We start from the raw sequence: 54196 nt of genomic DNA on the forward strand, positions 1-54196 counted from the left end.
TCCCCATGTGAGAGTAGGTCATCGTCAAGATTAAATTCCGAAACCCCAATTGCGAAAGCAGTTGGGGTTTTGTTTTGTCCGCAAGAAAATGGGTTGTTTGAATTCTATGCAGCGGCCCGGTGCATGGCTATTATTCGGGCCTCATTCTGAGGCGAGACCTGCATGCTGACGTTGTTGAACCTTCTGAAGGATGGTCGATTCCATTCCGGTCAGGCCCTGGGCGTTGCTCTGGGAATTAGTCGAAGTGCGGTGTGGAAGCAGCTTCAGCATCTGGAGACGGAGCTTGGGTTATCCATACATAAAGTTCGAGGGCGGGGCTATCAATTGGCTTCGCCGCTGGCGTTGCTTGACTCGCTCGCAGTAGAGGAAGGTCTTGCCGGCTGGTCTGTCAGTGTCTTCGATTCCATCGACTCAACTAATGCTGAATCGTTGCGAGCGGTAGATCGAGGGCGGGTTGCGCCTTTTCTAATACTGGCTGAGCGTCAGAGTTCCGGGCGCGGGCGCAGGGGGCGTAAATGGGTAAGCCCGTTTGCTGAAAACCTTTATTACAGCCTCGTGTTGCGTATCGATGGAGGGATGCGTCAGCTCGAGGGGTTAAGTCTCGTTGTCGGTCTCGCGGTCATGCAGACCCTGCGCGCGTTTGGGGTGCCAGGTGCGGGACTGAAATGGCCCAATGATGTTTTGGTCGGGCGAAAAAAAATTGCAGGCATCCTGCTGGAGCTCGTCGGAGATCCAGCGGACGTTTGTCATGTAGTGTTGGGCGTGGGCATTAATGTGAACATGCAGGCTACAGACGAAGTCGATCAGCAATGGACTTCACTGCGTCTAGAGTCGGGTAAATCTTGTGATCGCAATATTCTGGCGGTTGAGCTGAGTAAGCAGTTGCAACTCTATCTGCGACGTCACCAGTCAGACGGCTTCTCTGCGCTTCAGGCGGAGTGGGAGGCGAGCCATTTGTGGCAGGGGCAGCAGGTTTCTCTCACTGCCGGTGTCAATCAGGTAGAGGGTGTGGTGCTGGGAATCGATAATCAAGGCGCGCTGCGGCTAAAGGTAGATGGTGTGGAAAAGGTCTTTAGTGGTGGTGAGCTCAGCTTGAGGTTGCGTCATGATTCTTGAGCTCGATTGTGGAAACAGTTTTATCAAATGGCGGGTGCTGAGTGCAGAGTTGGGCGCCTTGGTCGCAGAAGGTGTGGTCGACTCTGATGGCGCCTTGGTCGATAGTCTTCGGTCGCTTGAGAAGATATCTCTCGGTAAATGTCGCCTTGTCAGCGTAAGAACTGAAGATGAGACCAATTTGCTTATTGGCTTGCTCAGGCGCGAGTTCGGCATTTCCGTTGTCTGTGCGTCGCCCGCTCGTGAGATGTCTGGCGTAACGAACGGTTACGACGACTATGAGCGCCTTGGTCTCGATCGCTGGCTGGCGATGCTTGGTGGTTTTCACCTGGCTAAAGGTGCTTGTCTGGTTCTTGATTTCGGGACGGCGGTGACCGCGGACTTTGTCTCCGCGGACGGTGAACATCTGGGAGGCTTCATTTGTCCTGGCATGCCGCTGATGCGTAATCAGTTGCGTACGCATACTCGGAAAATTCGCTATGGGGATCTGGCGGCGGAGCGGGCATTGGCGAGTCAGGCTCCTGGGCGCAACACGGCTGAGGCTGTAGAGCGTGGCTGTTCGTTGATGCTCAGAGGGTTCGTATTGACGCAGCTGGAGATGGCGCATTCCTATTGGGGTGATGACTACAGTGTCTTCATTACGGGTGGTGATGCCGAACTGGTCTCGGATGTTGCGCCTGACGCTCGGGTTGTTTCCGATCTGGTGTTCGTGGGTTTGGCTATGGCGTGTCCTTTGTCCTGAGGTTTGTATGCGTTGGTTGTTCCTTCTGCTTCTGGTACTCAATGTTTTTTATTACGTCTGGCATCAGCAGGAGGCCCCGCTACGCGCAAAGGATGTCACGCCGCTCAGTCTTTATCGTGGCTCGCAACAGGATATTCGCTTGCTGAGTGAGGCTGGTGGTGATGCTTCCCGTGAAAAAAGGACTGGAGGAAAGCCTGATGGGCAGTGCCTTTATGTGGGTGGTTTGGCGCGCCCCGAGTCCGCTCAGGCGTTGGAGCAGCGTTTGGCGGAGCTTGGTGCAAAAGTTCTTCCTTCGTCAAAAGAGTCTTCCGGCGGCTCATATTGGTTCCAGGTTACGCCCGAAACCCAGCGTTTGTTGGGTGATGCTCAGCTGCAAAACCTTTCCAAGGAATTCAATGAGTTAAAACATAAAATAATGCTGTGCGAGGGGGTTGCACCTACTGAATAGTTTGCATAGAATGGCGCCCGCTCCACAGCGAAGACCTGAAAAGGTAGCAGCAGCGGGGTGGTGTCAATGCAGCTAACCTCAGGTTTTTAAATGAGAAAATGCTTGACAGGGGTTTGGCATAGTATAGAATGCCGGCCTGATTAGGAGGGGTTCCCGAGCGGCCAAAGGGATCAGACTGTAAATCTGACGTCTACGACTTCGAAGGTTCGAATCCTTCTCCCTCCACCAGATTTTAGCGTGAGCTGCAGGCTCCGCGGGTATAGTTTAGTGGTAGAACCTCAGCCTTCCAAGCTGATGATGCGGGTTCGATTCCCGCTACCCGCTCCAAGTTTGCAGGTTGTGCAAAGTGTTACGCTCTTGTAGCTCAGTTGGTAGAGCACACCCTTGGTAAGGGTGAGGTCAGCGGTTCAAATCCGCTCAAGAGCTCCATATAACAAGGCAGATATGAAAATATCTGCCTTTGTTTTAATGGCTTGTGTTGTTTGCTCAATTTCTTCTGTTAGGGGTGATATCGATGGCTAAGGAAAAATTTGATCGTTCCCTGCCGCACGTCAACGTTGGCACCATCGGTCACGTAGACCACGGTAAAACCACGCTGACCGCTGCTCTGACTCGCGTCTGCTCCGAAGTTTTCGGTTCGGCCGTAGTTGAATTCGACAAGATCGACAGCGCTCCAGAAGAAAAGGCTCGCGGTATTACCATCAACACCGCGCACGTTGAGTACAACTCGAACATTCGTCACTACGCTCACGTTGACTGCCCAGGTCACGCTGACTACGTGAAGAACATGATCACTGGTGCTGCGCAGATGGACGGCGCGATCCTGGTTTGCTCGGCCGCTGATGGTCCGATGCCGCAAACTCGTGAGCACATCTTGCTGTCCCGTCAGGTAGGTGTTCCGTACATCGTGGTTTTCCTGAACAAGGCTGACCTGGTAGATGACGCTGAGCTGCTGGAACTGGTTGAGATGGAAGTTCGCGACCTGCTGTCCACCTATGACTTCCCAGGCGACGACACTCCGATCATCATCGGTTCTGCTCGTATGGCGCTGGAAGGCAAAGATGACAACGAAATGGGCACCACCGCTGTTAAGAAGCTGGTGGAGACTCTGGACAGCTACATCCCAGAGCCAGAGCGTGCTATCGACAAGCCGTTCCTGATGCCAATCGAAGACGTGTTCTCGATCTCGGGTCGCGGTACTGTTGTGACCGGTCGTATCGAGCGCGGTATCGTTCGCGTTCAAGACGCCCTGGAAATCGTTGGTCTGCGTGACACCACCACCACCACCTGCACTGGTGTTGAGATGTTCCGCAAGCTGCTGGACGAAGGTCGTGCTGGCGAGAACTGCGGCGTTCTGCTGCGTGGCACCAAGCGTGACGACGTTGAGCGTGGTCAGGTTCTGGTTAAGCCGGGTTCGGTTAAGCCACACACCAAGTTCACCGCAGAAGTTTACGTTCTGAGCAAGGAAGAAGGCGGTCGTCACACTCCGTTCTTCAAGGGCTACCGTCCGCAGTTCTACTTCCGTACTACTGACGTGACTGGTAACTGCGAGCTGCCAGAAGGCGTTGAAATGGTAATGCCAGGTGACAACATTCAGATGACTGTTACCCTGATCAAAACCATCGCGATGGAAGACGGTCTGCGTTTCGCAATCCGTGAAGGCGGTCGTACCGTTGGTGCTGGCGTAGTGGCCAAGATCATCGAGTAAACAGTTGTAATGTCTTTTTCAGGCCGGCATAATGGTCGGCCTGATTTTGTTTTAGGTCAGTAGCTCAATTGGCAGAGCGACGGTCTCCAAAACCGTAGGTTGGGGGTTCGATTCCCTCCTGACCTGCCAGATTAACTTGGTGTGTCTGGCTTTCTTTTCACAGGATCTTCATAGATGACTCCTAAAGCTGAAGCTCAAGGCTCTCGCTTCGATTTGCTCAAGTGGCTTGTAGTAGTCGCTTTGGTAATTGTTGGCGTTGTCGGTAATCAGTATTACGCTGCTTCGCCGATCCTGTACCGTGTACTCGTATTGCTTGTCATTGCTGCTGTAGCTGCCTTTGTAGGCCTGCAGACTGCCAAGGGCAAGTCTTTCTTTGTACTGGTTAAGGAAGCTCGCACCGAGATTCGTAAAGTCGTATGGCCAACTCGCCAAGAAACCACGCAGACCACACTGATTGTTGTGGCTGTTGTCCTGGTTATGGCGTTGCTGTTGTGGGGGCTTGATTCCCTGCTCGGTTGGCTTGTTTCCTTGATTGTCGGCTAAGGGTGTCCCGTGGCTAAGCGTTGGTACGTTGTGCATGCTTACTCGGGTTACGAGAAGCATGTCATGCGTTCGTTGATCGAGCGTGTAAAGCTGGCTGGCATGGAAGATGGCTTCGGCGAAATTCTGGTTCCCACTGAAGAAGTGGTTGAAATGCGTAATGGCCAGAAACGCAAAAGCGAGCGCAAATTCTTCCCAGGTTATGTGCTGGTTCAGATGGATATGAACGAGGGTACTTGGCACTTGGTCAAGGATACTCCTCGGGTGATGGGTTTTATCGGCGGTACTGCTGATAAGCCGGCACCAATCACCGATAAAGAAGCTGAGGCGATTTTGCGTCGCGTTGCCGATGGTAGCGACAAGCCGAAGCCGAAGACGTTGTTCGAGCCAGGCGAAACCGTTCGAGTCAATGACGGGCCGTTCGCTGACTTTAACGGCGTTGTTGAAGAAGTTAACTACGAAAAGAGCCGGATCCAAGTGGCAGTGCTCATTTTCGGACGCTCTACTCCGGTAGAGTTGGAGTTCAGTCAGGTCGAAAAGGTCTAGCTGAGCAAGCATCCCAACCCCGCAGCCCTAGGCTGTGGGGTTTTGTCGTCACTGGGATAAACGCGCAAGTAACCGGGGAGCCTTTCGAGGCGTTCGAACCCGTAATTGGAGTGCCTCATGGCCAAGAAGATTACCGCTTACATCAAGCTGCAAGTGAAGGCCGCTCAGGCTAACCCAAGCCCACCTGTTGGTCCTGCTCTGGGTCAGCACGGCGTGAACATCATGGAATTCTGCAAAGCTTTCAACGCCCGTACCCAGGGTCTGGAAGCTGGTCTGCCGACTCCAGTGATCATCACTGTCTACAGCGACCGTAGCTTCACTTTCGAAACCAAATCCACCCCTGCTTCGGTTCTGCTGAAGAAGGCGGCCGGTCTGACCAGCGGTTCCGCTCGTCCGAACACCGTTAAGGTTGGCACTGTTACCCGTGCTCAGCTGGAAGAAATCGCGAAAACCAAAAACGCGGATCTGACTGCAGCTGATATGGATGCAGCCGTGCGTACTATCGCCGGTTCTGCTCGTAGCATGGGCCTTAACGTGGAGGGTGTGTAATGGCTAAGCTGACCAAGCGTCAAAAGGCTATCGCCGGCAAAATCGAAGCAGGCAAGGCCTACAACATTGTAGACGCCGCTGCACTGCTGGCCGAGCTGTCGACTGTCAAGTTCAGCGAGTCGTTCGACGTAGCTGTAAACCTGGGCGTAGACCCGCGTAAATCCGACCAGGTTGTTCGTAGCGCTACTGTGCTGCCACACGGCACTGGCAAGACTGTTCGCGTTGCTGTGTTCACCCAGGGTCCAGCTGCTGAGGCCGCTCTGGCTGCCGGCGCTGACCGTGTAGGTATGGACGACCTGGCTGCCGAAATGAAAGGCGGCGACCTGAACTATGACGTAGTGATCGCATCCCCGGATGCCATGCGCGTTGTAGGTCAACTGGGTCAGATCCTCGGTCCACGTGGTCTGATGCCTAACCCGAAAGTCGGCACTGTTACCCCAGACGTCGCTACCGCGGTTAAAAATGCCAAGGCTGGTCAGGTTCGTTATCGCACCGACAAAAACGGCATCATCCACACTTCCGTTGGCAAGATCGGCTTCGATGCCGTCAAGCTGAAGGAAAACGTTGAAGCCCTGATCGCTGATCTGAAGCGTATCAAGCCAGCTTCTTCGAAAGGTATCTACGTCAAGCGCGTTACCCTGAGCACCACTATGGGCCCAGGTCTGGTTATCGACCAGAGCTCGCTGGACGCGTAAGACAAAAATTGGCGCAGTTGACTGCGCCAATTGAAAGATTGGGGTCCCTGCCTGGCGGGGGCTATCCAAGACCGTAGGCGACGCAAGTCTTAAACCTCAAGCCTACGCAGATGGTGCTCCCGGTTCCTTACCGAATCAGACACCAAAACGACATTCGGTTTCGATCGAATGAAACGGTAACAAGCAGGAGTTAAACCCGTGGCAATTAATCTCGAAGACAAGAAGGCCATCGTCGCTGAAGTCAACGAGGCTGCCAAAGTCGCTCTGTCCGCTGTCGTGGTTGATGCCCGTGGCGTAACAGTAGGCGCAATGACCGGACTCCGTAAAGAGGCTCGTGAAGCTGGCGTTTACGTACGTGTTGTACGTAACACCCTGCTCAAGCGCGCTGTTGCTGGCACTTCGTATGAAGTGCTGAACGACGCGTTCACTGGCCCGACCCTGATCGCATTCTCCAACGAACACCCGGGCGCTGCTGCTCGTCTGTTCAAGGAATTTGCCAAGGGTCAGGATAAGTTCGAGATCAAGGCAGCATCGTTTGAGGGCAAGTTCCTCGCAGCGAATGAGATCGACGTGCTGGCAAGCCTGCCAACTCGCGACGAAGCTATTGCGAAACTGATGAGCGTGATTCAAGGCGCTACCAGCAAGCTGGCTCGTACTCTGGCGGCAATTCGCGATCAGAAAGAAGCAGCTGCAGCCTGAGGCTGAGCGTTTCCACTCTCGCGTATTTTTGTTTATTTCGACGGCCGTACAGGCTGTCCACCAAATCAGGAATTGAGTCATGTCTCTGACTAACGAACAAATCATCGAAGCAATCGGCCAGAAAACCGTTCTGGAAGTTGTTGAGCTGATCAAAGCAATGGAAGAAACCTTCGGCGTGACCGCTGCTGTTGCTGCTGCTGGTCCAGCTGCTGCTGCCGCTGTTGTCGAAGAGCAAACCGAGTTCAACGTTGTTCTGGTTGAAGCCGGCGAGAAGAAAGTCAACGTGATCAAGGCAGTTCGTGAACTGACCGGTCTGGGCCTGAAAGAAGCCAAAGAGAAAGTCGACGGCGCTCCTCAGGTTGTAGCTGAAGGCGTTTCGAAAGAAGCGGCTGAAGACGCTAAGAAGAAGCTGGAAGAAGCAGGCGCTAAAGTCGAGCTGAAGTAAGCATCGACTTTGCACCTCCAGCCCGAGCGTCAAGCGACAGGCTGATGGCTGGTGGCTCTTGCCACCGGCCTTTTTCCGTTATTGGCAGCCGACTGGGTCGGTGTCGATAGCGAGTTGCAACCACCCGATGCGGTGGCGCAAACCATGGGGTTTGCACGATTTTCTGGCTGCTCCCGTCGGGAGGGGCCAAACAAGCAGGTGACCAAGCTGGGGAACGCTGATGGCTTACTCATATACTGAGAAAAAACGTATCCGCAAGGACTTTAGCAAGTTGCCGGACGTCATGGATGTGCCTTACCTCCTGGCCATCCAGCTGGATTCGTATCGTGAATTCTTGCAAGCGGGAGCGACTAAAGATCAGTTCCGCGACGTGGGCCTGCATGCGGCCTTCAAATCCGTTTTCCCGATCATCAGCTACTCCGGCAATGCTGCGCTGGAGTACGTCGGTTATCGCTTGGGCGAACCGGCATTTGATGTCAAAGAATGCGTATTGCGCGGTGTAACTTTCGCCGTACCTTTGCGGGTAAAAGTGCGCCTGATCATTTTCGACAAAGAATCGTCGAACAAAGCGATCAAGGACATCAAAGAGCAAGAAGTCTACATGGGTGAAATCCCATTGATGACTGAGAACGGTACCTTCGTAATCAACGGTACCGAGCGTGTTATCGTTTCCCAGCTGCACCGTTCCCCGGGCGTGTTCTTCGACCACGACCGTGGCAAGACGCACAGCTCCGGCAAGCTGCTGTACTCCGCGCGCATCATTCCTTACCGCGGTTCGTGGCTGGACTTCGAGTTCGACCCGAAAGACTGCGTATTCGTGCGTATCGACCGTCGTCGCAAGCTGCCGGCCTCGGTACTGCTGCGCGCGCTCGGTTATACCACCGAGGAAGTGCTGGACGCGTTCTACACCACCAACGTATTCCACGTGAAAGGCGAAGGCCTGAGCCTGGAGCTGGTGCCTCAGCGCCTGCGTGGTGAAGTTGCTGTTCTCGACATCCAGGATGACAAAGGCAAGGTGATCGTTGAGCAGGGCCGTCGTATTACTGCCCGCCACATCAACCAGCTGGAAAAAGCCGGGATCAAAGAGCTGGACGTGCCTCTGGATTACGTTCTGGGTCGTACCACCGCCAAGGCCATCGTGCACCCGGCTACCGGTGAGATCCTGGCAGAGTGCAACACCGAGCTGTCGACCGAGATCCTGGCGAAAATCGCCAAGGCCGGCGTCGTACGCATCGAAACTCTGTACACCAACGACATCGACTGCGGTCCGTTCGTCTCCGACACGCTGAAGATCGACTCCACCAGCAACCAATTGGAAGCGCTGGTCGAGATCTATCGCATGATGCGTCCAGGCGAGCCGCCAACCAAGGACGCTGCCGAGACCCTGTTCAACAACCTGTTCTTCAGCCCTGAGCGCTATGACCTGTCTGCGGTCGGCCGGATGAAGTTCAACCGTCGTATCGGTCGTACCGAGATCGAAGGTTCGGGCGTGCTGTGCAAGGAAGACATCGTCGCGGTACTGAAGACTCTGGTCGACATCCGTAACGGTAAAGGCATCGTCGACGACATCGACCACCTGGGTAACCGTCGTGTTCGCTGTGTAGGCGAGATGGCAGAGAACCAGTTCCGCGTTGGCCTGGTACGTGTTGAGCGTGCGGTCAAAGAGCGTCTGTCGATGGCTGAAAGCGAAGGCCTGATGCCGCAAGACCTGATCAACGCCAAGCCAGTGGCTGCGGCGGTGAAAGAGTTCTTCGGTTCCAGCCAGCTGTCGCAGTTCATGGACCAGAACAACCCGCTGTCCGAGATCACCCACAAGCGTCGTGTCTCTGCACTCGGCCCTGGCGGTCTGACTCGTGAGCGCGCGGGCTTCGAAGTCCGTGACGTACACCCGACTCATTACGGTCGTGTCTGCCCGATTGAAACGCCGGAAGGTCCGAACATCGGTCTGATCAACTCCCTGGCTGCTTACGCTCGCACCAACCAGTACGGCTTCCTCGAGAGCCCGTACCGCGTGGTGAAAGAGGGTGTGGTCACCGACGACATCGTGTTCCTGTCCGCCATTGAAGAAGCCGATCACGTGATCGCGCAGGCTTCGGCGACCATGAACGAGCAGAAAGTCCTGATCGACGAACTGGTAGCCGTACGTCACCTGAACGAATTCACCGTCAAGGCGCCGGAAGACGTCACCTTGATGGACGTTTCGCCGAAGCAGGTAGTTTCGGTTGCAGCGTCGCTGATTCCGTTCCTCGAGCACGACGACGCCAACCGTGCGTTGATGGGTTCGAACATGCAGCGTCAAGCTGTACCAACCCTGCGCGCTGACAAGCCGCTGGTCGGTACCGGCATGGAGCGTAACGTGGCTCGCGACTCCGGCGTTTGCGTCGTGGCTCGTCGTGGCGGCGTGATCGACTCTGTTGATGCCAGCCGTATCGTGGTTCGCGTTGCCGATGACGAAGTTGAAACCGGCGAAGCTGGTGTCGACATCTACAACCTGACCAAATACACCCGCTCGAACCAGAACACCTGCATCAACCAGCGTCCGCTGGTGAGCAAGGGTGATCGTGTTCAGCGTGGCGACATCATGGCCGACGGTCCGTCCACCGACATGGGTGAACTGGCTCTGGGTCAGAACATGCGCATCGCGTTCATGGCATGGAACGGCTTCAACTTCGAAGACTCCATCTGCCTGTCCGAGCGTGTGGTTCAGGAAGACCGTTTCACCACGATCCACATTCAGGAACTGACCTGTGTGGCTCGTGACACCAAGCTTGGCCCAGAGGAAATCACTGCGGACATCCCTAACGTGGGTGAAGCTGCGCTGAACAAGCTGGACGAAGCCGGTATCGTTTACGTAGGTGCTGAAGTCGGCGCAGGCGACATCCTGGTAGGTAAGGTCACTCCGAAAGGCGAGACCCAACTCACTCCGGAAGAAAAACTGCTGCGCGCAATCTTCGGTGAGAAAGCCAGCGACGTTAAAGACACTTCCCTGCGTGTGCCAACCGGCACCAAAGGTACTGTCATCGACGTACAGGTCTTCACTCGTGACGGCGTTGAGCGTGATGCTCGTGCCCTGTCGATCGAGAAGTCCCAGCTGGACGAGATCCGCAAGGATCTGAACGAAGAGTTCCGCATCGTTGAAGGCGCGACCTTCGAGCGTCTGCGTTCCGCTCTGGTAGGCCACAAGGCTGAAGGCGGCGCGGGCCTGAAGAAAGGTCAGGACATCACCGACGAAGTACTCGACGGTCTTGAGCATGGTCAGTGGTTCAAACTGCGCATGGCTGAAGATGCTCTGAACGAGCAGCTCGAGAAGGCCCAGGCCTACATCGTTGATCGTCGCCGTCTGCTGGACGACAAGTTCGAAGACAAGAAGCGCAAACTGCAGCAGGGCGATGACCTGGCTCCAGGTGTGCTGAAAATCGTCAAGGTTTACCTGGCAATCCGTCGTCGCATCCAGCCGGGCGACAAGATGGCCGGTCGTCACGGTAACAAAGGTGTGGTCTCCGTGATCATGCCGGTTGAAGACATGCCGCACGATGCCAATGGCACACCGGTCGACGTCGTCCTCAACCCACTGGGCGTACCTTCGCGTATGAACGTTGGTCAGATCCTTGAAACCCACCTCGGCCTCGCGGCCAAAGGTCTGGGCGAGAAGATCAACCGGATGGTCGAAGAGCAGCGTAAAGTCGCTGAACTGCGCACCTTCCTGGACGAGATCTACAACCAGATCGGCGGTCGTAACGAAGATCTGGACAGCTTCTCCGATCAGGAAATCCTGGATCTGGCGAAGAACCTGCGTGGCGGTGTTCCAATGGCCACTCCAGTGTTCGACGGTGCCAAGGAAAGCGAAATCAAGGCCATGCTGAAACTGGCAGACCTGCCAGAAAGCGGCCAGATGCAGCTGACCGACGGCCGTACCGGCAACAAGTTCGAGCGTCCAGTTACCGTTGGCTACATGTACATGCTGAAGCTGAACCACTTGGTAGACGACAAGATGCACGCGCGTTCTACCGGTTCGTACAGCCTGGTTACCCAGCAGCCGCTGGGTGGTAAGGCGCAGTTCGGTGGTCAGCGTTTCGGGGAGATGGAGGTCTGGGCACTGGAAGCATACGGTGCTGCTTACACTCTGCAAGAAATGCTCACAGTGAAGTCGGACGATGTGAACGGCCGGACCAAGATGTACAAAAACATCGTGGACGGCGATCACCGTATGGAGCCGGGCATGCCCGAGTCCTTCAACGTGTTGATCAAGGAAATTCGTTCCCTCGGCATCGATATCGATCTGGAAACCGAATAACACGTGACGCGATCGAGAGCGGGGCAGGATTGCCCGCTCTCTGCTCCGCCAGGAGGAAAGGCCTTGAAAGACCTACTGAATTTGCTGAAAAACCAGGGTCAAGTCGAAGAGTTCGACGCCATCCGTATCGGATTGGCCTCGCCTGAGATGATCCGCTCGTGGTCGTTCGGTGAAGTTAAAAAGCCGGAAACCATCAACTACCGTACGTTCAAACCTGAGCGTGACGGTCTGTTCTGCGCCAAGATCTTTGGCCCGGTAAAGGATTACGAGTGCCTGTGCGGTAAGTACAAGCGCTTGAAGCACCGTGGTGTGATCTGCGAGAAGTGCGGCGTTGAAGTTGCACTGGCCAAGGTTCGTCGTGAGCGCATGGCGCACATCGAACTGGCTTCGCCGGTTGCCCACATCTGGTTCCTGAAATCGCTGCCGTCCCGTATCGGCCTGCTGATGGACATGACCCTGCGTGATATCGAACGCGTTCTCTACTTCGAGAGCTATGTCGTTATCGATCCGGGCATGACCACTCTTGAAAAAGGTCAGTTGCTGAACGACGAGCAGTACTTCGAAGCGCTGGAAGAGTTCGGTGACGATTTCGACGCCCGCATGGGTGCCGAAGCTGTCCGTGAACTGCTGCACGCTATCGACCTGGAACACGAGATCGGCCGGCTGCGTGAAGAAATTCCGCAAACCAACTCCGAAACCAAGATCAAGAAGCTGTCCAAGCGTCTGAAGTTGATGGAAGCCTTCCAGGGCTCCGGCAACCTGCCAGAGTGGATGGTGCTGACCGTTCTGCCGGTTCTGCCGCCAGATCTGCGTCCACTGGTTCCACTGGATGGCGGTCGTTTCGCGACTTCCGACCTCAACGATCTGTATCGTCGAGTGATCAACCGTAACAACCGTTTGAAGCGCCTGTTGGATCTGTCCGCTCCGGACATCATCGTGCGCAACGAAAAGCGTATGTTGCAGGAAGCTGTCGATGCACTGCTCGACAACGGTCGTCGTGGGCGCGCTATCACAGGTTCCAACAAGCGTCCTCTGAAATCCCTGGCTGACATGATCAAGGGTAAGCAAGGTCGTTTCCGTCAGAACTTGCTCGGTAAGCGTGTTGACTACTCCGGTCGTTCGGTAATTACCGTTGGTCCGACCCTGCGTCTGCACCAGTGCGGTCTGCCGAAGAAGATGGCTCTCGAGCTGTTCAAGCCGTTCATTTTCGGCAAGCTGGAAATGCGTGGTCTGGCGACCACCATCAAAGCGGCCAAGAAAATGGTCGAGCGCGAACTGCCAGAGGTTTGGGACGTTCTCGCTGAAGTGATTCGCGAACACCCGGTTCTTCTCAACCGTGCACCGACCCTTCACCGTCTGGGTATCCAGGCGTTTGAACCGGTACTGATCGAAGGTAAGGCTATCCAGCTGCACCCTCTGGTCTGCGCCGCGTACAACGCCGACTTCGACGGCGACCAAATGGCCGTGCACGTACCGCTGACGCTGGAAGCCCAGCTCGAAGCGCGTGCGTTGATGATGTCGACCAACAACATTCTGTCGCCAGCCAACGGTGAGCCAATCATCGTTCCGTCGCAGGACGTTGTATTGGGTCTCTACTACATGACTCGTGAAGCGATCAACGCCAAGGGCGAAGGTCGTGTGTTCGCGGATCTGCAGGAAGTTGACCGTGTGTTCCGTGCCGGCGAAGCCGCACTGCACGCCAAGATCAAGGTTCGTATCAACGAAACCGTGAACGATCGTGACGGCAACAGCGTGAACAACACCCGTATCGTCGACACCACTGTCGGCCGTGCGCTGCTGTTCCAGGTTGTGCCAAAAGGTCTGTCGTTCGACGTCGTCAACCTGCCGATGAAGAAAAAGGCGATCTCCAAGCTGATCAACCAGTGCTACCGCGTGGTTGGTCTGAAAGAGACCGTGATCTTCGCTGACCAGTTGATGTACACCGGTTTTGCCTACTCGACCATTTCCGGCGTTTCCATCGGTGTTAACGACTTCGTTATCCCGGACGAAAAAGCCCGCATCATCGGTGCTGCCACCGACGAAGTGAAAGAAATCGAGAGCCAGTACGCCTCCGGCCTGGTAACCCAGGGCGAGAAGTACAACAAAGTGATCGACCTTTGGTCGAAAGCGAACGACGAAGTCTCCAAGGCGATGATGGCCAACCTCTCGAAAGAGAAAGTCATCGACCGTCACGGCGACGAAGTCGAGCAAGAATCGTTCAACTCGATGTACATGATGGCCGACTCGGGTGCGCGGGGTTCCGCAGCACAGATTCGTCAGCTGGCCGGTATGCGTGGTCTGATGGCCAAGCCGGACGGTTCCATCATTGAAACGCCGATTACTGCGAACTTCCGTGAAGGTCTGAGCGTACTCCAGTACTTCATCTCGACTCACGGTGCTCGTAAAGGTCTGGCGGATACCGCGTTGAAAACTGCGAACTCCGGTTACCTGACTCGTCGTCTGGTAGACGTGGCGCAGGATCTGGTCGTGACCGAGATCGATTGCGGCACCGAACACGGTCTGCTGATGACTCCGCACATTGAAGGCGGTGACGTTGTAGAACCGTTGGGTGAGCGCGTATTGGGTCGTGTCATCGCCCGTGACGTATTCAAGCCGGGTACCGAGGACGTTATCGTTCCTGCAGGCACTCTGGTAGACGAGAAGTGGGTTGAGTTCATCGAGCTGAACAGCATCGACGAAGTAATCGTGCGTTCGCCGATCAGCTGCGAAACCCGCTATGGCATTTGCGCCAAGTGCTACGGCCGTGACCTGGCTCGTGGTCACCAGGTGAACATCGGTGAAGCGGTCGGCGTTATCGCTGCCCAGTCCATCGGTGAGCCGGGTACCCAGCTGACGATGCGTACGTTCCACATCGGTGGTGCGGCAAGCCGTACTTCCGCAGCCGACAGCGTTCAGGTGAAGAATGGCGGTACCGTCCGTCTGCACAACCTGAAACACGTTGAGCGTGTGGATGGCAACCTGGTTGCCGTGTCTCGTTCCGGTGAGCTGGCAATCGCTGACGACTTCGGTCGTGAGCGCGAGCGTTACAAGCTGCCGTACGGTGCCGTGATTTCGGTTAAAGAAGGTGACAAGGTCGACGCTGGCGCAATCGTGGCCAAGTGGGATCCGCACACTCACCCGATCGTTACCGAAATGAAAGGTACCGTGACCTACGTGGGCATGGAAGAAGGCATCACGATCAAGCGTCAGACTGACGAATTGACCGGTATGACCAACATTGAAGTACTCGATGCCAAAGACCGTCCGGCCGCCGGCAAGGACATCCGTCCTGCGGTGAAGATGGTCGATGACAACGGCAAGGATCTGTTGCTGCCAGGCACTGACGTTATCGCTCAGTACTTCCTGCCAGCCAACGCCCTGGTCGGTGTTGCGGACGGTGCAAAGATTGCGATCGGTGACGTTATCGCTCGTATCCCGCAAGAAACTTCGAAAACCCGTGACATCACCGGTGGTCTGCCGCGTGTTGCCGACCTGTTCGAAGCCCGTCGTCCGAAAGAAGCGTCGATTCTGGCTGAAGTCAGCGGCACCATCGCGTTCGGTAAAGAGACCAAGGGCAAGCGCCGTCTGGTCATTACCCCGAACGACGGTAGCGATCCGTACGAAGAGCTGATTCCGAAGTGGCGTCACCTGAACGTGTTCGAAGGCGAACAGGTAAACCGCGGCGAAGTTATCTCCGACGGTCCGAGCGATCCGCACGACATCCTGCGTCTGCTGGGTGTAAGCGCGTTGGCCAAGTACATCGTCAACGAGATCCAGGACGTTTACCGCCTGCAAGGCGTGAAGATCAACGACAAGCACATCGAGACCATCCTGCGTCAGATGCTGCGTAAAGTTGAGATCTCCGAGTCCGGCGACTCCAGCTTCATCAAGGGCGACCAGATGGAACTGACTCACGTACTGGTGGAAAACGAGCGCTTGGCGACCGAAGACAAATTCGTGTCCAAGTTCACTCGCGTGCTGCTGGGTATCACCAAGGCGTCGTTGTCGACTGAATCGTTCATCTCGGCGGCCTCCTTCCAGGAGACCACTCGCGTACTGACCGAAGCAGCGGTAACCGGCAAGCGCGATTACCTGCGCGGCCTGAAAGAAAACGTGGTTGTGGGTCGTCTGATCCCGGCCGGTACCGGTCTGGCTTATCACAGCGAGCGCAAGCGTCGTCGTGATGCAGACAAGCCGTTGCGCGTAAGCGCCAGTGAAGTGGAAGCTGCACTGACCGAAGCGCTGAACTCGAGCGGTAACTGAGTTCTGCGAAAAATGAGCTGAGGCCCTGATCAAGCCGTTCATCGAATCGAGACAATTTGTCGAGGTTCGACGAGCGGGGAGGTCGGGGCCTTGCCTTGACTGGGGACAAGATCCTCTTTAGACTCTTGATCCCCTAAATTTGGCGGGAATTCGTTCCTGCCATTTTGCTTTTCTTGCAAGACAATAGCGTCGCAAGACAACAGTGGAGCTAGTAGATGGCAACTATCAACCAGCTGGTACGTCAGCCGCGTAAGCGTATCGTCGAGAAATCCGACGTGCCTGCGCTGCAGAACTGCCCGCAACGTCGTGGCGTGTGCACCCGTGTGTACACCACTACGCCGAAAAAACCTAACTCGGCACTGCGTAAAGTATGCCGTGTGCGTCTGACCAACGGTTTCGAGGTTTCCTCGTACATCGGTGGTGAAGGCCACAACCTGCAAGAGCACAGCGTGGTACTGATCCGCGGCGGTCGTGTAAAAGACTTGCCAGGTGTTCGTTACCACACCGTTCGCGGCTCCTTGGATACTTCCGGCGTTAAAGGCCGTAACCAGGGTCGTTCGAAGTACGGTACCAAGCGTCCGAAGTAATCGGCCGTTTTGCAGATTTTCATTTTATTGAGTCGATAAGAGTAAGGTCGGGCGCGCATCCACTGGATCTGTCCCGAGCTAACCTGAAGACCGTTTGAGGGCTTATCAATGCCAAGACGTCGCGTAGCAGCAAAGCGTGAGATTCTGGACGATCCGAAATACGGAAGCCAAATCCTCGCCAAATTCATGAACCACGTTATGGAAAGCGGCAAGAAAGCCGTTGCCGAGCGTATCGTTTATGGTGCCCTGGAAACCGTTGCGGCTCGCAAGACCGGCACCGATCCCCTGGAACTCTTCGAAAAAGCACTCGACGCCATCGCTCCGCTGGTCGAAGTGAAGTCGCGCCGCGTTGGTGGTGCTACTTACCAGGTTCCGGTCGAGGTTCGTCCGTCCCGTCGTAACGCTCTGGCAATGCGCTGGTTGGTAGACTTCGCCCGCAAGCGTGGCGAGAAGTCTATGGCTCTGCGCTTGGCTGGCGAGCTGCTGGATGCTGCTGAAGGTAAAGGTGCTGCTGTTAAGAAGCGTGAAGACGTGCACCGTATGGCCGAAGCTAACAAAGCTTTCTCGCACTACCGCTTCTAATTTTAGCTTCACTAATTTTGCGAGGGCTTTATGGCTCGTACTACTCCGATTAGTCGCTACCGTAACATCGGTATCGTCGCTCACGTGGATGCTGGTAAAACCACCACTACCGAGCGCGTCCTTTTTTACACTGGCAAAAGTCACAAAATGGGCGAGGTGCATGATGGCGCCGCGACCACGGACTGGATGGTTCAGGAGCAGGAGCGTGGTATTACCATTACTTCTGCTGCCATTACCGCCTTCTGGAAAGGTTCCGAGAAGCAGTACCCACACGAGCATCGCTTCAACGTAATCGATACCCCGGGCCACGTAGACTTCACTATTGAAGTAGAGCGTTCCCTGCGTGTACTCGACGGCGCTGTTGTTGTGTTCTGCGGTACTTCGGGTGTTGAGCCTCAGTCGGAAACCGTATGGCGTCAGGCCAACAAATACGGCGTTCCACGTCTTGTTTACGTAAACAAGATGGACCGTGCTGGTGCCAACTTCCTGCGCGTGATCGGTCAGATCAAACAGCGTCTGGGTCACACTCCGGTGCCGATCCAGCTGGCTATCGGTTCGGAAGATAACTTCCAGGGCCAGATCGACCTGATCAACATGCAAGCTGTCTACTGGAACGACTCTGACAAGGGTATGGTTCCGGTTCGCAAGGAAATCCCTGCGGACATGCTTGAACTGGCTGAAGAATGGCGCAACAACATGGTTGAAGCTGCCGCCGAAGCCAGCGAAGAGTTGATGAACAAGTACCTGGAAGGTGAAGAGCTGTCGATCGAAGAGATCAAGGCTGCTTTGCGTGCACGTACTATCGCCGGCGAAATCGTTCTGGCTGTTTGCGGTTCTTCGTTCAAGAACAAGGGTGTTCCCCTGGTTCTCGACGCCGTTATCGACTTCCTGCCTGCTCCGACCGACATTCCTGCTATCAAGGGTTCCAATCCTGATAACGAGGAAGAAGAGATGGAGCGTCATGCAAGCGACGACGAGCCGTTCGCGGCCTTGGCGTTCAAGATCGCTACCGACCCATTCGTGGGTACCTTGACCTTCGTCCGCGTTTACTCGGGCGTGTTGAACTCCGGCGACGGCGTGATCAACTCGGTTAAAGGCAAGAAAGAGCGCGTGGGTCGTATGGTGCAAATGCACGCAAACGCCCGTGAAGAGATCAAGGAAGTACGCGCTGGCGACATCGCGGCCCTGATCGGCATGAAGGACGTCACCACTGGTGAAACCCTCTGCAACGCTGACAAGCCAATCATCCTGGTTCGCATGGACTTCCCGGAGCCGGTTATTTCGGTTGCCGTAGAGCCTAAGACCAAGGATGACCAGGAAAAAATGGGTATCGCTCTGGGCAAGCTTGCTCAGGAAGACCCATCTTTCCGCGTTAAAACTGATGAAGAGACTGGTCAAACGATCATCTCCGGCATGGGCGAGTTGCACCTGGACATCCTGGTTGACCGGATGCGCCGTGAGTTCAACGTCGAAGCCAACATCGGCAAGCCACAGGTTTCGTACCGTGAGCGCATCACGAAGAACTGCGAAATCGAAGGCAAGTTCGTTCGTCAGTCCGGCGGTCGTGGCCAGTTCGGTCACTGCTGGATTCGCTTTGCTCCTGCTGACGAAGGTCAGGAAGGTCTGCAATTCCTGAACGAAGTAGTGGGTGGTGTGGTTCCTAAGGAATACATCCCGGCTATCCAGAAGGGTATCGAAGAGCAGATGAAGAACGGCGTTGTTGCCGGCTATCCGCTGATCGGCCTGAAGGCTACCGTGTTCGATGGTTCTTACCACGACGTCGACTCCAACGAGATGGCGTTTAAAGTGGCTGCTTCCATGGCGACCAAGCAACTGGCCCAGAAGGGCGGTGGTGAGTTGCTCGAGCCGATCATGGCGGTAGAGGTTGTTACGCCTGAAGACTATATGGGTGATGTGATGGGCGACCTTAACCGTCGTCGCGGCATGATCCAGGGTATGGAAGACACAGTGTCCGGCAAGGTTATCCGTGCCGAGGTTCCACTGGGTGAGATGTTCGGTTATGCGACCGACGTTCGTTCCATGTCCCAGGGTCGCGCAAGCTACTCTATGGAATTCAAAAAATACGATACGGCTCCGTCGCACATCGTCGAATCCGTTACCAAAAAACAAGGCTGATTCAGCCCCTTTAGGCTAGGAGTTAATTGTCGTGGCTAAAGAAAAATTTGATCGTTCCCTACCGCACGTAAACGTTGGCACCATCGGCCACGTTGACCACGGTAAAACCACTCTGACCGCTGCTCTGACTCGCGTCTGCTCCGAAGTTTTCGGTTCGGCCGTAGTTGAATTCGACAAGATCGACAGCGCACCAGAAGAAAAAGCTCGCGGTATCACCATCAACACCGCGCACGTTGAGTACAACTCGAACATTCGTCACTACGCTCACGTTGACTGCCCAGGTCACGCTGACTACGTGAAGAACATGATCACTGGTGCTGCGCAGATGGACGGCGCGATCCTGGTTTGCTCGGCCGCTGATGGTCCGATGCCGCAAACCCGTGAGCACATCCTGCTGTCCCGTCAGGTAGGCGTTCCGTACATCGTGGTTTTCCTGAACAAGGCTGACCTGGTAGACGACGCTGAGCTGCTGGAACTGGTTGAGATGGAAGTTCGCGACCTGCTGTCCACCTATGACTTCCCAGGCGACGACACTCCGATCATCATCGGTTCTGCTCGTATGGCGCTGGAAGGCAAAGACGACAACGAAATGGGCACCACCGCTGTTAAGAAGCTGGTGGAAACTCTGGACAGCTACATCCCAGAGCCAGAGCGTGCTATCGACAAGCCGTTCCTGATGCCAATCGAAGACGTGTTCTCGATCTCGGGTCGCGGTACTGTTGTGACCGGTCGTATCGAGCGCGGTATCGTTCGCGTTCAAGACGCCCTGGAAATCGTTGGTCTGCGTGACACCACCACCACCACCTGCACCGGTGTTGAGATGTTCCGCAAGCTGCTGGACGAAGGTCGTGCTGGCGAGAACTGCGGCGTTCTGCTGCGTGGTACCAAGCGTGACGACGTTGAGCGTGGTCAGGTTCTGGTTAAGCCGGGTTCGGTTAAGCCGCACACCAAGTTCACCGCAGAGGTTTACGTTCTGAGCAAGGAAGAAGGCGGCCGTCACACTCCGTTCTTCAAAGGCTACCGTCCACAGTTCTACTTCCGTACTACTGACGTGACTGGTAACTGCGAGCTGCCAGAAGGCGTTGAAATGGTAATGCCAGGTGACAACATTCAGATGACTGTTACCCTGATCAAAACCATCGCGATGGAAGACGGTCTGCGTTTCGCAATCCGTGAAGGCGGCCGTACCGTTGGTGCTGGCGTCGTAGCTAAAATCATCGAGTGATCTCTTTATTGAGTCAGCTTTGATGAGTTGAAAAAGCCCCCGCTTAGCGGGGGCTTTTTTATTGGGTTGACACCTATCTGGGGCGTCTATAGAATTGCGCCTCCTTTTAACGGGCGTATTGCGCCCGGTGGGAATAGCAGCCGGAGTCTGAAATCCAATGCAAAATCAGCAAATCCGTATCAGGTTGAAGGCTTTTGACCATCGCCTGATCGACCAATCAACCCAGGAAATCGTGGAAACCGCGAAACGTACTGGTGCTCAAGTGCGTGGTCCAATTCCACTGCCTACCCGTAAAGAGCGGTTCACCGTTCTGGTTTCTCCGCACGTCAACAAAGACGCGCGTGACCAGTACGAGATCCGCACTCATAAGCGCGTTCTGGACATCGTCCAGCCAACGGATAAAACCGTTGATGCACTTATGAAGCTTGATCTTGCGGCCGGTGTGGAAGTGCAGATCAGCCTCGGCTAAGACTCGGTCTTGGTCGTGTAACGCTCTGAAATGGGCGGCCATAGCGGGTGAAAGCCCCGTACACTCATGAGGTTTACAACATGACTATTGGTGTAGTCGGTCGTAAAGCGGGTATGACCCGTATTTTCACCGAAGAAGGTGTCTCCATTCCGGTCACGGTCATTGAGATCGAGCCGAATCGCGTCACCCAGTTCAAAACTGAAGAAACCGATGGCTATCGTGCAGTGCAAGTCACTGTCGGCGAGCGTCGTGCTTCCCGTGTTACAGCTGCTCAAGCTGGCCACTTCGCCAAGGCGAACGTTGCCGCTGGTCGTACCGTAATGGAATTCCGTCTTGAAGAAGGCGAGTACCAGGCCGGCGATCTGATCAACGCTGAAATCTTCGCTGCTGGTCAACTGGTTGATGTAACCGGTCAGTCCAAAGGTAAAGGCTTCCAGGGTACGATCAAGCGTTGGAACTTCCGCGGGCAAGATAACACCCACGGTAACTCCGTATCCCACCGCGTCCCAGGCTCTATCGGCCAGTGCCAGACTCCTGGTCGTGTATTCAAGGGCAAAAAAATGTCCGGTCATATGGGCGCTGAGCGCGTGACCGTGCAGTCCCTGGAAGTAGTGCGCGTGGACGCTGAACGCAATCTGTTGTTGGTCAAGGGCGCTGTACCTGGCGCTACTGGCGGCAACCTGGTTGTACGTCCGGCAGCCAAGGCTCGCGGTTAAGGGGAAGCTGACATGCAATTAAATGTAAATGACGCTCAAGCGATCGAAGTTTCCGAACTGACATTTGGCGGCGAGTTCAACGAGACGCTGGTTCACCAAGCAGTCGTGGCCTACATGGCTGGCGGCCGTCAGGGTAGCAAGCAGCAGAAGACCCGTTCCGACGTTCGTGGTGGCGGCAAGCGCCCATGGCGTCAGAAAGGTACTGGCCGTGCTCGTGCCGGTACTATCCGCAGCCCAATCTGGCGCGGCGGCGGCACCACCTTTGCAGCTCGTCCACAGGATCACTCCCAGAAGCTGAACAAGAAGATGTATCGCGCAGCAATGCGTTCCATCCTTGCTGAGCTGGTGCGTACTGATCGTCTGGTGGTGGTTCAGGATTTCGCAGTTGAAACTCCGAAAACCAAAGACCTGCTGGGCAAACTGAACAACATGAGCCTGACCGATGTTCTGATCGTGTCGGACGCTGTTGATCAGAACCTGTACCTGGCTGCTCGCAACCTGCCACACGTTGATGTACGTGACGTGCAAGGTTCCGATCCAGTTAGTCTGATCGCATACGACAAGGTGTTGATCACCGTGTCGGCCGTGAAGAAATTCGAGGAGCTGCTGGGATGAACCAGGAACGCGTATTTAAAGTTCTGCTTGGCCCGCACGTTTCCGAGAAGGCTACGGTTCTGGCAGACAAGAAAGGCCAGTTCGTTTTCAAGGTTGCTACTGATGCAACCAAGCTGGAAATCAAGAAGGCCGTCGAAAGCCTGTTCAGCGTGAAAGTTGAGCGTGTTACTACCCTGAATGTTCTGGGTAAGAGCAAGCGCACCGCTCGCGGTCTGGGCAAGCGTAATGACTGGAAGAAGGCAGTTATCTCCCTTCAGCCAGGCCAAGATCTCGATTTCAGCAGCAGTGCTGAGTAAGGAAGGGGTGCATCATGGCAATCGTTAAATGCAAACCGACTTCCCCTGGCCGCCGTTTTGTGGTCAAGGTGGTCAACCAGGAGCTGCATAAAGGCGCTCCTCACGCACCGCTGCTCGAGAAAAAATCGAAGTCTGGTGGTCGTAACAACAATGGCCGTATTACCACTCGTCACATCGGTGGTGGTCATAAGCAGCATTATCGTCTGGTCGACTTCCGTCGCAACGACAAGGATGGCATCGCTGCCACTGTCGAGCGTATCGAATACGATCCAAACCGTACTGCTCACATCGCTCTGCTGCTGTACGCAGATGGCGAGCGTCGCTACATCATCGCCCCTAAAGGCGTGAGCGCTGGCGACCAGCTGATCGCAGGTGCTCTGGCACCGATCAAGCCGGGCAACGCTCTGCAACTGCGCAACATTCCAGTTGGTAGCACCGTACACGGCATCGAACTGAAGCCAGGTAAAGGCGCGCAAATCGCTCGTTCCGCTGGCGCTTCGGCTCAGCTGATCGCTCGTGAAGGCGTTTACGTGACCCTGCGTCTGCGTTCCGGTGAAATGCGTAAAGTACTGGCTGAGTGCCGTGCGACCCTGGGCGAAGTCTCGAACTCCGAGCACAGCCTGCGTTCGCTGGGTAAAGCTGGTGCCAAGCGCTGGCGTGGCGTTCGCCCAACCGTTCGTGGTGTTGCCATGAACCCGGTTGACCACCCACATGGTGGTGGTGAAGGTCGTACCTCTGGTGGTCGTCATCCGGTATCGCCATGGGGCTTCCCGACTAAGGGCGCGAAGACTCGTGGTAATAAGCGTACCGACAAAATGATCGTCCGTCGTCGCAAGTAAATAGAGGGATACGACAGTGCCACGTTCTCTGAAAAAAGGTCCTTTTATTGATCTTCACCTACTGAAGAAGATCGAAGTGGCGGCGGAAAAGAACGATCGCAAACCAATTAAGACTTGGTCGCGTCGTTCGATGATCCTGCCACAAATGGTCGGTCTGACCATCGCAGTACACAACGGTCGTCAGCACGTCCCAGTTCTCGTTAACGAAGACATGGTCGGCCACAAACTGGGCGAGTTCGCCGGTACCCGCAACTATCGCGGGCACGTGGCAGACAAGAAAGCCAAGCGTTAAGGGGTAAGGAAATGGAAGTAGCCGCTAAGTTGTCGGGCGCTCGAATCTCCGCCCAGAAAGCCCGCTTGGTCGCCGACCAGATCCGCGGGAAGAAGGTGGGCGAAGCGCTCAACCTGTTGGCTTTCAGCAGTAAGAAAGCCGCCGAGATCATGAAAAAAGTGCTGGAGTCGGCCGTAGCCAACGCCGAGCATAACGAAGGCGCAGACGTTGATGACCTGAAGGTCAGCACCGTTTTCGTCAACGAAGGGCGTTCGCTGAAGCGCATCATGCCACGTGCCAAAGGCCGTGCTGATCGCATCGTCAAGCGGTCTTGCCATATCACTGTCAAGGTTGCTGACAAGTAACGGAGTCGAAGAGATGGGTCAGAAAGTACATCCCATTGGCATTCGCCTGGGAATCGTCAAGGAGCACACCTCCGTCTGGTACGCAGACGGTCGGACTTATGCGGACTACTTGTTCGCTGATCTGAAGGTGCGTGAATACCTCCAAGACAAACTAAAAAGCGCGTCCGTAAGCCGTATCGATATCCATCGTCCGGCCCAAACTGCACGCATCACCATCCACACCGCTCGTCCAGGTATTGTTATCGGGAAGAAAGGTGAAGATGTTGAGAAACTGCGTCAGGACCTGACCAAGCAAATGGGTGTGCCTGTGCACATCAATATCGAAGAGATCCGCAAGCCGGAGCTCGACGGTATGCTGGTTGCGCAGAGCGTAGCTCAGCAGCTGGAGCGTCGTGTAATGTTCCGTCGCGCCATGAAGCGCGCTGTACAGAACGCCATGCGCATTGGTGCCAAAGGCATCAAAATCCAAGTGAGCGGTCGTCTCGGCGGTGCTGAAATTGCACGTACTGAATGGTATCGCGAAGGTCGTGTGCCACTGCACACCCTGCGTGCCGACATCGACTATGCCAACTACGAAGCTCACACCACTTACGGTGTGATCGGTGTAAAGGTTTGGATCTTCAAAGGCGAAGTAATTGGTGGTCGCCAAGAAGAGCTGAAGCCACAAGCACCAGCGCCTCGTAAAAAAGCTGCTAAGTAAGGGGTACGCCAAATGTTGCAACCTAAGCGTACGAAGTTCCGCAAGCAGATGACCGGCCACAACCGTGGTCTGGCACTGCGCGGTAGCAAAGTCAGCTTCGGCGAGTTCGCGCTGAAGTCTGTAGCTCGTGGTCGTCTCACCGCTCGTCAGATCGAGTCAGCGCGTCGTGCACTGACCCGTCACGTAAAACGTGGCGGCAAGATCTGGATCCGTGTATTCCCGGACAAGCCGATCTCCAAGAAGCCTCTCGAGGTTCGTATGGGTAAAGGTAAGGGTAACGTGGAGTACTGGGTTGCCCAGATTCAGCCAGGCAAAGTCCTGTATGAAATCGAGGGTGTTTCTGAAGAGCTGGCGCGTGAGGCTTTCGCCCTGGCTGCTGCAAAGCTGCCGCTCGCCACCTCCTTTGTTAAACGGACGGTGATGTGATGAAAGCGAATGAACTTCGTGAAAAATCCGCACAGCAGCTGAACGAGCAACTGCTCGGCTTGCTGCGCGACCAGTTCAATCTGCGCATGCAGAAAGCAACTGGCCAGTTGGGGCAGTCTCATCTGCTCTCGCAAGTTAAGCGTGACATTGCTCGCGTGAAGACTGTGCTCAACCAGCAGGCAGGTAAGTGATCATGGCTGAAGCCGAAAAAACTGTCCGTACGCTGACTGGCCGTGTTGTCAGCGACAAGATGGACAAAACCATCACCGTTCTGATCGAGCGTCGCGTTAAGCACCCGATCTACGGTAAATACGTTAAGCGTTCGACTAAGCTGCACGCGCACGACGAAACCAATCAGTGCCACATCGGCGACAAAGTCACTATTCGTGAAACTCGTCCGATGGCCAAGACCAAGTCTTGGGCGCTGGTTGATGTTCTCGAACGCGCTGTGGAAGTCTAAGGGCTAGGGGTCGGAGAAATTATATGATTCAGACTCAATCCATGCTCGATGTGGCCGATAACAGCGGCGCTCGCCGTGTTATGTGCATCAAGGTGCTGGGTGGCTCCCATCGTCGTTACGCTGGTATCGGTGACATCATCAAAGTTACCGTGAAGGAAGCAATTCCTCGCGGTAAGGTGAAAAAAGGCCAAGTGATGACTGCTGTTGTAGTCCGCACTCGTCACGGCGTACGTCGTGCTGATGGCTCCATTATCCGCTTTGATGGCAACGCTGCTGTTCTTCTGAACAACAAGCAAGAGCCGATCGGCACCCGTATCTTTGGGCCAGTGACCCGTGAACTTCGTACCGAGAAGTTCATGAAGATCGTCTCGCTCGCCCCAGAAGTGCTGTAAGGAGATCCGACATGCAAAAGATTCGTCGTGACGACGAGATCATCGTGATCGCCGGCAAAGACAAAGGTAAGCGCGGTAAGGTGCTGAAGGTTCTTGCTGACAACCGTCTGGTTGTTGGTGGTCTGAACCTGGTCAAGCGTCATACCAAGCCTAACCCGATGTCGGGCGTACAGGGCGGTATCGTCGAGAAAGAAGCGCCACTGCACGCTTCCAACGTCGCCATCTTCAACGGCGAAACCAACAAGGCTGACCGCGTTGGTTTCAAAGTAGAAGACGGTAAGAAAATTCGTGTCTTCAAGTCGACCCAAAAAGCGGTTGATGCTTGAACACTGCTAGGTAGAAGACCATGGCACGACTAAAAGAGATTTACCGGAAGGAAATCGCTCCGAAACTTAAGGAAGAACTTAAGCTTTCGAACGTGATGGAAGTTCCGCGCGTTACCAAGATCACCCTGAACATGGGTCTGGGCGAAGCGATCGGCGACAAAAAAGTCATCGAGCACGCTGTTGCTGACCTGGAAAAGATCACCGGCCAGAAAGTCGTTGTGACCTACGCTCGCAAATCCATCGCAGGCTTTAAAGTCCGTGAAGGTTGGCCGATCGGCGTCAAAGTGACCCTGCGCCGTGAGCGTATGTACGAGTTCCTGGATCGTCTGCTGTCTATCTCCCTGCCTCGGGTTCGCGACTTCCGCGGCCTGAATGCCAAGTCCTTCGATGGTCGTGGCAACTACAGCATGGGCGTGAAAGAGCAGATCATTTTCCCGGAAATCGACTACGACAAGATCGATGCTCTCCGCGGTCTGGACATTACCCTGACCACCACTGCCAAGAACGATGACGAAGGCCGCGCTCTGCTGCGTGCTTTCAAATTCCCGTTCCGCAACTGATTGGAGTAGGAAAATGGCCAAGAAGAGCATGAAAAACCGTGAGCTGAAGCGTCAGCTCACTGTTGCCAAATACGCCGTCAAGCGTGCAGCGCTGAAAGCTATCATCGTCGATCTGAACGCAAGTCCAGAAGCGCGTTGGGAAGCTACCGTAGCTCTGCAGAAGCAACCGCGTGACGCAAGCGCTTCGCGCATGCGTAACCGTTGCCGTCTGACCGGTCGTCCGCACGGCGTTTACCGCAAGTTCGGCCTCGGCCGTAACAAACTGCGTGAAGCGGCAATGCGTGGTGACGTACCAGGTCTGGTTAAAGCCAGCTGGTAATTGCTGTCAAAGCCTTGATGGTCGGGGTCGCAAGAACCTGACCATCGGTGGCCTTGAACTTGAATCAAGCCCCTTTTGGGGCTTGATTCATTTCTGGGGTGTGTCTAGAATGACCGGCTCGCCTGAGCCCGTGTTTTTTACGCCCGGAATTCCTCGGCGACAAGTAGTAGCCGCAAGGCTAATTTTTCTGTATTAGGAGCGTCTAGCCCATGAGTATGCAGGACCCGTTAGCGGACATGCTAACTCGAATCCGTAATGCCCAGATGGCTGAAAAGTCCGTCGTAAGCATGCCGTCTTCCACGTTGAAGGTGGCTGTAGCAAAAGTCCTGAAGGACGAAGGTTACATCGCGGGTTATCAGATCAGCAGCGAAACCAAGCCGCTGCTGTCCATCGAGCTGAAATACTTCGAAGGCCGTCCGGTCATCGAGGAAGTGAAGCGCGTTAGCCGTCCAGGCCTGCGTCAGTACAAGTCCGTCGAAGATCTGCCAAAAGTACGTGGCGGCCTCGGTGTGTCTATCGTCTCCACCAACAAAGGTGTGATGACTGATCGTGCTGCGCGCGCTGCCGGTGTCGGCGGCGAAGTTCTTTGCACTGTGTTCTAAGGGGGGATAAGCATGTCTCGCGTCGCTAAGAACCCCGTTAAGCTGCCAGCCGGTGTCGAAGTAAAATTCGCAGGCCAACAGCTTTCGGTGAAGGGTGCCAAGGGTACTCTTGAACTGAACGTCCATTCGTCCGTTGAAGTCGTTGAAGAAGCCGGTGAGCTGCGTTTTGCTGCTCGCAATGGCGATCAACAGACTCGCGCAATGGCCGGTACCACTCGTGCGTTGGTAAACAACATGGTCCAGGGCGTAAGCCAAGGCTTCGAGCGCAAGCTCCAGCTGGTCGGTGTTGGTTACAAAGCGCAAGCAAAAGGTCAGGTGCTGAACCTGGCTCTTGGCTTCTCGCACCCAGTGGATTACGAACTGCCGGAAGGCATCACCGCTGAGACTCCTAGCCAGACCGATATCCTGATCAAGGGCATCGACAAGCAGCTGGTAGGTCAAGTGGCCGCCGAGATCCGCGACTTCCGTCCACCAGAGCCGTACAAAGGCAAAGGTGTGCGCTACGCGGACGAAGTCGTCCGTCGTAAAGAAGCCAAGAAGAAGTAGGGCATAGCAAATGACCGACAAAAAAGTTACTCGACTGCGTCGCGCTCGCAAAGCACGCCTGAAAATGCACGAACTCGAAGTCGTGCGTCTCTGCGTGTTCCGCTCTTCGCAGCACATCTACGCCCAGGTCATTTCGGCCGACGGCAACAAAGTCCTGGCAAGCGCCTCGACTTTGGATAAAGAACTGCGTGATGGCGCCACTGGCAACATCGACGCGGCCACTAAGGTTGGCCAGCTGGTCGCTACGCGTGCTAAGGCCGCTGGCGTCTCGCAGGTGGCTTTCGACCGCTCTGGCTTCAAGTACCACGGCCGCGTTAAAGCGCTGGCTGATGCTGCTCGTGAAGCTGGGCTGGAGTTCTAAGTTATGTCAAATAACGACCAAAAGCGCGACGAAGGCTACATCGAGAAGCTGGTTCAAGTTAACCGCGTAGCCAAAACCGTTAAAGGCGGCCGTATCTTCACTTTCACCGCGTTGACCGTGGTTGGTGATGGTAAAGGGCGTGTTGGCTTCGGCCGTGGCAAGTCGCGTGAAGTGCCTGCTGCGATCCAGAAGGCAATGGAAGCTGCTCGCCGCAACATGATCCAGGTTGATCTGAACGGCACCACTCTGCAGTACGCAATGAAGTCCGCTCACGGCGCTTCGAAGGTGTACATGCAGCCTGCTTCTGAAGGTACCGGTATCATCGCTGGCGGCGCTATGCGTGCTGTCCTCGAAGTTGCTGGCGTTCAGAACGTTCTGGCCAAGTGCTACGGCTCGACTAACCCGGTAAACGTGGTTCACGCCACTTTCAAGGGTCTGAAAGCTATGCAATCTCCTGAGTCCATCGCTGCCAAGCGCGGCCTGACTGTCAAGGAGATCTTCTGATCATGGCTACCGTTAAAGTAACGCTGATCAAAAGCATGACCGGCCGCATCCCTAACCACAAACTGTGCGTTAAGGGTCTGGGTCTGCGTCGCATCGGTCACACTGTAGAAGTCCAGGATACTCCCGAGAATCGCGGGATGATCAACAAGGCTTACTACATGCTGCGTGTCGAGGGTTAATCGATGAAACTCAATGATCTGAGTCCAGCGCCGGGTTCCCGTCGCGAAAAGCATCGTCCGGGCCGTGGTATCGGTAGTGGTTTGGGTAAGACTGGTGGCCGTGGTCACAAAGGTCAGACTTCCCGCTCCGGTGGCACCATTGCTCCAGGCTTTGAAGGCGGTCAACAGCCGCTGCATCGTCGCCTGCCGAAGTTCGGTTTCGTTTCCCTGAAAGCCATGGATCGCGCAGAAGTGCGTCTGTCCGAGCTGGCTAAAGTGGAAGGCGACATCGTCACCGTGCAGTCCCTGAAAGATGCCAACGTGATCAACGTCAACGTGCAGCGTGTGAAAATCATGCTGTCCGGTGAAGTGGCTCGCGCTGTCACTATCGGCAAGGGAATCGGCGCCACCAAAGGTGCGCGTGCGGCTATCGAAGCAGCTGGCGGCAAGTTCGAGGAATAAATGGCTAAGCAAGGTGCTCTCTCTGCGCTCGGCAAAGGCGGTATGTCTGAACTTTGGGCTCGTCTGCGTTTTCTGTTCCTGGCGATTATCGTCTACCGAATAGGCGCACACATCCCGGTTCCAGGTATCAACCCGGACCGACTCGCAGACCTGTTTCGACAGAATGAGGGGACCATTCTTAGCTTGTTCAACATGTTTTCCGGCGGCGCGCTGGAGCGGATGAGCATCTTTGCACTGGGGATCATGCCGTACATTTCGGCATCGATCATCATGCAACTGATGACCGCCGTCAGCCCGCAGCTGGAGCAGTTGAAGAAGGAAGGTGAAGCTGGCCGTCGCAAGATCAGCCAGTACACCCGCTACGGCACCGTCGTCCTAGCTCTCGTTCAGGCCATTGGCATGTCCATTGGTCTGGCGGGGCAGGGCGTTGCGTTCACTGGTGACTTTGGCTTCCATTTCGTCGCGGTCTCCACGTTTGTGGCTGGCGCGATGTTCATGATGTGGCTGGGTGAGCAGATTACTGAGCGTGGTGTAGGCAACGGTATCTCGATGTTGATTTTTTCGGGTATCGTCGCCGGTCTTCCGAGAGCAATCGGGCAGTCTTTCGAGTCTGCGCGTCAGGGCGATATCAATATCTTCGCCTTGGTTGCCATCGGTTTGCTGGCAGTAGCGATTATCGGTTTCGTGGTGTTCATTGAGCGTGGTCAGCGTCGTATCGCTGTTCACTACGCCAAGCGTCAGCAGGGCCGCAAGGTTTTTGCTGCGCAGACAAGCCACTTGCCGCTGAAGGTGAACATGGCCGGTGTTATTCCGGCTATTTTCGCGAGCAGCATTTTGCTGTTCCCGGCTTCGTTGGGTGCCTGGTTCGGTCAGTCTGAAGGTATGGGCTGGTTGCAGGACATCTCGCAGTCGATCGCTCCTGGTCAGCCGTTGAATATTCTGCTGTTTAGTGCAGGGATTATTTTCTTCTGCTTCTTCTATACGGCGTTGATGTTCAATCCGAAAGACGTAGCGGAAAACCTGAAGAAGTCCGGTGCCTTTATTCCGGGCATCCGTCCAGGTGAGCAGTCCGCACGCTATATTGATGGCGTTCTGACTCGCTTGACCATGTTCGGTGCTCTTTACATGACGGCCGTGTGCTTGTTGCCCCAGTTCCTGGTGGTTGCAGCAAACGTTCCGTTCTACCTTGGCGGGACCTCGTTGCTGATCGTGGTCGTGGTTGTGATGGACTTCATGTCCCAAGTACAATCGCACCTCGTTTCGCACCAGTACGAATCCCTGATGAAGAAAGCCAACCTGAAGGGTTACGGCAGCGGCATGTTGCGCTGAGTACCCATAAGGTTCGAGGAGTTGGTGATGAAAGTTCGTGCATCGGTGAAAAAGCTGTGCCGTAACTGCAAGATTATTCGCCGCGAAGGTGTTGTTCGAGTAATTTGCAGCGCGGAACCGCGTCACAAACAGCGCCAAGGCTGAGTGTGATTGTGCTTCAAGCCCGGTAGCTAGTGCGCTACCGGGTTGATTATTTGTTATTACAGCGATATTATCTCGCGCCCTATTTCTTGGCTTCCGGGGCGTAGGTAGCTGTCAATTGGAGTCCCACTGAATGGCCCGTATTGCAGGCGTTAACATTCCAGATAACAAGCATACTGTTATCTCGCTGACCTACATCTATGGTGTTGGTCGCACTACTGCACAGAAGATCTGTGCAGAGACTGGGGTAAACCCAGCCGCAAAGATCAAGGATCTGAGCGACGAGCAGATTGAACAGCTGCGTGGCGAAGTGGCGAAGTTCACCACTGAAGGTGACCTGCGTCGCGAAATCAACATGAAAATCAAGCGCTTGATGGACCTCGGTTGCTATCGCGGTCTGCGTCATCGTCGTGGTCTGCCAGTACGCGGTCAGCGTACCAAGACCAACGCGCGTACCCGTAAAGGTCCGCGTAAGCCGATCCGCAAGTAATCGCCCCAGCGAATCGACAGGAATTTAATCATGGCAAAACCTGCTGCTCGTCCTCGTAAAAAAGTTAAAAAGACAGTGGTTGATGGCATCGCCCACATCCATGCCTCTTTTAACAACACCATCGTGACCATCACCGACCGTCAAGGTAACGCTCTTTCCTGGGCTACCTCCGGTGGTTCGGGTTTCCGCGGTTCCCGCAAGTCCACCCCGTTCGCTGCTCAAGTAGCTGCTGAGCGTGCTGGTCAAGCTGCGCTGGAATACGGCCTGAAAAACCTCGACGTGAACGTCAAGGGCCCAGGTCCAGGTCGTGAATCCGCAGTCCGCGCTTTGAACGGCTGTGGCTACAAGATCGCCAGCATCACCGACGTGACGCCAATCCCGCACAACGGGTGCCGTCCGCCGAAGAAGCGCCGCGTGTAATCCAGGAGATTGTAAAGAATGGCTCGTTACATTGGTCCAAAATGCAAACTCGCTCGTCGCGAAGGCACCGATCTCTTCCTGAAGAGCGGCGTGCGCGCGATCGAATCGAAGTGCAACATTGAAGCAGCACCTGGTATCCACGGCCAACGCCGCGGTCGCCAGTCCGATTACGGCACCCAACTGCGCGAAAAGCAGAAGGTCCGTCGTATCTACGGCGTTCTCGAGCGTCAGTTCAGCGGCTACTACAAAGCTGCTGCCAGCAAGAAAGGTGCAACTGGTGAAAACCTGCTGCAACTGCTCGAATGCCGTCTGGACAACGTTGTATACCGTATGGGCTTCGGTTCGACTCGTGCCGAATCCCGTCAGCTGGTATCGCACAAGTCGATCAGCGTTAACGGCCAGACCGTAAACGTTCCGTCCTACCAGGTTCGTGCTGGTGACGTGGTTGCTGTTCGCGAGAAGGCAAAGAACCAACTTCGCATTGTCCAAGCTCTCGAGCTGTGCGCCCAACGTGGTCGCGTAGAATGGGTAGAGGTAGATGCTGAGAAGAAGTCGGGCGTTTTCAAGAACGTTCCTGCTCGCAGTGATCTGTCCGCCGACATCAACGAAAGCCTGATTGTCGAGCTCTACTCCAAGTAAGTAAGGGCTAGAAAATAGGTGCATCCATGCAGATTTCGGTAAATGAGTTCCTGACACCCCGCCACATTGATGTGCAGGTTGTCAGTCCAACCCGCGCCAAGATCACTCTCGAGCCTCTCGAGCGTGGTTTTGGCCACACCCTGGGCAACGCGCTGCGCCGCATCCTGTTGTCCTCAATGCCCGGCTGCGCAGTAGTCGAGGCCGAGATTGACGGTGTGCTCCACGAGTACAGCGCCATCGAAGGTGTACAGGAAGACGTAATTGAAATCCTGTTGAACCTTAAAGGTCTGGCCATCAAGCTGCACGGTCGTGACGAAGTTACGCTGACCTTGTCGAAGAAGGGTTCGGGGGTGGTTACCGCTGCCGATATTCAGCTGGATCATGATGTCGAGATCGTTAATCCCGATCACGTAATCGCTAACCTGGCGTCTAACGGCGCCCTGAACATGAAGCTCACTGTAGCTCGTGGTCGTGGTTATGAACCAGCCGACTCGCGTCAGAGCGATGAAGACGAAAGCCGCAGCATCGGTCGCTTGCAGCTTGACTCTTCGTTCAGCCCGGTTCGCCGTATCGCATACGTGGTGGAAAACGCCCGTGTCGAGCAGCGTACCAACCTGGACAAGCTGGTTATTGATCTGGAAACCAACGGTACCCTGGATCCTGAAGAGGCTATCCGCCGCGCTGCAACCATCCTGCAACAGCAGTTGGCTGCGTTCGTCGACCTCAAAGGTGACAGTGAGCCAGTGGTTGTCGAGCAGGAAGACGAGATCGATCCGATCCTGCTTCGCCCGGTTGACGATCTGGAACTGACTGTACGTTCGGCTAACTGCCTTAAGGCGGAAAACATCTACTACATCGGCGACCTGATTCAGCGTACCGAAGTAGAGCTGTTGAAGACTCCGAACCTGGGCAAGAAATCCTTGACTGAAATCAAGGACGTTCTGGCCTCCCGCGGTCTGTCCCTCGGCATGCGCCTCGACAACTGGCCGCCTGCAAGTCTTAAGAAGGACGACAAGGCGACTGCCTGATCGTCGTAATCACCGAACGTAGTGTTTGGTAAGGAATGAACCATGCGTCATCGTAAAAGTGGGCGTCACCTGAGCCGCACCAGCTCGCACCGCAAGGCCATGTTCCAAAACATGGCGGTGTCGCTGTTCGAGCACGAGCTGATCAAAACTACTCTGCCAAAAGCCAAAGAACTGCGCCGCGTTGCCGAGCCGCTGATCACTCTGGCCAAGACAGACAGCGTTGCTAACCGTCGTCTGGCTTTCGACCGTACTCGTTCGAAAGCTATCGTTGGTAAGCTCTTCAACGACCTGGGCAAGCGTTACGCTACCCGTGAGGGTGGCTACCTGCGCATCCTCAAGTGCGGTTTCCGCGCTGGCGACAACGCGCCTATGGCGTACGTCGAACTGGTTGATCGTGCTGTCGGCGGTGAAGCTGTATCCGCTGAGTAAGACGTCAGTCTGAAACAAAGAACCGGGCCTAGTGCCCGGTTTTTTGTGCCTGTAAGAAATGCGCTGTTCGTACAAGCTTCTACCCTGTTTGGGTCTGCACTATGTGTGCGGATTGATCGTTAGTTTTTATCTATTGATGACCATAAGTTAATGAATTTGTGGCTGTCATATTGATGATCGATACTCCCCAGCAAGCCGATTAGCCGGCAGTTCAAGACCGATAGAGGATGAAGATCGCATGAGCCAGAACAAGACGCTTACGACCGCCAGTGGCGCACCTGTCGCCGACAACCAGAACTCTCGCTCCGCTGGCCCTCGTGGCCCGTTGCTGCTCGATGACTTCCACTTGATCGAGAAGCTCGCCCACTTCAACCGGGAAAACATTCCTGAGCGTCGTGTACACGCCAAGGGGTCGGGTGCCTACGGCACTTTTACCGTCACCCGTGACATTACTCAGTACACCAGCGCCAAACTGTTTTCTGCCGTCGGCAAGCAAACCCCGACATTCCTGCGCTTCTCCACTGTAGGTGGCGAGCGTGGCTCGGCTGACACCGAGCGCGATCCACGTGGCTTCGCTCTCAAGTTCTATACCGAAGAAGGCAACTGGGACATCGTTGGCAACAATACGCCCGTGTTCTTCATTCGTGATCCACTGAAATTCCCTGACTTTATCCACACCCAGAAACGCCTGCCGCAAAGCAACCTGAAAAGCGCGCAGATGATGTGGGACTTCTGGTCGCATTCGCCTGAAGCGCTGCACCAGGTCACGATTCTGTTCTCTGATCGCGGTATTCCGGACGGATATCGCCATATGCACGGTTTCGGCAGTCACACCTACAGCCTGATCAGTGCTCAGGGCGAGCGTCACTGGGTGAAGTGGCACTACAAGACCAAGCAAGGGATCAAGAACCTTGCGCCGGCAGACGCTGCACGCCTGGCGGGCACTGATCCGGATTACGCACAGCGTGACCTGTTCGAAGCCATCGAGCGTGGTGACTTCCCGAAATGGAGCGTATGCATCCAGATCATGACCGAAGCCCAAGCCGCTGCGCACTATGAGAACCCGTTCGACGTGACCAAGACCTGGTCGCAAAAGGAGTTTCCACTGATCGAAGTGGGTGAACTGGAACTGAACCGTAACCCGCTCAACTACTTTGCCGAAGTCGAGCAAGCCGCGTTCGGCCCGAGCAACATGGTGCCTGGCGTAGGTCTGTCGCCAGATCGCATGCTGCAAGGTCGGGTATTCGCGTACGCCGATGCCCACCGCTACCGCGTAGGTACCAATCACCAGCAACTGCCAGTGAACGCTCCGCGTAGCCCGGTGAATACTTACCAGCGTGATGGTTCGATGGCTTTTGGGAGCAATGGTGGCGCAGCGCCTAACTACGAGCCGAACAGCTACGTGGAGTCGCCGAAACAAGCGCCGCACTACGCCGAGCCTGCACTGGCCCTGAGCGGCGCGGCTGATCGTTACGATCACCGTGAAGACACTGACTACTACAGTCACGCCGGTGCGCTGTTCCGCTTGATGAGTGACGAACAGAAAGCGCTGCTGGTCAGCAACATCGCCGGGGCGATGGCGGGGGTGTCGAGTGACGTAGTCGATCGTCAGCTGCAGCATTTCTACAGGGCCGATCCGGCGTACGGAGAAGCAATCGCAAAGCTGCTCAACGTACAGCTTAACGAAGTCTAAACGAGAAGCAGAACCGCCCTCATTTGGGCGGTTTTTGCGTTATTTAGGCTGCTTTTCTCGGAATATCTTCGCTTTTATTGCGCTAAGTGAGTGACCTTCCAGTCAGGTTGGTTCAAACTACAGACTTTCAAGCAGGGAGATGTAGGGCGATGCAAGGCCACCCAGACGTTATCGATTACCTCAACACGTTGCTGACCGGCGAACTGGCCGCGCGTGACCAATATTTCGTTCACTCGCGGATGTATGAGGACTGGGGATTCACCAAGCTCTACGAACGAATCAACCACGAGATGGAAGAAGAGGCCGGTCATGCCGATGCGCTGATGCGCCGGATTCTGATGCTTGAAGGCACCCCGCGCATGCGCCCGGATGATCTGGATGTCGGCACTACCGTGCAAACCATGCTCGAAGCGGATCTGCGCCTGGAGTACAAGGTGCGCGCCGCGCTGTGCAAGGGCATCGAACTGTGCGAACAGCACGGCGACTATGTCAGTCGCGAGATCCTGCGGGTTCAGCTCAATGACACCGAAGAAGATCACACCTACTGGCTTGAAAAGCAGCTCGGCCTGATCAAGCTGATCGGTATCCAGAACTACCTGCAGTCCCACGCGTCCTGATTGCAATTGATACAAAAAAAGCCCCTGTCACTGACGAAGTGACAGGGGCTTTTTCATGCCCGGCAATCAGGCCCGATCGCGAATCAACAGCGGCTTGAGATAGTGACCGGTGTGAGATTGCTTCATCTCGGCCACTTCCTCCGGCGTACCGGTGGCGATGATCTGTCCACCTTTCGAACCACCCTCGGGGCCAAGATCCACCAGCCAGTCGGCCGTCTTGATCACGTCGAGGTTGTGCTCGATCACCACCACGGTGTTGCCGTGGTCGCGCAGGCGATGCAGTACGTCGAGCAGTTGCTGGATATCCGCGAAGTGCAGACCGGTGGTCGGCTCATCGAGGATGTACAGGGTTTTGCCGGTATCGCGCTTGGACAGTTCGCGGGACAACTTGACCCGTTGGGCCTCACCACCAGACAGCGTCGTGGCCGACTGCCCGAGCTTGATGTACGACAGGCCCACATCCATCAGCGTTTGCAGCTTGCGCGCCAGCGCCGGCACCGCGTCGAAGAACTCCCGCGCTTCCTCGATAGTCATCTCGAGGGTTTCGTGGATGCTCTTGCCCTTGTATTTGATCTCCAGGGTTTCGCGGTTGTAGCGCTTGCTCTTGCACACGTCACACGGAACGTAGATGTCCGGCAGGAAATGCATTTCCACCTTGATCAGACCGTCGCCCTGGCAGGCCTCGCAACGCCCGCCCTTGACGTTGAACGAGAAACGCCCCGGCCCGTAACCACGGGAGCGGGACTCGGGCACGCCGGCGAAGAGTTCGCGAATCGGCGTGAACAGGCCGGTGTAGGTCGCCGGGTTGGAGCGCGGCGTGCGGCCGATCGGGCTCTGGTCAATGTCGACGACCTTGTCCAGATGTTCCAGGCCCTTGATGCTGTCGTGGGCTGCCGCTTCCAGGGTAGTCGCGCCATTGAGTGCCGTGGCACTCAGCGGGAATAGCGTGTTGTTGATCAGCGTCGATTTGCCGGAGCCGGAGACGCCGGTCACGCAGGTCAGCAGGCCGATCGGGATTTCAAGGTCGACGTTGCGCAGGTTGTTGCCCCGCGCGCCCTTGAGCGACAGCACCTGTTTCTTGTTGCGCGGCGTGCGCTTGGCCGGCACCTCGATCTTGACCCGGCCCGACAGGTATTTACCGGTCAACGAATCCGGGTGCGCCATGACCTCGTCCGGCGTGCCTTCAGCGACGATCTGCCCACCATGAACACCGGCGCCCGGGCCGATATCCACTACGTAGTCGGCCAGTCGAATCGCGTCTTCGTCGTGTTCGACCACAATCACCGTGTTGCCGATGTCGCGCAGGTGCTTGAGGGTGCCGAGCAGCCGATCGTTGTCGCGCTGGTGCAGACCAATCGACGGCTCATCGAGGATGTACAGAACACCCACAAGGCCCGCGCCGATCTGGCTGGCCAGACGAATCCGCTGCGCTTCACCGCCAGACAGAGTGTCGGCACTGCGATCCAGCGACAGGTAGTCGAGACCGACGTTAACCAGAAACTGCAGGCGCTCGCGGATTTCCTTGAGAATCTTGTCGGCGATCTCGCCACGGCGGCCGGTCATCTTCAGCGCGCCGAAGTAATCGCAGGCATCGCCTATCGGCAGGTTGGTCACCGCCGGCAGGGTTTTCTCGCCGACCCACACATGCCGCGCTTCGCGACGCAGACGGGTGCCACGGCAATCCGGGCACGACTGGGTGCTGAGGAACTTCGCCAGTTCTTCACGCACGCTGGCCGATTCGGTTTCGCGGTAGCGGCGCTCTAGGTTCGGCACGATGCCTTCGAACGGGTGTGAGCGTTTGACGATGTCGCCCCGGTCGTTGAGGTATTTGAAATCGACGTTCTGTGAACCGCTGCCGTGCAGGATGAACTTCTGCTGATCGGCCGGCAGCTCGTTGAACGGCTGCTCCAGACTGAAGCCGTAATGCGCGGCCAGCGAGCCGAGCATCTGGAAGTAATAGACGTTGCGCCTGTCCCAGCCACGGATCGCGCCTTCGGCCAGGGTCAAATCACCGTTGACCAGTCGCTTGATGTCGAAAAACTGCTTCACCCCCAGACCGTCGCAGGTCGGGCAGGCGCCGGCCGGGTTGTTGAAGGAAAACAGCTTGGGTTCCAGCTCGCTGATCGCGTGGCCGCAGACCGGGCAGGCGAAGCGCGCGGAGAAGATCATCTCTTCGCCCGGCTCGTCGTCCATCGGCGCCACCAAAGCGATGCCGTCGGCCAGCTTCAGCGCGGTTTCGAAGGATTCGGCCAGACGCTGTTGCAGATCGGCGCGGACCTTGAAGCGGTCGACCACCACTTCAATCGTGTGCTTCTTCTGTTTATCCAGCTTCGGCAGTTCGTCCAGCTCGCAGAGCCGGCCGTTGACCCGGGCCCGGACGAAGCCCTGGGCACGCAGTTCTTCGAACACCGACAGGTGCTCGCCCTTGCGCTCGCGGATCACCGGCGCCAGCAGCATCAGCTTGCTGCCTTCCGGCTGGGCGAGTACCAGGTCGACCATCTGGCTGACGGTCTGCGCTTCCAGCGGAATGTCGTGATCCGGGCAGCGCGGCGTACCGACGCGCGCATAAAGCAGACGCAGATAGTCGTAGATTTCGGTGATGGTGCCGACCGTGGAACGCGGGTTGTGCGAGGTCGACTTCTGTTCGATGGAGATCGCCGGCGACAGGCCTTCGATGGTGTCGACGTCGGGTTTTTCCATCATCGACAGGAACTGCCGGGCATAGGCCGACAGGGATTCGACATAGCGGCGCTGACCTTCGGCGTACAGCGTGTCGAAAGCCAGGGAAGACTTGCCGGATCCGGACAGGCCGGTGATGACGATCAGTTTGTCCCGTGGCAGGGTCAGGTCGATGTTCTTCAGGTTGTGGGTGCGGGCCCCACGAATCAGGATCTTGTCCAAAATGGCCTCGCTCGGCGGGCGTCGAAAACACAGGAGTATACGGCCAAATACTGGATGGATGCACACTATCAAGTGAAGGGTTTTTTGCCTTACATGAAGAGAGTTTCATCTGTACGCGTCAAAGCGTCGCGATATACCCCGTCTCTCGATGGGACTGGTAGAATCGCCGCCGGTTCACACGAGGTTTTTCCATGCACGATCCCCACAGCGAACGCATGAGTGGCAGCGAGACCCGCGCGGCGAGCGGTCTGGCCCTGGTGTTCGCCTTCCGTATGCTTGGCATGTTCATGGTGTTGCCGGTACTGGCGACCTACGGCATGGATCTGGCGGGAGCGACCCCGGCCCTGATCGGGCTGGCGATCGGCGCTTATGGCCTGACCCAGGCGATTTTCCAGATTCCGTTCGGGATCATTTCCGACCGCATTGACCGGCGTCCGGTGATTTACCTGGGGCTGATCGTTTTCGCTCTCGGCAGCGTGCTGGCGGCTCAGGCCGATTCGATCTGGGGCGTGATCGCCGGGCGGATCCTGCAGGGCGCCGGGGCAATTTCCGCGGCGGTCATGGCCCTGCTCTCCGACCTGACCCGCGAACAGCACCGCACCAAAGCCATGGCCATGATCGGCATGACCATCGGCCTGTCGTTCGCCGTGGCCATGGTTGTCGGCCCGCTGCTGACCCGTGCGTTCGGCCTGTCCGGCCTGTTTCTCGCCACCGGCGGCATGGCCCTGGTCGGGATCGTGATCGTGATGTTCATGGTGCCGAAGTCCACCGGGCCGCTGAGTCATCGCGAGTCCGGCGTTGCACGCCAGGCGTTGATGCCGACGCTCAAGCACCCGGACCTGCTGCGGCTGGACCTGGGCATTTTTGTGTTACATGCGATGTTGATGTCGAGCTTCGTCGCACTGCCCCTGGCGCTGGTCGAAAAGGCCGGTCTGCCCAAGGAGCAGCACTGGTGGGTGTACCTCACCGCACTGCTGATTTCCTTCTTCGCCATGATTCCGTTCATCATCTACGGCGAGAAGAGACGCAAAATGAAACGAGTTCTGCTCGGCGCCGTGATGACGCTGATGCTGACTGAGCTATTCTTCTGGCAGTTCGGCGACAGCCTGCGGGCTCTGGTGATCGGGACGGTGGTGTTCTTCACCGCGTTCAATCTGCTGGAGGCATCGCTGCCGTCACTGATCAGCAAGGTTTCACCGGCGGGTGGCAAAGGCACGGCCATGGGCGTGTACTCCACCAGTCAGTTCCTCGGTTCGGCACTCGGCGGGATTCTCGGCGGCTGGATGTTCCAGCATGGCGGTCTGTCGGTTGTGTTCCTCGGATGTGCCGGGCTGGCTGCACTTTGGCTGGCCTTTGCTGTTACCATGCGCGAACCTCCCTACGTGACGAGCCTGCGCCTGCCGTTGTCGCCCGAAGCGATCCGCGAAGCGGGTCTGGTCGAGCGTCTCAAGGCCCTCGTAGGGGTAACTGATGCAGTGATAGTCGCTGATGAAGCGGCGATCTACATCAAACTGGACACCGAATTAATGGATCGCACCACTCTCGAACGCCTGGTGAACAACCCGGCGCAGACTGCGTGCGAAGCCTAGGAGAACGTTATGGCCCGTGGGGTTAACAAAGTCATTCTGGTCGGTACTTGCGGCCAGGATCCCGAAGTACGCTACCTGCCCAACGGTAACGCCGTGACCAACCTGAGTCTGGCGACCAGCGAGCAGTGGACCGACAAGCAGACCGGTCAGAAGGTCGAGAAGACCGAGTGGCACCGCGTATCGATGTTCGGCAAGGTTGCCGAAATCGCCGGCGAATACCTGCGCAAGGGTTCGCAGGTCTACATCGAAGGCAAGCTGCAGACCCGTGAGTGGGAAAAAGACGGTATCAAGCGTTACACCACCGAGATCGTGGTCGACATGCAGGGCACCATGCAACTGCTGGGCGGCCGTCCACAACAGGGCGACCAACAAGGCGGTGGCAACAACTACCAGCAGCAGGCGCCGCGTCAGCAGGCTCCGCGTCCGCAGCAGTCGGCACCTCAGCAGCGTTCGGCCCCGGCTCCACAGCAGGCCGCACCGCAACCGGCCCCGGATTTCGACAGCTTCGATGACGACATTCCGTTCTGAGTCGCTGCTGAATTCACGCTGAATAAAAAAGGCCCGTCGCTGAACACGACGGGCCTTTTTCATGCCCGCAGGTTTTTCAGTCAAGAATCAAATGCGGCAAAAACCGGCTCGAATCCTTGGTGATCAGGCTGTTATCTTCGCGCACGCCAATCCCGGCCGCCTGGTCGCCGATCACCCACGAGCCAATCAGCGTGTAGCTGTCGTCGAACTTCGGCAAAGGGGCAAGTTCCTGCAGGATGAATGGCGCATCGGTGTAGGGCCCATCCTCTTTGACGATCAGGCCTTCAGCGGTCTGCAACTCGATGTTGGCGCCTTCCCGCGAGAAGTACGGTTTACGCACCCAGCCCTTGGGCACCGCGCTGCCCGGATTCGGGTCGAGGTGCGCGGCGAGCAGATTCGGGTGGCCTTTGTGCAGTTCCCAAAGCAACGGCAGGGCGCCTTTGTTGGAGAGGATGGATTTCCACGCCGGTTCGAAAAACTGGGTGTCGCATCCGGCGATCGCCGCGCCGAACGGTTCGTGGAAGATGAACTCCCAGGCGTGCAGCTTGAACAGGTGCGGGATCCAGCGATCTTCGAGATCCACGAAACGACCGTCAGCGCTCAGGCCGATGTCTTCGATGTCGATGTGCCGCGATTCGATGCCGACCTTCTCTGCGATCAGCCGCAGATAATCCGTGGTGCCCTTGTCTTCGACCGAGTCTTTCATCGAGGCGAAGTAAAACGGCCGCGTGAGTTTCAGTTCGGCAAAGGCCTCGTGCAGCCGGGTGTCGATGCTGTTGAACTGATCGGCATGGCGCGGCAGCATTCCGCGCTCGATGCATTGCTCCAGCCAGCCCCACTGAAACGCCGCCGCTTCATAAAGGCTGGTGGGCGTGTCGTAGTTGAGTTCGAGCAGCTTCGCCGGGCCCTTGCCGCTGTAGGAGAAGTCCATACGCCCGTACAGATGCGGATGACCTTCCAGCCAGGACGTTCGGATCATGTCGTAGTACGACGCCGGAATGCTCAGGCGATCCAGCAGTTCTTCGCTGTGCACGACGCGGTCGACCAGGTCCATGCACATCTCGTGCAGTTCAGTGGTCGGATCCTCCAGATCGTTTTCGATCTGCGCGAGCGTGAACTGGTAGTAGGCGCGCTCGTCCCAGTACGGCTCGTCGTCGATGGTGTGAAACAGAAAGCCGAGGCTCTCGGCGGTCTGTTTCCAGTCGTGGCGCTCGGCGCAGTGGATCTTCTTCATGGTCAGCTGCTCGAACGGCCCCAGCCGCCCCAACCGCTGCGTGCGCTGGACTGGCTGCCGAAGCCGCCACGGGAGGTGGACGCAGCGACGTTGACCGGTTTGCGGTAATCGCTGTCGTAGTCCCGCTGGCTGCGGCTCGGCGCCGATTCGATGCGACGGTTCAGCGTCGAGGTGTCGTAGGTCTGGCGGGTATTGCGCTCACGATAAACCGGCCGCGAGTCGATCGCGCGGTTGTTGCTCATGGCATTGCCGATCAGCCATCCGGTGAGCCAGCCGTTGCCTGCACCGCTGGACGAGTGCGAAGTGCTGGTCTGATTGCTCTGCACGGCGGCCGCGTCGCCGGCGGGCATCTGGGCATTGGCGATCGCATCGAGGTTCTGCGCCGGCTCACCGTCCTGCGGCACTTTGAAGCCACCGAGTTTCGGTACGAAACGGCCGGCGGAATTTTTCTGACACCAGTCGGCGGCGAAGTCCGCGTCGCAGGCAGCCTTGTCGTCGTAGGCCGGGGAGATCCGCCGGTGTTCGGCCAGGGCTGCGACGTAGGCGTTCGAGCAGACATCCGGCGCCACTTCGGCGTCGACGCATTGTTCGACGCTCTGGAAGTTGCGTTGCTGCTCCTGGGCGGCCACTTCAGCGGAAATCGCCAGGGCTACCGAAGCGGCCAGCGACAGTTGAACGTACTTGCTTCGTTTCATCTCAGGCTTCCTGCCGATCAGTAGGACGGGGTCATGCACGCGGCGTTGAGCATGCCGACGCTGATCGCCACCGCCGCCACATAGATGCCGGCGGCGATTTCACCGTTAACGATGCGCTGGGACGTGCCTTTGAGCACCAGCCCGGTCGCCAGGAAAGCCAGCAATTGCACCGCGGCCGCGATCACCGCCCAGAGAACGAAGTCGAGGACGTTGATCGAATGAGCGATCACGTTGCTGGCCGGAATCGCGAAGCCGATGATTGCGCCGGACAGTGCGATCGCGGCGGCGCTGTTGCCAGCACGGATCAGCTCGAATTCCTTGTGCGGCGTGATGCGGGTGTAGACGAACTGAAACAGCATGAACAGCAGCACGGCGCCGATCAGGTAGGCGACGAAACCGACCAGCGCGGCTTTGTTCAGGGAGATGGACAACGCTTCCAGCATGGAAAACTTCCTTTTAGATGGTGCTCAAATCGGTGGTGTACAGCGAGATGCCCAGCGAGGTGCTCAGGCTGACGGTGCCTTCTTCGTCCTGTTCGACGGAGAACAGCAAGAGCTCGCGGCGATCGGTCAGGCCGGTCTCCCGGGCGTAGAGCATCGAGTGATGGTTGATGGTGTAGGACTCGTCGGGGTTGACCACCTGTTCGGTGAGCGGCACCAGTTCGGTCTGGCCGCGTTCGGTGCCCCATTCACGGGTGTATTCGACACCTTCGTGGCGGTAGGTCGGCAGGCCGATCAGGCTGTTCGGCCCGGCCAGGCGCTGCAATTCGGCGTCACTGTTGACCGTCACATAGCTGACGTAATTGAACAGCGTCACCGATTCGATCTGATCGTCGCCCGTGACATGGATCTGTACCCAGAATTCTTCATCGTTCAGGTAGTAGCGATGCAGTTTGTTCGACTGACCGAGGTCGATCCAGCCGGCGCTCCAGATGGCCTGGGCGTCGGGAACCCGCACTGAAGTGCTGCCGTCGAGCAACAGGCCGAGGGTCGTGTCGAAGCGGATCGCCTTGCCCTGCGCCAGTCCGAGGGGGCCGCCGGCAGACCCGGACGCCGGCGCGGCCGACTGCCAGTTGCTGGTGCCGAGCAAATCTTTGAACCATCCCATGGGTACATTCCTTGAAGCGGGTGGAGGTATTCGTTTGCAAAAACGCCGCTAGTGTACCGGGCGCGCGGCGAACGAGCAGGCAAAAAAGAAGGGCACCCGGTGCCCTTCTTTACTCCCGCCGCCGTTACTGGGCGGACTTCTGCTTCAGACGCTCGAGGATGGCGTTGGCGCTGCCTTCGTTCGGCGTGATGCCGGCTTCGCGCAGCTTGCGATCCAGGTCGTTGCCGGTCGACGCATCGGCCAGCTCGTCGGCAGCGCTCAGCTCGGCAGCGCGTTGCTGCTGCTTGGCTTGCAGACGGTTCAGGGTGCCGACGGCGGTTTCCAGCTTGCCGTTGGCGCCGCCGCTGGCGATCGAGGCGCTGACCTGAGCCTTCTGCACGCTGTCACGGGCCTTGGCCATGTCCACTTGCTGGCGCAGGCTCTTGATCCGCGCTTCGGCCTTGTTGATGTCCTTGCGCATGTTGTCGGCGTAGGTGCCGAACTCGTCGCTTTGTTTCTTCTCGACGCCCAGGTCGTTGGTCAGGGTCGAGATCGCTTCGGCCACTTCCAGCGCCAGGTCTTCGCGGCCGGCGTTCAGGGCGGAAACGGCCTTGGCTTCCAGGTCCCTGATCTTGGCTTCGTATTCGCTCACGCGGTCGGCGGAGAGTTTGTGCTTGGCCATGATGGTGACCAGTTCGCGACGGGCGTTGGACAGCGCGCTGTCGGCGTCACGGATTTCCTGATCGAGGATGCGCAGGGCCTGTTGATCGGCGATCGCTTCGCCGACTTCGTTGGCGCCGCCGCGCAGCGCGGTGAACAACTTGCTCCAGATGGACTGAGTCATTGGATATTCCCTGTTGATTACTTGAAGAAGTGTTCGAAGGCTTCGCTGGCGCGCTGTACGTTGTCGACCAGGGTTTTCACCTCGGTGACCACGTTGGTCAGGCTCGAGTCGGCACTCAGTGCACCGAACATGTTGTAGACGGTCTGGCCGTTGGGCATGGTCTCGATGCCGATCGACGACAGCGGGAACATTTCCCGGCTGCGCAGCACGGCGTCGTTGAAGGCGCGCACGTCGGTGATCGAATCGATGTCCACCAGCACGGTGTCGACGATGATCTGCTGACCGGCGAGGGCGATGTGAATCGGCAGACCGCCGAATTCGTTCATTTCCAGCTTGAGGCTGGGTTCGGAGCTCTGGATCAGAGACAGCGTGATCTCTTGCGAAGCCACCTCGTCCAGCGCCTTGAAAGCGTTGTAGAGGCTATCGATGTTCCAGTTGTTGCCTGCGCTCATGTAATTCTCCGACATGAAAGAGCCAGCCAGAATCGGTTGGCGTAGCTGTTGCTCCATTTGCTTGAGCAAGCTTCGGTTTTCCGGAAGCACCCAAGTTTCGTGTTTCACATAACCGGCGGCAGCCAGGCCCGCGCGCATCTGCTTCATGTAGAAGCTCGACGGTTTTTTCGCGGACGGTGTCGAGCGCACTCCCTTTGGGCTCTCTGACTTGGTGGCAGGGGAGCGGCTTTTCATGGCGATGACTCCGTTATGAACATCTCACGCGTGAGCCACACTACAACCAAATCAAAATGCCATCAATGGCTCACGCGTGAGATTTTCATGACCCACGGAAAAACGCCCGCAACGAGGCGGGCGCAGGTATTTCCAGTTGTATCAGAGCGGGCTCAGCGGCTGGCGGCGAGGAATTCGTCGGTGGACACCACGCTGGCGTAGGCAAAGCCCAGCGCCGACATGAACGCCGCATGCACGTGGGCGGCGGGCACGGTCAGACCGTTGAATTCCAGGTCACGGCTGGCGCAGGCATCGTGGATCACCGTAACGGTGTAACCCAGATCCGCCGCCGCACGGGTGATGCCGTCGACGCACATGTGGCTCATGCTGCCGACCACCACGAGCTCCTTGATGCCTTGTTCGTCGAGGATCGATTGCAGCTCGGTTTCGCGGAACGAGTTGACGAAGTGCTTGAGCACCACCGGCTCGTCGGTGCGGTTGAGCACTTTCGGATGCAGTTTCGCGCCTTCGGAGCCCGGGGTGAAAAACGGTGCCTCGGGCGAGGTGAATTCGTGGCGGATATGCACCACCGAATCACCGGCTTCACGGAAGGCCGCGATCAGCCGGGCGGCGTTGTCGGCGGCGGCGTCGGCACCGACCAGCGGCCATTTGCCTTGGGGGAAGTAGTCGTTCTGGATATCGACTACGATGAGCGCTTGCTTGGCCATGGGTGTGTCCTCGAAGTGTGGGTTGGCGTGGGTTCAGTATTGGCGCTGGCCACGGTTTCGAGGATTGGCCGCACCGACAATACACAGGGGAAAACTGACAATGGGTGCAGAAAGGACCGTCGCGGAACTGGGCGTGCTGATGTATCCCGGGGCGCAAATGGCGGCGGTGCATGGCCTGACCGACCTGTTCGGGGTCGCCAACCGGATCGCCGCCGAACACCAGTCCACACAGCTGCCGCTGCTGCGGATCAGCCACTGGCAGGTCGATGGAGATCGGCCACCGGTACGGGTCCATGACAGTCATCCAGCTGCCGACAACGGTTTGCTGGCGGTGTTGATCCCGCCGTCCATTGCCGGTTTTTCCGCGGCACAGATGCCGGCCGGGCTGCTGCCCTGGCTGCGTGAACAACATGCTCGTGGCGCGACGCTTGGCGGGGTTTGTGTCGGCTCGTGGCTGCTGGCGGAGAGCGGGTTGCTCGATGGTCGCAGCGCTACCACGCACTGGACTTCGGCCAAGGCCTTCGCCGAGTGTTACCCGAAGATCAGGCTCAAGGCCGACACGCCGATTGTCGACGACGGTGACCTGATAACGACGGCGGGGCTGATGGCCTGGTCAGAGCTTGGTTTGCGTCTGGTGGACCGATTGCTCGGGCCGAGCATCGCCAGCAGCACCGCGCGGTTTCTGGTGGTGGAGCACAGCGACAGCGCCAGTGCGTGCGGCAGCAATTTTGCGCCGATCCTCAATCATGGCGACGGGCCGATTCTTCAGGTTCAGCATTGGCTGCAGGGCACCGGCGCGACCGATGTCTCGCTGACGGCAATGGCCGAACGTGCGGGTCTGGAGGAGCGAACATTTCTGCGCCGGTTCCGTGCGGCGACCGGCCTGAAACCCACCGAATACTGCCAGCACCTGCGGGTCGGCAAGGCCCGGGAAATGCTCGAATTCACCAATGGCACCATCGACCATATTGCGTGGACGGTGGGCTATCAGGATCCGGGCGCCTTTCGCGCGACGTTCAAGAAAATCACCGGGCTGGCGCCGAGTGAATATCGTGCGCGATTCGGCGTCAGTCCGCCGCCTGCCGTGGCGAAGTAAAACGTACCCGTCGTGCAAAATGCCGGACCCTGCAGCGCGGTCGTGCAGATTGAAACGGGCGCGGTGCCAGTACGGGTTTTTCAAGTGGCTGATTTTCAGAGTGTTTCAGGCGAGCCCCGGTTGGCCTGATCTCTGCACCCTCTGACCTACATTCAACCCGCCGTTGGAGGGGACGCATGACCCCGACATCCCGCAGGAAAGTGGTCGTCGCCCATTCGGTCCGGCCCGGCGCACCACAACATGAAGTGCAGACCAACAAGGCCCTCGCGCGATGGCTGGCGCAGATCCTCGGCCTCAAGTTCGGCGGCAGTTACGACGCTGAAAAACATCGCGGCCGGGATATTTATCTGCTGCCGACCCAGACCCTCGTTGGCGCTGCGGCCCGCGAACTGGGCGTGAGCGGCCCGGACGATTTGTGGGGCGGTTTTGTCGAGCACGATTTCATCTGCACCAAAGCCATCAGCCACGGTTTGCGCAGCCATCAGGCCCATGCGCCGCAAGGCTGGTCGTCATTGTTTTCCGAGCGGGTGCGCACCGTGGTGCTGGACGGGCTCAGTGTTTTTGCGCTTGAGGATGCACGGCCCGCCGCCGAACATCTGTTGTACAGCGGGCCGATCCGGATCAAGCCGATCCATGCCTGTGCCGGGCGTGGGCAGGAAGTGATCAAGAGTCTCGATGCGTTCGACGAAATCCTCGCCCGACCCGAGGCTGGAGAACTGTTCAGCGATGGCGTGGTGCTGGAGCAGGATTTGAGTCAGGTGGTTACCCACAGCGTCGGCCAGTCGTTCATCGGCGGCAGGGTGCTGAGTTACTGCGGTGATCAATACTTGACCAAGGACGCCCACGGCGAAGAGGTGTACGGCGGCTCGAACCTGCTGGTGGTGCAGGGCGGTTACGAGGATCTGTTGGCGCTGGATCTGCCCGACGACGTGCGTCTGGGGATCCGGCAGGCGCAGGTGTTCGACCGGGCGGCGGACGAAGCCTATCCGCGTTTTTATGCCTCTCGGCGCAATTACGACATCGCCCAAGGCCTGGACAGCGAAGGCCGGCCGCGCAGCGGCGTGCTCGAACAGTCCTGGCGCATGGGCGGCGCCAGCAGCGCGGAAGTGGCGGCGCTGCAAAGTTTCGTCAACGATCCTTCGATGCGTGCGATCCGCGTGTCGTCGGTGGAAACCTATACCGATCAGGCCCTGCCGGCGGATGCCATCGAGGTGTATCGCGGGCCGGCCGAGAACAGCGACTTTCTCCTCAAATACGTAACGGTCAAATCCTATGACGGCTAGAAGCGAAAGCATTCAAATCGACATTGATGATGAAAAGATGAGCGGGACGTTCCTCAGTCCCAAATCGAAAGTCCCCGGTGTGTTGTTCGTGCACGGCTGGGGCGGCAGTCAGGAGCGGGATCTGGAACGGGCCAAAGGCATCGCCGGCCTGGGCTGCGTGTGCCTGACGTTCGATCTGCGCGGGCACACCGGCGGTACTGGCATTCCGCTGAGCCGGGTCACCCGCGAAGACAATCTGCGTGACTTGCTGGCGGCCTACGACCGGCTGCTCGCCCACCCGGCGCTGGATACTTCGGCCATCGCGGTGGTGGGCACCAGCTATGGCGGTTACCTCGCCTCGATCCTGACCTCGCTGCGCCCGGTGCGCTGGCTGGCGCTGCGGGTGCCGGCGCTGTACCGCGACGAGCAATGGCACACGCCCAAGCGCGAGCTGGACAAGGCCGATCTGCGCGATTATCGCAGCACGCTGATCCGCGCCGACAGTAACCGCGCCTTGCACGCCTGCTCGCAATTTACTGGCGACGTGCTACTGGTGCAATCGGAAACCGATGACTATGTGCCCCACGCGACGATCATGAGTTACCGCGCCGCGTGTCAGCAGACCCATTCACTGACCCACCGCATCATCGATGGCGCCGACCATGCCCTGAGCGATCCGACCTCGCAGCAGGCCTACACCTCGATTCTGGTCGACTGGATCACCGAGATGGTGGTGGGTGAGCGGTTGAGCATCATTCAGTCGCGCTGATCAGATTTGGGTTTCTTCTCGATCCGCAACGCCTTGGCCTTGGCTTCCACCACCAGGTACATCAGCACGGTGATCAGCAGCGGCAGCAGGAAATAGATTGCCCGATAGGCCAGCAATCCTGCCACCAGACTGCCGCGCGAAGCCTCGTGTTGCAGCAGCGCCACGAACACCGCTTCCAGCACGCCGAGCCCAGCGGGAATGTGGGTGATGACCCCGGCAATCGCGCTGATCAACAGCACTCCGAGCACCAGCGGATAGTCGAGCTTGCTCGGCAGCAAGGTGAAAATCACCGCCGCCATCAGCGACCAGTTGAGCGCTCCGAGCAGCAATTGCAGAACCGCCATGCGAAGAGACGGCAGGTTGATTTCCACCCCACGAATCGACCACTCGCGACGCCGGGAAAACTGGCAGGCAACCAGATAACCGACACTGACCAACAGCAGCAACACGCCAATGCCCTGCAACGCGCCGCTGCTGACTTTCCAGCCCGGTGGCATGCGCACCAGCCCGCTGGCGAACACCACGCCGGCGATGGTCATGTAGCCGAACCAGTTGGTCGCCAGGCTCAGGCCGAGGATCTTGGCGATGTTGCTTTTGCTCACCCCGAGCCGCGAGTACAACCGATAACGCATGGCGATCCCGCCGACCCATGCGCTGAGGTTGAGGTTGAATGCATAGCTGATGACGCCCACCGGCAGGATCTGTTTCCACGTCAGGTCCTGACGAATGTAAGTGCGGCCGATCAGGTCGAAACTGGCGTACACCAAAAAGCTCAGCAAGGTCAGGCTGGAGGCGATGATCAGCGTGCGTACCTTGAAGTCGGCAAGGGTTTGCAATACCTCGGCCCATTCGATGCGGCTGGCGAACATTGTCAGCAGGACGATCAGCGCCAGAAAAAACAGCAGGGTCAGCGGACGTTTCCAGCGACCCCAGCGGGACTTGCTCGCCGGTGCCGGATGCACCGCCGCGTGGGCTTCGGATTGGCTCATGAAGGATCGCTCCCGGCGGCATGGGAAAAGGGTTTGAGTCGTGGCTTGTGCGCCGGCAGCCAACCGGCCATGGCCGGAAAATGCCGCAGGAAGTGAAACACCAGAAAGCCCACGGTCATGTGCCAGATCCGTCCGCGTGGCGATTTCGTGGCGTCCATCGCCTTGCAGTGGTTGTGGCTGAGGTCTTCGAGGCGTTCGAACAGGTGGCGATTGAAGGCGCGGTCGCGGATCAGCACGTTGGCTTCCAGGTTCAGCGACAGGCTCAGCGGATCGAGATTGCTCGAGCCGACGGTGCTCCATTCCTCGTCCACCAGTGCCACTTTGCCGTGCAGCGGCCGCTCGCAATATTCGTGAATCTGCACCCCGGCCTTGAGCAGGTAGTCGTAGGTCATGCGCGCGGCGAGTTTGGCCACCAGCATGTCCGGCTGCCCTTGCAGAATCAGCCGCACCTCGACTCCGCGCCGGGCGGCGTTGCGGAGCTCGCGCAGCAGGCGGTAGCCAGGAAAGAAGTAGGCGTTGGCGATCACCACCCGCCGTTGGGCGCGGCGCAGCACCTGCAGATAGACGTCTTCGATATCGGTGGGGTGGCGGTCGTTGTCGCGGAACACCAGACGCACCTGACCGTCGTGATCATCGAATGCCATCTCGGCGCGCCGCTGTCGACGGCGTTGCCACCAGAACCTTGCGCGTCCCGGGCGGCCGCTTTGCAGCAGGGCGAAATGATGGATGTCGGCCACCGCCGGGCCCTGAATTTCCACCGAGTAATCCTGCTTCGCTTCGGGACCGAAATCGGCCAGATGATCGCCGGAAAAATTGATCCCGCCGATGAACGCAACCAGCCCGTCGACCACCACAATCTTGCGGTGCAAACGGCGGAACCAGTTGGTGCGAATACCCAGATGCTTGGGGGCCGGATCGAAGATCTGCAGGTGGACGCCGGCTTCGCTCAGCGCGGCCAGATAACCGGTGCTCAGTTCGCCGCAACCGAAGCCGTCGAGGCTGACGGTGGTGCGCACGCCACGGCGGGCGGCATCGATCAGAATTTCCTGCAACTCTTTCCCGACCTTGTCTTCGAAGACGATGAAGGTCTCCAGCAGGATTTCGCTTTTCGCTGCGCGCATCGCTTCGAAGACCCGGGGGAAATACTCTTCGCCGTTTTCCAGCAACTCGACGCGGTTGTTACCCTGCCAGCGATACTCGACATCGACGGTGCCGGGCTGGCGCACGGGTGGGTTGATGCTGACCGGCTCTACGGCGGATTTCTCCAGCGGTGCACTGCTCATAGTTCAATCTCCACCGATAGCGGTGCATGGTCGGAAAGGTGTGACCAGGGACGGTTCGCCAGCACTTTGGGCTGGCTGGCCTTGAGGTTGCGCACGTAGATCCGGTCCAGGCGCAGCAACGGCAGGCGTGCGGGAAAACTGCGCGCTGCCCGGCCGTGATGCGCAGCGAACACCTCACGCAGACCGCAGGGTTCAAGCAAGGCATCGGCGCGCTGGCGCCAGTCGTTGAAATCGCCGGCGACGATCACCGGCGCATCCTCAGGCAGTTCGGCCAGGCGCTTTTTCAGCAGAGCCAACTGATCGTTGCGATGGCTTTCGCGCAGGCCCAGATGGACGCAGATCGCGTGCACTTCACGGTCGTCTCCCGGCAGGCGCAGCACGCAATGCAGCAGCCCGCGGTTTTCGTGGCCGCTGATCGACACGTCGAGGTTGTCATGGCGCACGATCTGGAATTTCGACAGCACCGCATTGCCATGATCGCCCTCCGGGTACACGGCGTTGCGGCCGTAGGCGAACTGCGGCCAGAGACTGTCGGCAAGAAATTCGTACTGCGGCATCGTCGGCCAATTGTTGTAGCGCTTGGGATGATGTTCGTGGGTGCCGTGCACTTCCTGAAGAAACACCACGTCGGCGGACACGCTGCGCACCGCTTCGCGCAATTCCGGCAGGATGAAGCGCCGGTTCAGCGCGGTGAAGCCCTTGTGGGTGTTTACCGTCAGCACAGTAAAACGGCGCTCGGTGGTGATGACCGTGGACTGCTCGTCGGTGAAGCCGAGCGGCTCGGGAATGCTCATGCGAGTACCCCCTCGGCAGCCGGTTCGCCGGGCACGGTTTCGAGTGTTTTATCCAGATCGAAGCGCTGCAGCAGGCTGCGGGCATCGAACGGCGCGCGGACCTTGATGTCGTTGTCGAAGTAGCAGAAAACCTCACGGGATTTACGCGCCCGAGGCTTCAGGCGCGGGGCGATCAAATGGGCGTCGCCCGGTTGCCGGCCATGGTGCCAGTCATCAATCCGCTCGGCCCAGCGTCGCAGCGCAGCTGGGGTGTAGCCGCTGGCGTAAAGTTCTTCGGCACCGTGCAGGCGCAGGTAGACGAAGTCACTGGTGAGGTCTTCGCGGTACGGCCATTTCCCGGCGGTGTCGGCGATCACCAGCGCAGTGTTGTAGCGCTTGAGCAGGCGCACGAAGTCGGGATCGATGAAACTGTCGTTGCGGATTTCCACGGCATGGCGCAGCGGTTTTTTGCCGTAGGCCTTCAGGCTCGCGTGACCGTGCAGGTGTGAGTCGTGCTGACGGGCGAGGGCGGCAGCGGCCTGGGTGTCGTGGGGCAACTGGTCGAGAAAGGCTTCGAAACGCTCGGGGTCGAAAGTGAAGTTGGGCGGGAATTGCCAAAGGATCGGCCCGAGTTTTTCCTTCAGTTCCAGCACCCCGGAGGCGAAAAAATTGGCCAGGGGTTTTTCGATATCGCGCAGACGGCGGATGTGGGTGATGAAACGGGGCGCCTTGATGCTGAACACGAAATCGTCCGGCGTTTCGGCGTACCACTGGGCATAACGTTCAGGCCGCTGCAAGGCGTAGAACGATCCGTTGATTTCGATGCTGTTGACCGCCCGAGAGGCGAACTGCAGTTCACGTTTCTGCGCCAGCCCCTTCGGGTAAAAGTCCCCGCGCCACGGGGCGTAACGCCAGCCTGAAATGCCGATATGAATCGTAGCCATGCCGCCTCCCGTCGAAAGTCCCCATACGGCCTCTGTCTGTGGATGACTGCGGGCGGTCGCGGAAA

Annotated in this window: 63 protein-coding genes and 4 tRNA genes; 55 read left to right on the forward strand and 12 right to left on the reverse strand. The window is 57.4% G+C overall.

The window, feature by feature from the left end:
• Positions 1 to 162 precede the first annotated feature (162 nt).
• The 50 genes from birA (at position 163) to bfr (ending at position 36745) form a co-directional block, all read left to right on the forward strand.
• Positions 163 to 1116 carry a bifunctional biotin--[acetyl-CoA-carboxylase] ligase/biotin operon repressor BirA gene (gene birA / locus ACKUG4_RS16080; RefSeq protein WP_445434401.1) on the forward strand — a complete coding sequence of 318 codons (954 nt, stop codon included), beginning with the start codon at positions 163 to 165 and terminating at the stop codon, positions 1114 to 1116.
• Positions 1106 to 1855 (forward strand): pantothenate kinase, encoded by a 750-nt coding sequence (locus tag ACKUG4_RS16085; protein ID WP_064599790.1) that lies wholly within the window; start codon positions 1106 to 1108, stop codon positions 1853 to 1855. Before birA ends, ACKUG4_RS16085 begins: the two co-directional genes overlap by 11 nt.
• Before the next feature lie 7 nt (positions 1856 to 1862).
• Positions 1863 to 2303 (forward strand): hypothetical protein, encoded by a 441-nt coding sequence (locus tag ACKUG4_RS16090; protein WP_064599788.1) that lies wholly within the window; start codon positions 1863 to 1865, stop codon positions 2301 to 2303.
• Positions 2304 to 2446: 143 nt separating this feature from the next.
• Positions 2447 to 2531, forward strand: a tRNA-Tyr gene (locus ACKUG4_RS16095).
• Positions 2532 to 2556: 25 nt separating this feature from the next.
• A tRNA-Gly gene (locus ACKUG4_RS16100) sits at positions 2557 to 2630 on the forward strand.
• Positions 2631 to 2656: 26 nt separating this feature from the next.
• A tRNA-Thr gene (locus ACKUG4_RS16105) sits at positions 2657 to 2732 on the forward strand.
• An 85-nt stretch (positions 2733 to 2817) separates the two neighbouring features.
• Positions 2818 to 4011 (forward strand): elongation factor Tu, encoded by a 1194-nt coding sequence (gene tuf / locus ACKUG4_RS16110; RefSeq protein ID WP_010220303.1) that lies wholly within the window; start codon positions 2818 to 2820, stop codon positions 4009 to 4011.
• Between the two features lie 53 nt (positions 4012 to 4064).
• A tRNA-Trp gene (locus ACKUG4_RS16115) sits at positions 4065 to 4140 on the forward strand.
• Positions 4141 to 4185: 45 nt separating this feature from the next.
• The gene (secE, locus tag ACKUG4_RS16120; RefSeq protein ID WP_064599786.1) at positions 4186 to 4554 is read left to right on the forward strand and encodes a preprotein translocase subunit SecE; all 369 of its coding nucleotides are present in this window, start codon (positions 4186 to 4188) and stop codon (positions 4552 to 4554) included.
• Between the two features lie 9 nt (positions 4555 to 4563).
• On the forward strand, positions 4564 to 5097 hold the full coding sequence (gene nusG / locus ACKUG4_RS16125; RefSeq protein WP_007957598.1) for a transcription termination/antitermination protein NusG: 534 nt from the start codon (positions 4564 to 4566) through the stop codon (positions 5095 to 5097).
• 117 nt (positions 5098 to 5214) lie between these two features.
• Positions 5215 to 5646, forward strand: coding sequence for a 50S ribosomal protein L11 (gene rplK, locus ACKUG4_RS16130; RefSeq protein WP_003228756.1), 432 nt, complete (start codon positions 5215 to 5217; stop codon positions 5644 to 5646).
• Positions 5646 to 6341 (forward strand): 50S ribosomal protein L1, encoded by a 696-nt coding sequence (gene rplA / locus ACKUG4_RS16135; protein WP_003228754.1) that lies wholly within the window; start codon positions 5646 to 5648, stop codon positions 6339 to 6341. Before rplK ends, rplA begins: the two co-directional genes overlap by 1 nt.
• Positions 6342 to 6539: 198 nt before the next feature.
• A complete protein-coding gene (gene rplJ / locus ACKUG4_RS16140; protein WP_011336174.1) occupies positions 6540 to 7040 on the forward strand; it encodes a 50S ribosomal protein L10 in 501 nt (166 codons plus the stop codon).
• A 79-nt stretch (positions 7041 to 7119) separates the two neighbouring features.
• Entirely contained in the window at positions 7120 to 7485 is a 366-nt protein-coding gene (rplL, locus tag ACKUG4_RS16145) for a 50S ribosomal protein L7/L12 (protein ID WP_007957596.1), read from the forward strand.
• Positions 7486 to 7705: 220 nt separating this feature from the next.
• Positions 7706 to 11779, forward strand: a complete 4074-nt coding sequence (gene rpoB, locus ACKUG4_RS16150; protein ID WP_039772428.1) for a DNA-directed RNA polymerase subunit beta — start codon at positions 7706 to 7708, stop codon at positions 11777 to 11779.
• Between the two features lie 63 nt (positions 11780 to 11842).
• Positions 11843 to 16042, forward strand: a complete 4200-nt coding sequence (rpoC, locus tag ACKUG4_RS16155) for a DNA-directed RNA polymerase subunit beta' (protein WP_064599784.1) — start codon at positions 11843 to 11845, stop codon at positions 16040 to 16042.
• Positions 16043 to 16257: 215 nt separating this feature from the next.
• The gene (gene rpsL / locus ACKUG4_RS16160; RefSeq protein WP_003186084.1) at positions 16258 to 16629 is read left to right on the forward strand and encodes a 30S ribosomal protein S12; all 372 of its coding nucleotides are present in this window, start codon (positions 16258 to 16260) and stop codon (positions 16627 to 16629) included.
• A 108-nt stretch (positions 16630 to 16737) separates the two neighbouring features.
• Positions 16738 to 17211, forward strand: coding sequence for a 30S ribosomal protein S7 (gene rpsG, locus ACKUG4_RS16165; protein WP_007957592.1), 474 nt, complete (start codon positions 16738 to 16740; stop codon positions 17209 to 17211).
• A gap of 30 nt (positions 17212 to 17241) precedes the next feature.
• The gene (gene fusA, locus ACKUG4_RS16170) at positions 17242 to 19347 is read left to right on the forward strand and encodes an elongation factor G (RefSeq protein WP_064599781.1); all 2106 of its coding nucleotides are present in this window, start codon (positions 17242 to 17244) and stop codon (positions 19345 to 19347) included.
• Between the two features lie 31 nt (positions 19348 to 19378).
• Positions 19379 to 20572 (forward strand): elongation factor Tu, encoded by a 1194-nt coding sequence (tuf, locus tag ACKUG4_RS16175; RefSeq protein WP_010220303.1) that lies wholly within the window; start codon positions 19379 to 19381, stop codon positions 20570 to 20572.
• 157 nt (positions 20573 to 20729) lie between these two features.
• Positions 20730 to 21041: a 30S ribosomal protein S10 gene (gene rpsJ, locus ACKUG4_RS16180; protein WP_003186070.1), complete on the forward strand. Its 312-nt coding sequence runs from the start codon at positions 20730 to 20732 to the stop codon at positions 21039 to 21041.
• An 80-nt stretch (positions 21042 to 21121) separates the two neighbouring features.
• Complete coding sequence (rplC, locus tag ACKUG4_RS16185) at positions 21122 to 21757, forward strand: 50S ribosomal protein L3 (RefSeq protein WP_007955641.1); 636 nt, start codon at positions 21122 to 21124, stop codon at positions 21755 to 21757.
• 12 nt (positions 21758 to 21769) lie between these two features.
• The gene (rplD, locus tag ACKUG4_RS16190; RefSeq protein WP_003228735.1) at positions 21770 to 22372 is read left to right on the forward strand and encodes a 50S ribosomal protein L4; all 603 of its coding nucleotides are present in this window, start codon (positions 21770 to 21772) and stop codon (positions 22370 to 22372) included.
• Positions 22369 to 22668 (forward strand): 50S ribosomal protein L23, encoded by a 300-nt coding sequence (rplW, locus tag ACKUG4_RS16195; protein WP_002555488.1) that lies wholly within the window; start codon positions 22369 to 22371, stop codon positions 22666 to 22668. Before rplD ends, rplW begins: the two co-directional genes overlap by 4 nt.
• Before the next feature lie 14 nt (positions 22669 to 22682).
• The gene (gene rplB, locus ACKUG4_RS16200; protein ID WP_003186055.1) at positions 22683 to 23507 is read left to right on the forward strand and encodes a 50S ribosomal protein L2; all 825 of its coding nucleotides are present in this window, start codon (positions 22683 to 22685) and stop codon (positions 23505 to 23507) included.
• A 16-nt stretch (positions 23508 to 23523) separates the two neighbouring features.
• Entirely contained in the window at positions 23524 to 23799 is a 276-nt protein-coding gene (gene rpsS, locus ACKUG4_RS16205) for a 30S ribosomal protein S19 (RefSeq protein ID WP_011336172.1), read from the forward strand.
• An 11-nt stretch (positions 23800 to 23810) separates the two neighbouring features.
• On the forward strand, positions 23811 to 24143 hold the full coding sequence (rplV, locus tag ACKUG4_RS16210) for a 50S ribosomal protein L22 (RefSeq protein ID WP_003103908.1): 333 nt from the start codon (positions 23811 to 23813) through the stop codon (positions 24141 to 24143).
• Positions 24144 to 24156: 13 nt separating this feature from the next.
• The gene (gene rpsC / locus ACKUG4_RS16215; RefSeq protein ID WP_003176422.1) at positions 24157 to 24843 is read left to right on the forward strand and encodes a 30S ribosomal protein S3; all 687 of its coding nucleotides are present in this window, start codon (positions 24157 to 24159) and stop codon (positions 24841 to 24843) included.
• A gap of 12 nt (positions 24844 to 24855) precedes the next feature.
• Positions 24856 to 25269 (forward strand): 50S ribosomal protein L16, encoded by a 414-nt coding sequence (gene rplP, locus ACKUG4_RS16220; RefSeq protein WP_003228729.1) that lies wholly within the window; start codon positions 24856 to 24858, stop codon positions 25267 to 25269.
• Entirely contained in the window at positions 25269 to 25460 is a 192-nt protein-coding gene (rpmC, locus tag ACKUG4_RS16225) for a 50S ribosomal protein L29 (RefSeq protein WP_002555481.1), read from the forward strand. Before rplP ends, rpmC begins: the two co-directional genes overlap by 1 nt.
• Before the next feature lie 2 nt (positions 25461 to 25462).
• On the forward strand, positions 25463 to 25729 hold the full coding sequence (rpsQ, locus tag ACKUG4_RS16230) for a 30S ribosomal protein S17 (protein WP_003194644.1): 267 nt from the start codon (positions 25463 to 25465) through the stop codon (positions 25727 to 25729).
• A gap of 23 nt (positions 25730 to 25752) precedes the next feature.
• Positions 25753 to 26121 (forward strand): 50S ribosomal protein L14, encoded by a 369-nt coding sequence (rplN, locus tag ACKUG4_RS16235; protein ID WP_002555479.1) that lies wholly within the window; start codon positions 25753 to 25755, stop codon positions 26119 to 26121.
• Between the two features lie 11 nt (positions 26122 to 26132).
• Positions 26133 to 26447: a 50S ribosomal protein L24 gene (gene rplX, locus ACKUG4_RS16240; RefSeq protein ID WP_003186046.1), complete on the forward strand. Its 315-nt coding sequence runs from the start codon at positions 26133 to 26135 to the stop codon at positions 26445 to 26447.
• Between the two features lie 20 nt (positions 26448 to 26467).
• Positions 26468 to 27007: a 50S ribosomal protein L5 gene (gene rplE / locus ACKUG4_RS16245; RefSeq protein WP_003210069.1), complete on the forward strand. Its 540-nt coding sequence runs from the start codon at positions 26468 to 26470 to the stop codon at positions 27005 to 27007.
• A gap of 13 nt (positions 27008 to 27020) precedes the next feature.
• Positions 27021 to 27326: a 30S ribosomal protein S14 gene (gene rpsN / locus ACKUG4_RS16250; protein WP_007955639.1), complete on the forward strand. Its 306-nt coding sequence runs from the start codon at positions 27021 to 27023 to the stop codon at positions 27324 to 27326.
• 209 nt (positions 27327 to 27535) lie between these two features.
• Positions 27536 to 27928 (forward strand): 30S ribosomal protein S8, encoded by a 393-nt coding sequence (rpsH, locus tag ACKUG4_RS16255; RefSeq protein ID WP_003228724.1) that lies wholly within the window; start codon positions 27536 to 27538, stop codon positions 27926 to 27928.
• Positions 27929 to 27940: 12 nt separating this feature from the next.
• Complete coding sequence (gene rplF / locus ACKUG4_RS16260; protein ID WP_011336170.1) at positions 27941 to 28474, forward strand: 50S ribosomal protein L6; 534 nt, start codon at positions 27941 to 27943, stop codon at positions 28472 to 28474.
• 10 nt (positions 28475 to 28484) lie between these two features.
• Positions 28485 to 28835, forward strand: a complete 351-nt coding sequence (gene rplR, locus ACKUG4_RS16265; protein WP_003186037.1) for a 50S ribosomal protein L18 — start codon at positions 28485 to 28487, stop codon at positions 28833 to 28835.
• Between the two features lie 3 nt (positions 28836 to 28838).
• Entirely contained in the window at positions 28839 to 29339 is a 501-nt protein-coding gene (gene rpsE, locus ACKUG4_RS16270) for a 30S ribosomal protein S5 (protein ID WP_003176409.1), read from the forward strand.
• 2 nt (positions 29340 to 29341) lie between these two features.
• Positions 29342 to 29518 carry a 50S ribosomal protein L30 gene (rpmD, locus tag ACKUG4_RS16275; RefSeq protein WP_003176408.1) on the forward strand — a complete coding sequence of 59 codons (177 nt, stop codon included), beginning with the start codon at positions 29342 to 29344 and terminating at the stop codon, positions 29516 to 29518.
• Positions 29519 to 29521: 3 nt separating this feature from the next.
• Positions 29522 to 29959, forward strand: coding sequence for a 50S ribosomal protein L15 (gene rplO / locus ACKUG4_RS16280; RefSeq protein ID WP_011336169.1), 438 nt, complete (start codon positions 29522 to 29524; stop codon positions 29957 to 29959).
• Positions 29960 to 31288: a preprotein translocase subunit SecY gene (gene secY, locus ACKUG4_RS16285; protein WP_003228718.1), complete on the forward strand. Its 1329-nt coding sequence runs from the start codon at positions 29960 to 29962 to the stop codon at positions 31286 to 31288.
• Between the two features lie 27 nt (positions 31289 to 31315).
• Positions 31316 to 31432 carry a 50S ribosomal protein L36 gene (rpmJ, locus tag ACKUG4_RS16290; protein WP_002555468.1) on the forward strand — a complete coding sequence of 39 codons (117 nt, stop codon included), beginning with the start codon at positions 31316 to 31318 and terminating at the stop codon, positions 31430 to 31432.
• 130 nt (positions 31433 to 31562) lie between these two features.
• On the forward strand, positions 31563 to 31919 hold the full coding sequence (gene rpsM / locus ACKUG4_RS16295; RefSeq protein ID WP_009045849.1) for a 30S ribosomal protein S13: 357 nt from the start codon (positions 31563 to 31565) through the stop codon (positions 31917 to 31919).
• 30 nt (positions 31920 to 31949) lie between these two features.
• A complete protein-coding gene (rpsK, locus tag ACKUG4_RS16300) occupies positions 31950 to 32339 on the forward strand; it encodes a 30S ribosomal protein S11 (RefSeq protein WP_002555466.1) in 390 nt (129 codons plus the stop codon).
• Positions 32340 to 32357: 18 nt separating this feature from the next.
• On the forward strand, positions 32358 to 32978 hold the full coding sequence (rpsD, locus tag ACKUG4_RS16305; protein ID WP_011336168.1) for a 30S ribosomal protein S4: 621 nt from the start codon (positions 32358 to 32360) through the stop codon (positions 32976 to 32978).
• Positions 32979 to 33004: 26 nt separating this feature from the next.
• Positions 33005 to 34006 (forward strand): DNA-directed RNA polymerase subunit alpha, encoded by a 1002-nt coding sequence (locus ACKUG4_RS16310; RefSeq protein WP_003186012.1) that lies wholly within the window; start codon positions 33005 to 33007, stop codon positions 34004 to 34006.
• A 42-nt stretch (positions 34007 to 34048) separates the two neighbouring features.
• Positions 34049 to 34435, forward strand: a complete 387-nt coding sequence (rplQ, locus tag ACKUG4_RS16315) for a 50S ribosomal protein L17 (RefSeq protein WP_007955635.1) — start codon at positions 34049 to 34051, stop codon at positions 34433 to 34435.
• A 238-nt stretch (positions 34436 to 34673) separates the two neighbouring features.
• The gene (locus tag ACKUG4_RS16320) at positions 34674 to 36128 is read left to right on the forward strand and encodes a catalase (RefSeq protein WP_085613347.1); all 1455 of its coding nucleotides are present in this window, start codon (positions 34674 to 34676) and stop codon (positions 36126 to 36128) included.
• Between the two features lie 149 nt (positions 36129 to 36277).
• Positions 36278 to 36745: a bacterioferritin gene (gene bfr, locus ACKUG4_RS16325; protein WP_064382244.1), complete on the forward strand. Its 468-nt coding sequence runs from the start codon at positions 36278 to 36280 to the stop codon at positions 36743 to 36745.
• Between the two features lie 66 nt (positions 36746 to 36811).
• Here the strand turns inward: bfr and uvrA are convergent, their stop codons facing one another.
• Positions 36812 to 39646 (reverse strand): excinuclease ABC subunit UvrA, encoded by a 2835-nt coding sequence (gene uvrA / locus ACKUG4_RS16330; protein WP_064599779.1) that lies wholly within the window; start codon positions 39644 to 39646, stop codon positions 36812 to 36814.
• Between the two features lie 191 nt (positions 39647 to 39837).
• Between uvrA and ACKUG4_RS16335 the strand changes: the two genes are divergently transcribed.
• Positions 39838 to 41235, forward strand: a complete 1398-nt coding sequence (locus tag ACKUG4_RS16335; RefSeq protein WP_445434402.1) for an MFS transporter — start codon at positions 39838 to 39840, stop codon at positions 41233 to 41235.
• Between the two features lie 9 nt (positions 41236 to 41244).
• Complete coding sequence (locus tag ACKUG4_RS16340; RefSeq protein WP_003228709.1) at positions 41245 to 41763, forward strand: single-stranded DNA-binding protein; 519 nt, start codon at positions 41245 to 41247, stop codon at positions 41761 to 41763.
• Between the two features lie 76 nt (positions 41764 to 41839).
• On the opposite strand, the gene ACKUG4_RS16345 is transcribed toward ACKUG4_RS16340, so the two are convergent.
• The 7 genes from ACKUG4_RS16345 to ACKUG4_RS16375 form a co-directional block, all read right to left on the reverse strand.
• Positions 41840 to 42997, reverse strand: coding sequence for a glutathionylspermidine synthase family protein (locus ACKUG4_RS16345; RefSeq protein WP_445434403.1), 1158 nt, complete (start codon positions 42995 to 42997; stop codon positions 41840 to 41842).
• A 2-nt stretch (positions 42998 to 42999) separates the two neighbouring features.
• A complete protein-coding gene (locus ACKUG4_RS16350) occupies positions 43000 to 43692 on the reverse strand; it encodes a DUF1190 domain-containing protein (protein WP_011336163.1) in 693 nt (230 codons plus the stop codon).
• 17 nt (positions 43693 to 43709) lie between these two features.
• Positions 43710 to 44135, reverse strand: coding sequence for a DUF350 domain-containing protein (locus ACKUG4_RS16355; protein ID WP_064599775.1), 426 nt, complete (start codon positions 44133 to 44135; stop codon positions 43710 to 43712).
• Between the two features lie 13 nt (positions 44136 to 44148).
• Positions 44149 to 44799: a DUF2491 family protein gene (locus ACKUG4_RS16360; RefSeq protein WP_064599773.1), complete on the reverse strand. Its 651-nt coding sequence runs from the start codon at positions 44797 to 44799 to the stop codon at positions 44149 to 44151.
• A gap of 124 nt (positions 44800 to 44923) precedes the next feature.
• Entirely contained in the window at positions 44924 to 45622 is a 699-nt protein-coding gene (locus ACKUG4_RS16365) for a PspA/IM30 family protein (RefSeq protein WP_064599771.1), read from the reverse strand.
• A gap of 17 nt (positions 45623 to 45639) precedes the next feature.
• Entirely contained in the window at positions 45640 to 46308 is a 669-nt protein-coding gene (locus ACKUG4_RS16370) for a YjfI family protein (RefSeq protein WP_007955624.1), read from the reverse strand.
• A gap of 152 nt (positions 46309 to 46460) precedes the next feature.
• Entirely contained in the window at positions 46461 to 47015 is a 555-nt protein-coding gene (locus ACKUG4_RS16375) for a cysteine hydrolase family protein (RefSeq protein WP_445434404.1), read from the reverse strand.
• 100 nt (positions 47016 to 47115) lie between these two features.
• Between ACKUG4_RS16375 and ACKUG4_RS16380 the strand changes: the two genes are divergently transcribed.
• The 3 genes from ACKUG4_RS16380 to ACKUG4_RS16390 all read left to right on the forward strand — a co-directional run bounded on the left by ACKUG4_RS16380 (position 47116) and on the right by ACKUG4_RS16390 (position 50142).
• The gene (locus tag ACKUG4_RS16380; RefSeq protein WP_445434405.1) at positions 47116 to 48111 is read left to right on the forward strand and encodes a GlxA family transcriptional regulator; all 996 of its coding nucleotides are present in this window, start codon (positions 47116 to 47118) and stop codon (positions 48109 to 48111) included.
• A 176-nt stretch (positions 48112 to 48287) separates the two neighbouring features.
• Positions 48288 to 49394, forward strand: a complete 1107-nt coding sequence (locus ACKUG4_RS16385; RefSeq protein WP_445434406.1) for a DUF3182 family protein — start codon at positions 48288 to 48290, stop codon at positions 49392 to 49394.
• On the forward strand, positions 49384 to 50142 hold the full coding sequence (locus ACKUG4_RS16390; RefSeq protein ID WP_445434407.1) for an alpha/beta hydrolase family protein: 759 nt from the start codon (positions 49384 to 49386) through the stop codon (positions 50140 to 50142). Before ACKUG4_RS16385 ends, ACKUG4_RS16390 begins: the two co-directional genes overlap by 11 nt.
• Here ACKUG4_RS16390 and ACKUG4_RS16395 read toward each other — a convergent pair.
• The 4 genes from ACKUG4_RS16395 to ACKUG4_RS16410 are packed head-to-tail and all read right to left on the reverse strand — an operon-like array spanning position 50130 to position 54131.
• The gene (locus tag ACKUG4_RS16395; protein WP_445434408.1) at positions 50130 to 51131 is read right to left on the reverse strand and encodes a lysylphosphatidylglycerol synthase domain-containing protein; all 1002 of its coding nucleotides are present in this window, start codon (positions 51129 to 51131) and stop codon (positions 50130 to 50132) included. The two genes, ACKUG4_RS16390 and ACKUG4_RS16395, sit on opposite strands and share 13 nt — an antisense overlap.
• Complete coding sequence (gene clsB, locus ACKUG4_RS16400; RefSeq protein WP_236190143.1) at positions 51128 to 52414, reverse strand: cardiolipin synthase ClsB; 1287 nt, start codon at positions 52412 to 52414, stop codon at positions 51128 to 51130. Before clsB ends, ACKUG4_RS16395 begins: the two co-directional genes overlap by 4 nt.
• Positions 52411 to 53208, reverse strand: coding sequence for an endonuclease/exonuclease/phosphatase family protein (locus ACKUG4_RS16405; RefSeq protein WP_085648653.1), 798 nt, complete (start codon positions 53206 to 53208; stop codon positions 52411 to 52413). Before ACKUG4_RS16405 ends, clsB begins: the two co-directional genes overlap by 4 nt.
• The gene (locus ACKUG4_RS16410; protein WP_445434409.1) at positions 53205 to 54131 is read right to left on the reverse strand and encodes a DUF72 domain-containing protein; all 927 of its coding nucleotides are present in this window, start codon (positions 54129 to 54131) and stop codon (positions 53205 to 53207) included. The genes ACKUG4_RS16405 and ACKUG4_RS16410 overlap by 4 nt, the downstream gene beginning before the upstream one ends.
• Positions 54132 to 54196 lie beyond the last annotated feature (65 nt).

Origin of the sequence: Candidatus Pseudomonas auctus, from assembly GCF_048654275.1 — a bacterium.
GTDB classification, from domain to species: domain Bacteria; phylum Pseudomonadota; class Gammaproteobacteria; order Pseudomonadales; family Pseudomonadaceae; genus Aquipseudomonas; species Aquipseudomonas pharyngis.

What these genes read in the sequence shown, in the direction of transcription:
- birA (WP_445434401.1), top strand. Translation starts at nt 163, where the DNA reads ATGCTGACGTTGTTGAACCTTCTGAAGGATGGTCGATTCCATTCCGGT.
- ACKUG4_RS16085 (WP_064599790.1), top strand. Translation starts at nt 1,106, where the DNA reads ATGATTCTTGAGCTCGATTGTGGAAACAGTTTTATCAAATGGCGGGTG.
- ACKUG4_RS16090 (WP_064599788.1), top strand. Translation starts at nt 1,863, where the DNA reads ATGCGTTGGTTGTTCCTTCTGCTTCTGGTACTCAATGTTTTTTATTAC.
- tuf (WP_010220303.1), top strand. Translation starts at nt 2,818, where the DNA reads ATGGCTAAGGAAAAATTTGATCGTTCCCTGCCGCACGTCAACGTTGGC.
- secE (WP_064599786.1), top strand. Translation starts at nt 4,186, where the DNA reads ATGACTCCTAAAGCTGAAGCTCAAGGCTCTCGCTTCGATTTGCTCAAG.
- rplK (WP_003228756.1), top strand. Translation starts at nt 5,215, where the DNA reads ATGGCCAAGAAGATTACCGCTTACATCAAGCTGCAAGTGAAGGCCGCT.
- rplA (WP_003228754.1), top strand. Translation starts at nt 5,646, where the DNA reads ATGGCTAAGCTGACCAAGCGTCAAAAGGCTATCGCCGGCAAAATCGAA.
- rplL (WP_007957596.1), top strand. Translation starts at nt 7,120, where the DNA reads ATGTCTCTGACTAACGAACAAATCATCGAAGCAATCGGCCAGAAAACC.
- rpoB (WP_039772428.1), top strand. Translation starts at nt 7,706, where the DNA reads ATGGCTTACTCATATACTGAGAAAAAACGTATCCGCAAGGACTTTAGC.
- rpsL (WP_003186084.1), top strand. Translation starts at nt 16,258, where the DNA reads ATGGCAACTATCAACCAGCTGGTACGTCAGCCGCGTAAGCGTATCGTC.
- rpsG (WP_007957592.1), top strand. Translation starts at nt 16,738, where the DNA reads ATGCCAAGACGTCGCGTAGCAGCAAAGCGTGAGATTCTGGACGATCCG.
- fusA (WP_064599781.1), top strand. Translation starts at nt 17,242, where the DNA reads ATGGCTCGTACTACTCCGATTAGTCGCTACCGTAACATCGGTATCGTC.
- rpsJ (WP_003186070.1), top strand. Translation starts at nt 20,730, where the DNA reads ATGCAAAATCAGCAAATCCGTATCAGGTTGAAGGCTTTTGACCATCGC.
- rplC (WP_007955641.1), top strand. Translation starts at nt 21,122, where the DNA reads ATGACTATTGGTGTAGTCGGTCGTAAAGCGGGTATGACCCGTATTTTC.
- rplD (WP_003228735.1), top strand. Translation starts at nt 21,770, where the DNA reads ATGCAATTAAATGTAAATGACGCTCAAGCGATCGAAGTTTCCGAACTG.
- rplW (WP_002555488.1), top strand. Translation starts at nt 22,369, where the DNA reads ATGAACCAGGAACGCGTATTTAAAGTTCTGCTTGGCCCGCACGTTTCC.
- rplB (WP_003186055.1), top strand. Translation starts at nt 22,683, where the DNA reads ATGGCAATCGTTAAATGCAAACCGACTTCCCCTGGCCGCCGTTTTGTG.
- rplV (WP_003103908.1), top strand. Translation starts at nt 23,811, where the DNA reads ATGGAAGTAGCCGCTAAGTTGTCGGGCGCTCGAATCTCCGCCCAGAAA.
- rpsC (WP_003176422.1), top strand. Translation starts at nt 24,157, where the DNA reads ATGGGTCAGAAAGTACATCCCATTGGCATTCGCCTGGGAATCGTCAAG.
- rplP (WP_003228729.1), top strand. Translation starts at nt 24,856, where the DNA reads ATGTTGCAACCTAAGCGTACGAAGTTCCGCAAGCAGATGACCGGCCAC.
- rpmC (WP_002555481.1), top strand. Translation starts at nt 25,269, where the DNA reads ATGAAAGCGAATGAACTTCGTGAAAAATCCGCACAGCAGCTGAACGAG.
- rpsQ (WP_003194644.1), top strand. Translation starts at nt 25,463, where the DNA reads ATGGCTGAAGCCGAAAAAACTGTCCGTACGCTGACTGGCCGTGTTGTC.
- rplN (WP_002555479.1), top strand. Translation starts at nt 25,753, where the DNA reads ATGATTCAGACTCAATCCATGCTCGATGTGGCCGATAACAGCGGCGCT.
- rplX (WP_003186046.1), top strand. Translation starts at nt 26,133, where the DNA reads ATGCAAAAGATTCGTCGTGACGACGAGATCATCGTGATCGCCGGCAAA.
- rplE (WP_003210069.1), top strand. Translation starts at nt 26,468, where the DNA reads ATGGCACGACTAAAAGAGATTTACCGGAAGGAAATCGCTCCGAAACTT.
- rpsN (WP_007955639.1), top strand. Translation starts at nt 27,021, where the DNA reads ATGGCCAAGAAGAGCATGAAAAACCGTGAGCTGAAGCGTCAGCTCACT.
- rpsH (WP_003228724.1), top strand. Translation starts at nt 27,536, where the DNA reads ATGAGTATGCAGGACCCGTTAGCGGACATGCTAACTCGAATCCGTAAT.
- rplF (WP_011336170.1), top strand. Translation starts at nt 27,941, where the DNA reads ATGTCTCGCGTCGCTAAGAACCCCGTTAAGCTGCCAGCCGGTGTCGAA.
- rplR (WP_003186037.1), top strand. Translation starts at nt 28,485, where the DNA reads ATGACCGACAAAAAAGTTACTCGACTGCGTCGCGCTCGCAAAGCACGC.
- rpsE (WP_003176409.1), top strand. Translation starts at nt 28,839, where the DNA reads ATGTCAAATAACGACCAAAAGCGCGACGAAGGCTACATCGAGAAGCTG.
- rpmD (WP_003176408.1), top strand. Translation starts at nt 29,342, where the DNA reads ATGGCTACCGTTAAAGTAACGCTGATCAAAAGCATGACCGGCCGCATC.
- rplO (WP_011336169.1), top strand. Translation starts at nt 29,522, where the DNA reads ATGAAACTCAATGATCTGAGTCCAGCGCCGGGTTCCCGTCGCGAAAAG.
- secY (WP_003228718.1), top strand. Translation starts at nt 29,960, where the DNA reads ATGGCTAAGCAAGGTGCTCTCTCTGCGCTCGGCAAAGGCGGTATGTCT.
- rpmJ (WP_002555468.1), top strand. Translation starts at nt 31,316, where the DNA reads ATGAAAGTTCGTGCATCGGTGAAAAAGCTGTGCCGTAACTGCAAGATT.
- rpsM (WP_009045849.1), top strand. Translation starts at nt 31,563, where the DNA reads ATGGCCCGTATTGCAGGCGTTAACATTCCAGATAACAAGCATACTGTT.
- rpsK (WP_002555466.1), top strand. Translation starts at nt 31,950, where the DNA reads ATGGCAAAACCTGCTGCTCGTCCTCGTAAAAAAGTTAAAAAGACAGTG.
- rpsD (WP_011336168.1), top strand. Translation starts at nt 32,358, where the DNA reads ATGGCTCGTTACATTGGTCCAAAATGCAAACTCGCTCGTCGCGAAGGC.
- ACKUG4_RS16310 (WP_003186012.1), top strand. Translation starts at nt 33,005, where the DNA reads ATGCAGATTTCGGTAAATGAGTTCCTGACACCCCGCCACATTGATGTG.
- rplQ (WP_007955635.1), top strand. Translation starts at nt 34,049, where the DNA reads ATGCGTCATCGTAAAAGTGGGCGTCACCTGAGCCGCACCAGCTCGCAC.
- ACKUG4_RS16320 (WP_085613347.1), top strand. Translation starts at nt 34,674, where the DNA reads ATGAGCCAGAACAAGACGCTTACGACCGCCAGTGGCGCACCTGTCGCC.
- bfr (WP_064382244.1), top strand. Translation starts at nt 36,278, where the DNA reads ATGCAAGGCCACCCAGACGTTATCGATTACCTCAACACGTTGCTGACC.
- ACKUG4_RS16335 (WP_445434402.1), top strand. Translation starts at nt 39,838, where the DNA reads ATGCACGATCCCCACAGCGAACGCATGAGTGGCAGCGAGACCCGCGCG.
- ACKUG4_RS16340 (WP_003228709.1), top strand. Translation starts at nt 41,245, where the DNA reads ATGGCCCGTGGGGTTAACAAAGTCATTCTGGTCGGTACTTGCGGCCAG.
- ACKUG4_RS16345 (WP_445434403.1), bottom strand. Translation starts at nt 42,997, where the DNA reads ATGAAGAAGATCCACTGCGCCGAGCGCCACGACTGGAAACAGACCGCC.
- ACKUG4_RS16350 (WP_011336163.1), bottom strand. Translation starts at nt 43,692, where the DNA reads ATGAAACGAAGCAAGTACGTTCAACTGTCGCTGGCCGCTTCGGTAGCC.
- ACKUG4_RS16355 (WP_064599775.1), bottom strand. Translation starts at nt 44,135, where the DNA reads ATGCTGGAAGCGTTGTCCATCTCCCTGAACAAAGCCGCGCTGGTCGGT.
- ACKUG4_RS16360 (WP_064599773.1), bottom strand. Translation starts at nt 44,799, where the DNA reads ATGGGATGGTTCAAAGATTTGCTCGGCACCAGCAACTGGCAGTCGGCC.
- ACKUG4_RS16365 (WP_064599771.1), bottom strand. Translation starts at nt 45,622, where the DNA reads ATGACTCAGTCCATCTGGAGCAAGTTGTTCACCGCGCTGCGCGGCGGC.
- ACKUG4_RS16370 (WP_007955624.1), bottom strand. Translation starts at nt 46,308, where the DNA reads ATGAAAAGCCGCTCCCCTGCCACCAAGTCAGAGAGCCCAAAGGGAGTG.
- ACKUG4_RS16375 (WP_445434404.1), bottom strand. Translation starts at nt 47,015, where the DNA reads ATGGCCAAGCAAGCGCTCATCGTAGTCGATATCCAGAACGACTACTTC.
- ACKUG4_RS16380 (WP_445434405.1), top strand. Translation starts at nt 47,116, where the DNA reads ATGGGTGCAGAAAGGACCGTCGCGGAACTGGGCGTGCTGATGTATCCC.
- ACKUG4_RS16385 (WP_445434406.1), top strand. Translation starts at nt 48,288, where the DNA reads ATGACCCCGACATCCCGCAGGAAAGTGGTCGTCGCCCATTCGGTCCGG.
- ACKUG4_RS16390 (WP_445434407.1), top strand. Translation starts at nt 49,384, where the DNA reads ATGACGGCTAGAAGCGAAAGCATTCAAATCGACATTGATGATGAAAAG.
- ACKUG4_RS16395 (WP_445434408.1), bottom strand. Translation starts at nt 51,131, where the DNA reads ATGAGCCAATCCGAAGCCCACGCGGCGGTGCATCCGGCACCGGCGAGC.
- clsB (WP_236190143.1), bottom strand. Translation starts at nt 52,414, where the DNA reads ATGAGCAGTGCACCGCTGGAGAAATCCGCCGTAGAGCCGGTCAGCATC.
- ACKUG4_RS16405 (WP_085648653.1), bottom strand. Translation starts at nt 53,208, where the DNA reads ATGAGCATTCCCGAGCCGCTCGGCTTCACCGACGAGCAGTCCACGGTC.
- ACKUG4_RS16410 (WP_445434409.1), bottom strand. Translation starts at nt 54,131, where the DNA reads ATGGCTACGATTCATATCGGCATTTCAGGCTGGCGTTACGCCCCGTGG.